Origin of the sequence: Paenibacillus phytohabitans (assembly GCF_013141775.1) — a bacterium.
Taxonomy (GTDB): Bacteria; Bacillota; Bacilli; order Paenibacillales; family Paenibacillaceae; genus Paenibacillus_AQ; species Paenibacillus_AQ phytohabitans.
In genome coordinates this window covers 1-57,671 of sequence record NZ_WHOB01000079.1, presented here as the reverse complement: position 1 = coordinate 57,671, position 57,671 = coordinate 1, and the positions used below count along the sequence as shown (strand labels likewise).

The following is a 57,671-nucleotide window of genomic DNA, read 5'->3' as shown; positions in this document are numbered from 1 at the left end:
CGCCTGCGACTGGGATGCCAGCATCGATGTTCCGGGCTTCAAAGCTTTTGAAGGACAGGTAGCGAACAAGGTAGCGGTCATTCCTTTTGCAACCATCGTGAACAAAAACGTCGGTGTAGACAACTTGACTACAGAACAGCTTAAAGGAATCTACTCCGGCAAAATCACGAACTGGAAGGAAGTCGGCGGAGCAGATGCCAACATCGTGGTTATCACCCGTGCCTTCGGTTCCGGTACCCGGGTCAACTATCAGGCGAAGGCACTGGCCGGCGGAGATATTGTGAAGAAAGAGAAGAACTACAAGGAAACCGGCTCCAGCGGCGACATGAAAACAGCTGTGGGCACTACTCCTAACGCTATCGGATACATCGACCTTGTCTACGTGACCGGCAGTGACATCAAAGCCGTGAAGTTCAACGGTGTGGAAGCGACTACGGACAATGTTATCAACGGTTCGTACAAGATTTGGGCTTACGGCTACTACATGACCAAAGGCCAGCCTACCGGCGCTACCAAAGAATTCATCGAATACGTGCAGAGCAAGAAGTTCCAGCAGGGTTCGCTCAAAAAGCTTAAATTCATTCCGATTGCGGCAATGCAATCCTAGGATTAACCATAGTACAAGGTAACAGACTGATAGGTAACAGCGGCCAGCTCCGGAGCTTCATGCGGGGTTGGCCTCTTACAGGAGGGAAAGTATGGGGGCACCGGTTCATAGCCTGACAGCACAGACACAGAAGAGCCTTGAGGAAGTTAAAGTAAATACCAGAAGACATAAGAGACATCTGCTTGGCAACACGATATCCCGTTATTATTTCCTGTTCAGTATCCTTGCGCTTTGTGTGGTGCTTGGACTAGTTATTGTATTCATCGGCAAAACGGCGCTGCTGCTGTTCGGGAGCGTCTCGCCGCTCGATTTCTTCTTCTCGTTCAACTGGACACCGGAAGAGGATGCCTTCGGCGCCGCTGCATTTATTGTAAATACATTATCGCTTACCGCATTGACCCTGGTCATCGCCGTACCAATCTCAGTCGCTATGGCCGTGCTCTGTGCGGAGATTGCGCCTAAATGGCTGACAAGCTTCATCCGTCCGGTGCTGGATCTGCTGGTCGGTATTCCTTCTATTGTATATGGTTATCTGGGCTTGACCGTACTGCTTCCCTTCCTGAGGAGAGTGAGCGGAGAAGGCCTGGGGGACGGACTGCTCGCCGCAGCCCTCGTGCTGGCGCTGATGGTGCTGCCGACCATTTGCCGGATCAGCGATGATGCCATTGTGTCCGTTCCGCGCAAATACCGTGACGCCGCGTATGCGCTGGGCTCGACCCGTCTTCAGGTCATTATGCGCGTTGTACTGCCGGCAGCAAGCCGGGGGATTGTCTCGGCCGTTATTCTCGGCATGACCCGTGCGATCGGCGAGACCATGGCGGTGGTTATGGTGATCGGCAATACGCCGCAGCTGGCGAAGACCCTGTTCACGCCAACCTCCGTGCTGACCAGCAACATTGTAATGCAGATCTCTAATGTTGAGTTTGAGTCCACCTGGAACTACTCCCTGCATATGATGGCCTTCCTGCTGCTGCTTATTTCCTTTGTGCTGATTCTAATTATCCGCGTGCTGGGCCGTAAACGGAGGGATGCCTGATGAATGGATTTACTCGTACACGATATACGGCAAGGGCGCAGCGGCGTAACAAAATAGCAACCATCGGGTTCTACACACTGGGCGCTCTGGTGATGCTGCTGATTTTCTGGCTGCTGTTCACCATCTTAAGCAAAGGCCTGCCGGCGCTCCGGCCCGACTTCCTGATCAAGCAGCCGGAAGAGATGGATGCCGGCGGGGGGATCGGCCCGGTGCTTTTCAACTCCTTCTATATTCTGTTCATCTCGCTGCTGATCTCGGTTCCCATCGGGATCGGGGCAGGTATCTATATGGCGGAGTATGCGCCGGATAATGCCTTCACAGGCGCATTGCGCATCTGTGTGGAATCCCTGGCCTCCGTTCCGTCCATCGTGTTCGGCCTCCTGGGCCTGGCGATCTTCGCCGAGTACTTCGGTGTCGGCCTGACCATCCTCGGCGGAGGCGTCAGCCTGGCACTGCTGAATCTGCCGATGCTGGCCCGCGTCACGGAAGAAGCCGTGCGTGCGGTCCCCGGCGAGATCCGTGAAGCCGGCTATGCACTCGGCATGACGAAGTTCCATGTCATCCGCAAGGTCGTGCTGCCGGTAGCCCTTCCGGCAATCATCACCGGCGTCTGCCTCGTGGCCGGACGCGCCTTCGGGGAATCGGCGGTTATTATCCTGACCGCCGGACTCAGCACCTCCGGCGAGATGTGGGATTTCAATCTGTTCTCGCCGGGTGAAACCCTGGCGGTCCATCTGTGGTACGTGCAGTCCGAGGCGATTGTCGAGGATGCGCGGCAGATCGCGGACAAGTCCGCTGCGGTGCTGGTGTTTGTAGTCCTGCTGATTAACTTTATTTTCCGCTTTCCGCTGTGGCTGGGGAACCGCCGCCGGGGGCGCTGAGACTTAAGCTGAAGCTGTTTATGCGAAATAATAGGCTGCTCTGCTGTGGATAATCCACGGCGGGCAGCCTGTTTGACGTGACAGGAGACGCGGAGAGGACCGCAGCCGCCGGAGGGCTTTTTTCACAGGGGAGCCTATCTATTTCCATTACTTAAAATTATAATAATACTAGAATGAAAGCGGTTATAAGGAACAGGGGGTATGCCGAATGCCTGACCGTATGTCCGAGCAGGAACTGAATAAGCTGATTAATATGCTGGAGCTGTCGCAAGGTGACGGTGATATCGAGTTTGATATTTCATTTATGGTATCCGATGACCCGGATCATGACCACGGGGGGCGGGTGCTGGTCCGGGCTGACAAAATCTTCGTACAGGACCCGCTGCCCGGCGGTTCGCCCGCAGTGATTATGGGGGTTCTTCCGGTTAATCTATATGTCAACGGCGAGCCGGTTTCCGGCCCGGCCGAGGTGACTACGGAGGATACTATAGAGTGGGAAATCTCGGAGCCGCCGCTGTATTCGATTACCGTGTCGGAGGATCGTCTGCTGGCTTTTTTCACCCTCCATTCCACGAAGAAATACTCATGGAAGCTGAATGACCATTTATCCGCCGGTATGGTGGAAGTAGACGCCGTGATGAATACGGAGAATGTTGTCGGAATTCTGGGCCTGAACCAGATTATTGCCGATTTTGAGCGCCGGGGGATCATTCAGAACCTGAATATCTCCGGAATTCATGCTGAACTCCAGAATCCCACTTATCAGCCAATTACCGCTGCCCAGGGCAGAGCGGCTGTGCCGGGGGAGAACGCGTATCTTGAACTGTTTTTCTCCGAGACGATTGAGAATGAATTCAGCGAGATTGAAGGCCAGGTGGATTACCGCAGCCATCTGCGTATTCCTTCCGCGATCCGCGGTGAAGTGCTGGCGCGCAAAATTCCGGTTATCGAGGGGATTCCCGGCTATGACGTATATGGAGAGATTCTATATCCCCCGCCGCCTGCAGACCTTTCGATTCTCGCCAAAAATAATACAGTCCTGCTGATCGGCAATGAAATCCGCGCCCTGCGTGAAGGCCGGCCCCGGGTGACCGGTGACCGGATCAAATATTTCGACATCTGCACATCCTACATCGTACCCGGCAATGTGAACATTAAATCCGGCAATATTGTATTCTCCGGCGATGTCATTATACGGGGCGATGTCGAGGACAATATGATCATTGAGTCGCTGGGTAACGTCTATGTTGCCGGCAGCATCTATAACTCCACCATCACAGCTACCGGAAGCATTCTCGTCAAAGGCAATGTAGTGAACAGCAATCTGTACTCCGGGTATTTCGGCGTGATGTACAACCGGATCTACAACTGCTCCAAGCTGCTGATTGAAGAGACCAAGATCCTCCAGACCGCGGTCCGGATGCTGGTCCAGGCCGTCCAAGGCCGGAAGCAGAGCGTGAAGTACGGACAGGCTGTGCTGCTGCTGCTGGAGAGCAAGTTCCAGAAGATCCCGCAGCTGATCAAGGAGCTGCTCTCGGTGCTGGCAACGGTTCAGGCCTCCTATCATCAGGATCTGGAGCAGACGCTGCATTTCCTGAATCTGTTCCTGAAGCCGGCGCAGCTGGTGGATTATATGAGCGAAGCTTCGCTCAGCGGAGTGATCGGCATGCTGGAGGAGCTGCATATGGGTGTGGCCCGGATGCAGGAGACTAAGGTCGAGGTTAACATCGGCAAATGCCAGAACAGCACGCTGAAATCCAACGGCGACATCATCATCCACCGGGACGGGATCGTGCAGAGTGAGCTGTTCTCTTCGGGCAATATTACGTTTCTCAAAACATTCTCCGTCTGCCGCGGCTCCAAGCTGGAGGCCGGGGGCAGCATTTCTGCCTTTTATGTCGGCGGGGAGAGCGGCGCACAATCCTACCTCAAGGCCAAACAAAGCATCTCCGTCCGCAAAATGTACCTGGGCAAAGTCACCATTGACCGCTATACCGCAGACATCACCGAGCCGGTGGAGAACCTGGTCTTCGACGCCGAGAGTCTGCGGAGCATGAAGCTGGCTGCAGAGTCCGGGAGAGGGTAGTGTAATATAAGAGCGTCCTGTATGCCTTGTGGCTGCGTGGGCGCTCTTTGTTTATGTTGTAGTGTGAAGTTGGGGCGAAGTGAAGGAGAGCGTCTGAGTGCGGGGAGAAACAGGCAAGATAGAAGAAGCGGTAGCGGTGAGGAATAAGGTGAAGACGAAGAGGGGCGCTGTTGACTGTATGCGAGGAGATATAGTATTCAAGGGTATATTCGGACTCAGATGACGCTATTTGGCGAAAAAGGCTGCTTTTCTGCACGTTGCGGACTCAGGAGCGCTTATATTGTAATTTGGAGCTCGAAATGAGGTGAAACGGGTTACTTAACGGAATCTGAGTCCGCTTGGCCTGCGGAATGGCGTGATCCGCCCAAATAAGCGCTTTCCAGTCCGCATGGAGGCTGCCGGATCGTAACGATTCACTTGTCTAGATATGCTATAATCTTATGTGGAAAAATTGCTGCAACTTGATGATAAGGCATGAGTAAATTGATAAGGAGGCAGGATCATTTGGGTAATCGGAAGACAAGCCGTAAAGAGCCGAAACGGAAGGATTCGCCCAAAAGTCATATGAATGTAACGCTGCCGCTTCCGGAGATGCATGCAATTCTGCGGGCAGCCGATGATATTATTGCCGAAGGTGGACGTACACTGCTGTCCAAAATCCTGAAGGGCTCGAAGGAGAAAAAGCTGCTTGAGCTCGGTCTGGACCGCAATCCCTCCTATGGATTTTACCGTGATATCACGCTTGAGCAGATTGTGGAGAAAGTGGATGAATTAATTGATGCCGATTATCTGCGAACCGAGTACTCCGGCAAGCTCCCGATGATCGTGTTCACTCCGCGCGGCTGGGCGGTTGAACGGGAACGTCGGGCGGAAGAATTTTTGCGGGAATGGGATCAGTGGCTGGCTAACGGGGTTACGCCGGTCAGCATGGAGTATTTGAAGGAACGAAACCGCGGCATGATCTTTATGTTCTTGTTTAAAATCCTATGTTCTGGTGATAGGAAATACATACCGTATTTGCAGCAGTGGGAACCCATTGACTTCAGCAAGGTGCAAGCCGAAATCCGGCAGGTGATCGAAGCCCTGAATGGGCGTGACCAGCTGGAGGAGATGCAGTGGCATTCGCTGCTGCGGGAACGCGCACAAACACTGCTCGTACGTTCGCGCAAGCCGGTCATACTGGTATGTAAGGAATGCGGGGACCCGTTTGCTTTTGATGAGCTCTTGTTGAGCTGTTACAAGGCGGATGGGCTTCATTTTCCTGAGAAATGTTCTTATTGCAGGCAGCAGGAGGACAATCGGTATGAATAGGCTGGAGCTGCGCAAGAAAGTACACGGAATAGTCGATGATCTCATTTCGGAGAAGGGCGTTGTCAGTCCGCTGGATGTATTCTTAAGGCTCGGGACCATTACCCCTAAGCTGGTAGAAGAATGGCGCTTCGGTAGAGTTCCTTATTTGGAACGGGTGCTTCACGGTAACCTGGCTCAATTCAGCTATATCATGTCATTACTTCGCGGGAAAGCGCGGGAGCTTGATCTGAATCCATCCTACACTGCTTATATGAGATGGGGCAAAGGCCCCAAGCGGCCGCTTCGCTTTTCGAAGTCCGGGGATCACAATATTGAAACAAGCTACGCTACCCACTATGTGCTGAAGAAGCCGAAAGAATCTTAATGAGAAAGGGACATGCTGATGTTTACTACTGAACAAGTAAAAGGTTTTATCCTCCATCCGGAGTCATTTGTAAGTAATACAGCCCTGCAATACTTTGCCGACAGCTTTTTATATGAGAACGATACTACTCTAATGCCGCTTGTGTTAGAAAAACTGAAGCAATCCAAGGAAGCCGGGACGGTTCACCTGCACCATACTTATAAATTCCCGCTAACTGAAGAAGCGATCCGCGAGCTGCTGGCTTTGCACCAGTCGCCTTCTATCGATAATAATACGAAATTTCATTTGCAGATCATCTTGCGTCATTGCAGTCCTGAGCAGTCCATCCCCTTTATGGAGTTAGTCGGGCAAGATCCGAGCTGGCAAAAGCTTCTGGATCAGAAGAGGAATCTTGCGAACATGGATGACCAGGAACTGTTGGATGTCTTCAAAGTGTTTATTGAACAAAGCACAGGGAAAAGCTGGGATGAGTTTGATACGGCTTACGGGGACGAAATCGTAAATGAGCTGTCCCGCCGGAGATGTATGGATACCGAAGCTGTGCTGCAGAAGCTGCGTGACAATGATCCTCAAGACCCAAGCTATGAAGTGCCTTATCTTATCCAGCTGGCAGGTCTACTGAAGCTGGAGGCGGCTATTCCTGTGCTATGCGGATTTTTCGGTTCTGAGGATGACTTGCTTCTGGAGAATGCCAAAGAGGCGCTCGTTCGTATCGGGACAGCAGGGGTGGTTACGACGCTCACTGAGCAATATTCTATTGCTGAACGGGGAAGCTTCCGGCTGTATGCCTCTGGTGTATTCGGTAAAATCAAGCTACCCGCCTCAGAAGAGGCATTGCTCAGATTGTTGCCGGAAGAGCGTGATCTCACCAACGCGACTATATTGGCTGACTGTCTTTGTGAACTTGGTTCAAATAAGGGGCTTCCTATAGTCCAGGCTATGCTGGAAGGAGACTACGACCGAGGATTGTTGAATCTCACGGAGTCGATATATGCTTACTGCGTAATCTCGGACACACCACATCCTTCATTGCACAATTGGAAGAAGGAGCTTGATCAGGAGGCGGCGCGGCTGGCCAAGCGTAAGGCAGAAGTGGACCGGATGTTTAGAACTAAAACCCCCATAGGAACTTATAACAGACTAAACGGAACTGAAAAAACTTATATAAGCCCGGAAAAAGTAGGCCGCAACGATCCTTGTCCTTGCGGAAGCGGGAAGAAGCATAAGAAATGCTGCGGTGCGTAGGTAGGGCGTAATTGTACCTGAGAACGGGGAATTATGGATTTAGCAATTAGTGTAGCAACAGTGACGGACACCATCTGGTGTCCGTTTTTTGGTGAGCTTAGGGGCTGTATTGGCAGAAAAGCGGCATGAAAGCACACTGCTGGGGTGGAGATGAGGATGGTGCGTGAGCTGGTGGAGCCGCTTGCCGAATTATGCGGACTCAGATGACCTTATTTGGCGAAAAAGCCTGCTTTTCTGCACGTTGCGGACTCAGGAGCGCTTATATTGTAATTTGGAGCTCAAAATGAGGTGAAACGGGTTACTTAACGGAATCTGAGTCCGCATGGCCTGCGGAATGGCGTGATCCGCCCAAATAAGGACTTTCCAGTCCGCATAGATGCCGCTATGTGCTGGCACGGACGTCCCGGAAGGGATACAGCCACAATTCGGCTGATTGCGAAGCAGGTGCTCCCGAAGAATATGCTCCAACGTCCCCGGCTGGCGCCAAGGGTTCTCATCCTCCGGACGCACAAACAGCCTCCCCGAAGGGAGGCTGTTCTATGACGTCCCGGAAGGGATACAGCCACAATTCGGCTGATTGCGAAGCAGGTGCTCCCGAAGAATATGCTCCAACGTCCCCGGCTGACGCCCAGGGTTCTCATCCCCCGGACGCACAAACAGCCTCCCCGAGGGGAGGCTGTTCTATGACGTCCCGGAAGGGATACAGCCAAAGTACGGCTGATTGCGAAGCAGGTGCTAACGAAGAATATGCTCCAACGTCCCCGGCTGGCGCCAAGGGTTCTCATCCCCCCGGACGCACAAACAGCCTCCCCGAAGGGAGGCTGTTCTATGACGTCCCGGAAGGGATTCGAACCCCCGACCGTGCGCTTAGAAGGCGCATGCTCTATCCAACTGAGCTACCGGGACATGGTGCCTGACTGAAAAGCAAGCAAAAATTATGTTATCATACATAGATTATTTTTTCAACTTGTTTTTTTGAAACCGTACGGGGATATGCTATAATCTACAATTGATTAGGGTGCGGATGAAGAGGAACGGAGAAAAGGAGGTGCCCTCATGAATCAATTCAATTCCCCTGCCAAAGAGAATATCGTGCTGTTCCCGAAGACGCTGGATTATTACCAGATCCAGCTTACGGTAATGCTGGAAAGTGAACGTTACGGGGAAGCGATGGAACTGCTGCGTTTTCTGCTGCAGTGCCAAGGACAGGAAGAGCGGCACTACGAGGAGTGGCAGTCGCTGCTGGATTGGCTGGAGGCGGCGTTTCCCTACGCCGCACAGGGCGGGGATGCGGATGGTGCCCCCTCTGCAGAAGAGCAGGATCTGAAGGAAGAGGATATGGCCAGGATTCTGGCCATATCCAAGCTGGAGGAGGATGCGGATTATCCCGATAAGCTGCTGAAGCGGGTCATGAATGAGCCGCTGTCCGAAGCGACCGTGCTGGCGCTGGAGCAGCTCTCCTACCTGGAGGGAGGCCATGTGGATGAAGCGCTGACCGGCTGGCTGCAGCAGGCTGAGGTGCATCCGCTGCTGCAGTTCCGCACGCTGCAGACGCTCCGCCGCCGCGGGGCCCAGGGCGCGGTCAGGCTGAGCCGCGGCCACGAAGCCGCTGAGGTGGAGATCGAGGCTGTGCCGCTGCAGAATGACGAGTTCCCGCCGCAGGTAAGCCAGGTGCTGGAGCGGGTGGCGGAGCAGGCCGAGGTGCATGAGCCGACGCTGTACTATTTTGCCCAGGAGCTCTGGGGGCAGTTCATCATGTCGATTTATGGAACGAAGGAATACCGCAAGCTGCTGGACGGAGAGTATTCGCTGCTGGATATATGGGCTGGAGCCTTGCACCAGATGGTGTCGGAGAGCCTGAACGGAAACCGCAATGAAGAGGAAACACGGAGCATGTACGGGATCACGGACAGCATGCGCTTTCAATTCGAAGGGGCCTACCGTTCGCTCAAAGGATTTGTAAAGAGTTCTCTACTTGATAAATAAAGTAATGTTGTATATAATATAATGGTTATTCTGTGCGTGAATTGTATGACTTTTTTTAAGTAAACATGTAACCAATTTTGGAGGGAAAAGTATATTATGAAAGCAACCTGGGAAAAAATAGAGAAGAACCTTGGAGTTCTTGAAGTCGAAGTAGAAGCAGACCGTGTAGCTGCAGCACTCGACAAAGCTTTTAATAAAGTGGTTAAGAAAGCAAACGTACCTGGATTCCGTAAAGGTAAAGTGCCGCGGCCGATTTTCGAATCCCGTTTTGGCGTGGAAAGCCTGTACCAGGATGCCATCGACATTCTTCTTCCTGAAGCTTATGGCGAAGCAGTTGAACAAACTGACATCTTCCCTGTAGACCGTCCTGAAGTAGACATCGAGCAATTCGCCAAAGGCCAGCCGTTCATCTTCAAAGCGAAGATCACTGTTAAGCCAGAAGTGAAGCTGGGCGAGTACAAAGGTCTGGAAGTTCCTGTACAGAAGGCTGAAGTAACTGATGAAGAGCTGGACGCTGAACTGACACGTCTGCAAGAGCGTCATGCTGAGCTTGTTGTAGTTGAAGATGAAGCAGCAGTTAACGGCGACATCACTGTGATCGACTTCGACGGTTCCGTTGACGGCGTTCCTTTCGAAGGCGGACAGGCTGAGCGTCATTCCCTTGAACTGGGAAGCAACTCCTTCATTCCAGGCTTCGAAGAGCAAGTAGTTGGCATGTCCACTGGAGACTTCAAGGATGTTGAAGTTACTTTCCCTGAGGCTTACCATGCTGCTGAGCTTGCCGGCAAAGTAGCTGTATTCAAAGTGAAGCTGCACGAAATCAAACGCAAACAGCTTCCTGCACTGGATGATGAATTCGCTAAGGATGTAAGTGAATTCGACACTCTGGAAGAATACAAGGCAGATCTGAAGGCACAGCTGGAATCCCGCAAACAGGAAGAACTCAAAGGCGTTCGCGAAACTGCAGTAGTTGATGCAGCTGCTGCTAATGCTGAAGTTGAAATTCCTGAAGCTATGATCGCCAGTGAAGTAGAGAACATGGTTCGTGATTTCGACACCCGTCTTCGCCAGCAGGGCATGAACATGGATATGTTCCTCAGCTTCTCCGGCCAGACACGTGAAGACCTGCAGGAACAAATGAAGGGCGATGCCGAGAAGCGCGTTCGCAACAACCTTGTTCTGGAAGTCATCGCTAAGGAAGAGAAGATCGAAGTTTCCGAAGATGAAGTTACGCAAGAGCTTGCTACTATGGCAGAAGCTTACAAACGTACTCCTGAAGAAATCCGCAGCATTCTGGCGGCCAATGGTTCCCTGAGCAGCCTGAGTGACGAAATTTCGCTGCGCAAGACTATTGAGTTCCTCGTTAGCAATAGCGTAGAAGTTGATGCTCCGGCTCCGGCTGCAGAAGCACCCGTTGAAGAAGCGGCTGCAGAAGAAGCAAGCGCTGAGTAGTCTTCTTTAGAAATTTTACCTAGCACGGCCATTTCCATTAGGCCTCCATAAAGAGCAGATAAGGCACGTAAGTTTTTGTTACGTGCCTTATTTTTATCGGGGCGGACGTTATGTGAGTACATACCACGAATCAAGAATTGGCATTGCCCGCGGAATTGCGATATAATGGCATGCACATGAGCAGTGCGGTTAAGAGCAGCAGTGAATAAATGACATCCCGCTTTGAACGTGTTAAAATATTTCTGAAACGGAAAGACTAATCTGTATAGAGAAAAGAGGTTGGTGGCATGAGTCTGGTACCAATGGTTGTGGAAACGACAAGTCGGGGAGAACGCTCATACGATATCTATTCCAGATTGCTCAAGGATCGCATCATCTTCCTAAGCAGTGCGATTGACGATGATGTCGCCAATCTGGTTATTGCCCAGTTATTGTTCCTGGCAGCAGATGACCCCGAAAAAGACATTCACTTGTACCTCAACTCGCCCGGTGGTTCTGTCACAGCCGGCATGGGTATATATGATACGATGCAATATATCAAACCGGATGTTTCAACGATTTGTGTAGGGATGGCTGCCAGTATGGGATCATTGCTCCTTACAGCTGGAGCGCCTGGCAAGAGATTTGCGCTGACCAACAGCGAGGTTATGATTCATCAACCGCTTGGCGGCGTTCAGGGGCAGGCATCCGATATCTGGATCCATACCGACTGGATTCTGAAGACGAAGGCGAAGCTGAATCAGATTTATGTAGAGCGCACAGGTCAGCCCCTTGACAAAATCGAACGGGATACGGACCGCGATAACTTCATGAGCGCGGAAGAAGCGAAGGAATACGGGCTCATTGACCAGGTACTCTCTTCACCGATCATATCTTAAAGGGGTGGTAAGATGTTTAAATTTAATGATGAAAAAGGGCAACTGAAATGTTCTTTTTGCGGCAAATCGCAAGAGCAGGTTCGTAAGCTGGTAGCAGGACCTGGCGTTTATATATGTGACGAATGCATCGAGCTGTGCACGGAAATCGTGGAAGAGGAGCTCGGTCACGAAGAAGAACTGGATATGAAGGATATTCCGAAACCGAAGGAAATCCGCGATATTCTGGATCAGTACGTAATCGGCCAGGAGCAGGCGAAGAAATCGCTCTCCGTTGCCGTATACAATCACTACAAGCGTGTGAACAGCCAGAGCAAGATTGAAGATGTGGAGCTGACGAAGAGCAACATCCTGCTGCTCGGACCTACAGGCTCCGGTAAGACCCTCTTGGCGCAGACGATGGCGAAAATCATCAACGTTCCTTTTGCCATTGCAGATGCCACTTCCCTTACGGAAGCAGGTTATGTCGGTGAAGACGTTGAGAACATCCTCCTGAAGCTGATTCAAGCGGCTGATTATGATGTGGAGAAGGCCGAACGCGGCATTATCTATATAGACGAAATTGACAAGGTAGCCCGTAAATCCGAGAACCCGTCCATTACCCGTGACGTTTCCGGTGAAGGCGTACAGCAGGCTCTGCTGAAGATCCTGGAAGGTACTGTAGCTTCTGTTCCACCGCAAGGCGGACGTAAGCATCCTCATCAGGAATTCATCCAGATCGATACCACGAACATTCTGTTCATCGTAGGCGGTGCTTTTGACGGCCTGGAGCAAATGATCAAACGCCGTATCGGCAAAAAAGTCATCGGCTTCAACGCAGGGGCTGAAGGTCAGAAGGACCTGAAAGCCGGCGAATACCTCTCCATGGTATTGCCTGAGGATCTGCTCAAGTTCGGCCTCATTCCGGAGTTTGTCGGCCGTCTGCCGGTCATCTCGACCTTGGAGCCGCTTGATGAGAACACACTGGTACGTATCCTCTCCGAGCCTAAGAACGCGCTCGTGAAGCAGTACATTAAGCTGCTCGAGATGGATAATGTAGCGCTGAAGTTTGAACCGCTTGCCCTGGAAGCTATTGCCAAGGAAGCGATCAAACGCAACACCGGTGCCCGCGGACTGCGTGCAATCATTGAGAGCATTATGCTCGACGTGATGTATGAGGTTCCTTCGCGTGATGACATCAAGGATTGTGTCATTACCGAGAAGGTTGTCCAGGAGAAGTCCCTGCCGGAGCTTAGTCTCAAGAAGGATAAGAAAAAAGAAGAAAGTGCGTAAGCAATGAGTAATCATCTGCTTAGTGCAGCTTAACAATACAATTCAGGGTCTCCACTTTCTCCCGCACACCCCGCAGTACCTGCGGGAGCGGAGAGGGTGGAGCTTTGATCGTTATGGGGGAGAAAACCATGTTCTTGAGACACCAGACCCGTCCCGTCAATGTCGGCGGGGTTATTATTGGGGGAAACAACGAGGTTGCTATCCAAAGCATGTGTACGACCAAAACCGCCGATGTGGAAGCGACCGTAGCCGAGATTCTGCGGCTGGAGGAAGCCGGATGCCAGCTCGTGCGTGTGACGGTTAATAATGAAGAAGCGGCGGCGGCAATTAAGGAAATCAAGAAACAGATTCATATCCCGCTGGTAGCGGATATTCATTTCAACTATAAGCTGGCCCTGCTGGCGATTGAGAACGGCATCGACAAGGTGCGGATCAATCCCGGCAATATTGGACGCCGCGATAAGGTAGAAGCTGTAGTTAAAGCCTGCAAGGATAAAGGGATTCCAATCCGTATCGGGGTTAATGCCGGTTCCCTGGAGACGCATTTGCTGGAGAAATACGGCTATCCTACACCGGAAGCTATGGTCGAGAGTGCCCTGTACCATATCGGGATTCTCGAAGAGCTGGATTTCCATGATATTATCGTGTCGCTGAAGGCATCCGATGTGCCCATGGCCATTGAAGCCTACCGCAAGGCGGCGGAGGTTATTCCGTACCCGCTGCATCTGGGGATTACTGAGTCCGGTACACTGTTCGCAGGAACCGTGAAGAGCTCCGCTGGGATTGGTGCGCTGCTCTCCATGGGGATCGGCAGCACGGTACGTATCTCGCTGAGTGCTGATCCGGTAGAAGAGGTGAAGGTGGCACGTGAGCTGCTCAAGACCTTTGGTCTGATCTCGAACGCGGCTACACTGATCTCCTGCCCGACGTGCGGACGCCTGGACATTGATCTCTTCTCTATCGCCAATGAAGTAGAAGAGTACATCTCCAAGCTGAAGGTGCCGATTAAGGTATCTGTACTGGGCTGCGCTGTGAACGGGCCGGGTGAAGCAAGGGAAGCCGATATCGGCATCGCCGGCGCACGCGGGGAAGGTCTGCTGTTCCGTTACGGCAAGATGATCCGTAAGGTTCCTGAAGCGGAGCTGGTCTCCGAGCTGAAGAAGGAAATTGACATCATTGTGGCGCATTTTGAAGAAACGGGTGAGATTCCCGGCCGCAAGCATGCGGGACTGGCTCCGGCTGTAGTTGTTGGTAACCCTGAGGGCAGCAATTAACTGAACTGATTCTATCGCATCCTATCCTAATAGCAACTATGTTTATATACATGAAGCGCCCCGCTGCAGAGGTCTGTTCGTTCAGACCGACTGCGGCGGGGCGCTTTTTAATAGATAAGAATTGATATGTTTTGGAGGTTATTTTACGTGTTTTTCCGGAATATCATCTTCTTCAGCAGTGTGATTACATAGATCATAATAGGGATCAGCAGGAGGAAAATGAACGAGAACTTCCCCCATACCGTTCCGATAATGTCATTGACGTAGACGGTGTTGATATATGTATTCCAGGCGATGATGAGGAACAATACGGCCAGCGGGTAGATCAGATGCTGTGGAGCTTTGAGCCCGAAGACCGTTTGGATACCTTTCAGGATGGAGAGGTAGAGTAGCGAAATTTTGATGAAAAAGGTTAATATCCAGATGGTGATCAGGATCCCCTCGACGCGCTGCAGAATATTCCCGATATTGATCGTTTTGGCCAGTGCGTAAGCAGGAAAAGTGCTGTTCTCCGTCTGCTCAATGCCAAGCACCAGAATGCTGAGCAGTACAATAAGGAGCAGCACGATACCGCCGGTCAGAGTGCCCCACAGGAAGGCCTTCTCCCCGCTTTTACGCTTTTGGACCAGAGGCAGGAATGTCATCATCACAATCAGTTCCTGAAACATGGCGGACTGAAAACCGGCCTGGAAAACGGGACCTGTGCCCCCCTCCAACACAGGCTTGATATGATTCCATTCGATCTGGGGGATCAGCGTGAGGACAAGGATCAGGAACAGAAATAATACCCAGGGGAACAGCAGCTCCCCCAATCTGGCGAGTACGACAACGCCCATGCCGGCACTTATAACCGCAGCAACCAGGAACACAATCTGGATCGCCTCAATCGGCGTTTCCGGCATAATCTCACTCGACATGAAGAATCCAAGGTCACCCAGCAGAGTGCCGGTGAGGATGAGGAAATAGAACAGATACAGCAGTGAGATTATTTTACCGGGCCATTTACCGAAGGCAGCTTCGTGAATTTCAAAGAGATGTCTGCCGGGATGAAGCCGTGCAATGAACAGATATAACACCACCATGACCAGGTTAATCATAAGGCTGCAGAGCGAGGCGATCCAGGCATCTTCTCTTGCGGTATGGGCAAGTCCGCTCGGGATGACCAGAATAGAGGTACCGATGGTTAAACCGAATGTCATAATGTAGAACTGCCTCGCGGCAATACCGGTACGGCTTTTCACCTCTATCTCACATCCTTTCCGCAAAAAGTATTCAGGACAGCAGCTCCATGATGCTGCGAACCCAGTCAAGCGGCCTTAGCTGGGACAGATCCGCCTTATCTGCGAGAGTAACTATGACAGTCAGAGCCCAGATTCCATAGAAAGCGGCCGTATCCCGGGCGGAACGGAGCCTAAGAATGCCGGGTGTCTTCAGGAAGAGTACAAACAACAGGAAGAACAGTAGCAGCAGACTCCAGTTCATTTCTCCTCGAGCTCCCTTTTGAGCGGCTGGATGACCGAGCCGATGCGCCGGACCGCCACCTTGGAATGAACATCAATCTTAACGGTCTTGAAGCTATCCTCCCAATGGTCGCGGTAATCCTTCCACAGCTTCGGATATTTGCGGTGCAGCGCTTCTCCGAAGCCGAAGATATCCGAGTTATATTTCTGCTGGACCTCCCGGATATCACTGGCCATTCTGTCGTCGAAGCGTTTCTCCAGATTCTTCTCAATGCCCTCAATGCTGGACGGCTTGTTCAGATCGAGGGTTCCTTCCACTGTCGTGAGATTGGCTTCTATATTCAGCTGCACCGTGAATTCGGGCTTGCCCTGGTCATTCAGCTTGATATCCATCGAAGTGTCTGCCCGGTAAACAATGAAGCCTACGGTTCCGCCATCCGGGCTTGGGACATTTCCAACCGTTGAGTCTACATCGTTCAGCGTATAATTAACACTCTTGCTGAGCGGTTCGCCCAGCCAGCCGACCAGCTTGTCTTTTTTGAACACGGCGATGCCGGCATGCTGGATCAGGGTCTTCGGGCTGATGCCCTGCACGTTTTTGGCCGACTCCCCTTCCTCAACATCTCCTTTTAACTGTACCCCCGACATGATCGGATTAGAGCCGCCGCGCTCCAGCTCGGTGATGAATTGCTGCAGGGTTACTTTCCCGGTCGCTGCCCATTTCTTATGGGAGACGAGAATCGAAGAGTACAGGGAATTCGCCGGGATATGCTCGAAGGGAGTGATAATCTCCAGAATATTCGAAGCCTTCGAATTCTTGGCTACCAGCAGGAAGAAATCTGTACGAAGCTGATGGTTGCGTGAGATGAAGTCCAGTGCATCACTGACCCCGCTCCGGGCCAGCGCTTCCCCGAACACAAGCACACGGATATGGGACAGATACAGCATGCGGGGTGTCATACTCAGCATCCGCTGCAGCGCATCGGGGACGGTACGGCCTACGGATTTGTAGGTTACGACAGGCAGGCTTCCGGAGGAGGCCCCCTTCTGGTTACCGGCCTCGCTGGGATTCATAACCTGGGCGGTGACCGCATACCCCTCCGGAACCAGATCAATGCCGAGCGCCATGACCAGAGCGAGATCATTCAGTTCTTTGCGGCTCCAGCATCCGGTAAGGGACAGGAGACTTAGAATCAGGAGGATCGTAAGGGCGCGTCTTCCCCGCATCAGGCAGCGTTCCTTTCGTTATAGATTCACAGGCAGGCAACCTCTAGTTACGTCCAAAAAACTTCTTCATGCTGCGCCGCGAGACGCGGATGAAGGTATCCCGCTGGCTCTGCCAGCGCATAGGTGCGAAGGAGGTCATGTAAGGAATGCCCACTGATTCCAGGCTGCACAGATGCAGACCCAGAATGATCATCGCGATAATCATCCCGTACAGGCCGAAGGAGGCGGCAATCGCCATCAGTACAAAACGCAGCATCCGCACAGAAATGCCGACATTGAAGGCCGGCAATGCGAAATTGGCGATCGCTGTGATGGACACCACGATGACCATGGCTGCTGAGACCAGCCCCGCATCAACCGCGGCCTGACCGATAACCAGCGTTCCGACGATGGACACGGACTGGCCGATGGATTTGGGTAGCCGGATACCGGCCTCACGGAGGATCTCGAAGGTAATCTCCATGATGAACGCTTCCAGGAATGCCGGAAAAGGTATGCCCTCACGCTGGCCGATCAGACTGATCAGCAGAGTGGTTGGGATCATCTCCTGATGGAACGTCGTAATGGCGATATAGAAGGAAGGAGTCAGCAGCGCAACGGCGAAACAAAAGAACCGCAGCAGCCGCACCAGACTGGCAAAATCGCTCCGCTGGTAATAGTCCTCACTGGATTGAAAGAATTGTACCAGCAGAGCGGGAACCACGAGTACGAACGGAGTGCCTTCCACCAGAATAGCGATGCGGCCTTCCAGCAGTGCCGAGGCTGTGACATCCGGACGCTCAGTATTATAGACGGTCGGGAAAGGGCTGTAGCGCTTATCCTGAATCATCTCCTCGATATAATTGCTCTCCAGTACGCTATCCAGCCTGGCGTCATCCAGCCGTCTGCGCAGCTCCTCCAGCACGACGGGATCGGCATTGCCTTCAATGTACATCACCGCGACATCCGTCTGGGTCTGCTCTCCCAGCTTGCGTGACTCGATCCGCAGCTTCGGGTTCTGGATACGCCTGCGGACCAGAGCGGTATTCTCCCGCAGGGATTCAGTGAAGCCCTCGCGCGGGCCCCGTACCACCGACTGGGAGCTGGCATCTTCTACCGCGCGCTGCTTAAGCGCCTCCGTGCCGGCAGACAGCGCCGTAACGCTGCCTTCAATGAAGAGAATCGTGTTACCGGCCAGGATTTCCGTTTCAGCCTCTGTATAGTTGCTGATCTCTCCAACCTTGCCCAGGGTAAGCGTCCGTTCCTGCAGCAGCTTGAGGCAGGTTACCGGCGTGAAATCGTCCAGCTCATGGAACAGGCCGGCATCCTCATGAACCGCTTGAATGAGTGACTGCGGATCAGACAGGCCTTCAATAAAGACAAGCACAGCGGACAAAGGGCCCAGTGTGATGAACCGGTAGATGATATCTGTACTTTTGCCCAGGCGGACTTGCATTCCCTCTATAAAAACAGACAGAGATTCCGGCAGCTTCTCCTGCGGCGATCCTGCATTTTCCAGCTGCGTCATGTGCATTCGCCTCCTGTTATCCGGTATAGTCTTTCCGTTTATGGGAATCGTATGCAATCTGCGGGACGGGAAGGGTGCGGGCGGCTTCTGTTTTTTTGGCACAGGCGTTTACGAATGATTGAAACGGCTATACTACCTAGTAGTAGTTAAATACTGGACAGGCAGACGGAAGGAAACAGGAGGGTGTGCTATGCAACTAAGTATATTGCTGATGATCGTGCAGCTCTTTTTCGCGCTGGTCATCGGCGTTTATTTTTGGAATCTGCTGCGTGGACAGAAGACCAACAAGACGGCGGTGGACCGGGAATCGCGCAAGGAGCTGGATAAGCTGCGCAAGATGCGGATGATCTCTCTGACCAAGCCGCTCTCAGAAAAGACACGTCCGGCCTCCATCGATGATATCGTCGGACAGAAGGACGGGCTGCGCGCACTTAAGGCCGCGCTCTGCAGTGCCAATCCGCAGCATGTTATTATCTACGGACCGCCTGGTGTAGGCAAGACAGCCGCTGCGCGTGTGGTCATGGAGGAAGCGAAGAAGAACGCGCTGTCCCCGTTCAAGCGCGATGCCAAATTCACGGAGATCGATGCCACTACCGCCCGCTTCGATGAGCGCGGGATTGCCGATCCGCTCATCGGCTCGGTGCATGATCCAATCTATCAGGGTGCGGGGGCCATGGGGGTGGCCGGAGTTCCGCAGCCGAAGCCGGGAGCGGTAACCAAGGCGCATGGCGGGATTCTGTTCCTGGATGAGATCGGGGAGCTGCATCCGATTCAGATGAACAAGCTGCTGAAGGTGCTGGAGGACCGCAAGGTGCTGCTGGAGAGTGCGTACTATAATTCAGAAGACAGCAACACGCCGGCGTATATCCATGATATCTTCCAGAACGGCCTGCCCGCCGATTTCCGGCTGGTTGGTGCAACGACACGTTCGCCGGATGAAATCTCGCCTGCGCTCCGTTCGCGCTGCATGGAGATCTATTTCCGGCCGCTGCTGCCGGAGGAGATTGCGGTGATCGGACGGGATGCCGTCCAGAAGGTCGGGCTGAAGCCAAGCCCCGAAGCGGTGGAAGTGGTGCAGCAATATGCCACGAACGGCCGCGAGGCCGTGAATATGATCCAGCTGGCCGCCGGATTGGCCCTGACCGAAGGCCGGGATACCCTGAGTGCTGCCGAAGTGGAATGGGTCGCAGGCAGCAGTCAGCTGCCGCTGCGGACGGAGCGCAAGATTCCAACGTCTCCGCAGATCGGGCTGGTTAACGGCCTTGCCGTCTACGGGCCGGGCATGGGCACGCTGCTGGAGATTGAAGTCTCCGCCGCACCTGCTACTAATGGACAAGGCAGACTGAATATAACCGGTGTAGTTGATGAAGAAGAGCTGCGCGGCGGCTCACGGACGACCCGGCGCAAGAGTATGGCCAGAGGCTCCATCGAGAATGTGCTGACCGTACTGCGTACGATGAAGCTGGACCCGGACCACTACGACCTGCACATTAACTTCCCTGGCGGTACGCCGATTGACGGCCCGTCCGCCGGAGTAGCCATGGCGGTCGCTATCGTCTCCGCCATCCGGCAGCTGCCGGTGGATAACACGGTAGCGATTACCGGGGAGATCGGCATCCACGGCCGTGTGAAGCCGGTCGGCGGCGTGGTCGCCAAGGTCGAGGCCGCATTCCAGGCCGGTGCAACCACCGTGCTGATCCCTAAGGAGAACTGGCAGTCGCTGTTCGCCGACCTCGGTCCCCTGCGGGTCATCCCGATGGACACCGTCGAAGAAGTCTTCCGCCACCTGTTCGGTGCGGATACAGCGGACGTGAGAATGCCTGCCGTGTCGGGCGAGACCTTCTCTTCGGCGTCTTCCCTGCTGAAGGCGGATGCTTCGGGGGAGAGCTTGCCGGGATAGCAGCAGTCTATATGAAGAGGTCCCTCAGATCATATACTGGGGGACCTTTTTTTGCGAAATTTGCTGGAACGGTACCATCCTTTGGAGAATGGAAGAGCTGTTTCCACTTGTTCGTTATGTATTGATTCCTGAGCCTTACGGGCAGTAAGGACGCTATTTTAGCGAAAGGGGGACTTGGCACGGGGCTAACGGATCGGATGCAGCTAGACCGGAAATAGATGGATTTTCTACACTTGCTGAGGAACGAATGAACCCGGCGAGAACAGCAGTTGGATAAACAGCACTTAAATTATCGCCTTTCACTCAAACTAGCTAAATCACCCGAATTAAATGTAGTTTTTCCACTTGCTTGCTCCCGATCCGCCGAAATCAACAAATTAAGATACCTTTATCCACTTGCTTGTGGCATCAGTCCGTATCCTCGCGGCATCCTCCCCTTTTGTCCGCAGAATGTAGCTCATGGGGGTCCTCCCCCCGTAAAGTACTTGATTCACCGTCCAAGCTAAAACACGATTTTGCGGCCATTTCCACTTGTTCCCACCTGGTACAGGGATCAAGTTTCTTGAGAAGAAGTGCTGACATTCCTCCGCCTGAAATGATATAATGAATAGATCAGTGTGTGGAGATATTAGTCTTTTATAGACTAAAAATATATGTCTCAGGATACGTCTGCCATCTGAAATACTATTTTTATGGAGATGACGTACATGCACGGAGAAACAAGACTGCCCAGAAATACCAAAGAAGGTTTATTATTTTTATTGATTGTCTCAATTATTTCAGTCAATACCATTGCTCCTCTTATCGTAGGTTTGGAACTCGGATTCAGCAAGGAAATATATCTGGATACACTGAAGATCCTTCCATTCATGTGGGTAATCGTAGTTCTGCTGGTACGGCTGGTGGCCGGGCCTATTGTCCGTAAAGTGCTGCCGAAATTCACAGGACAAACCGACGGATTTAATGCCAGGGTTCTCCTGAATATTATTTTGAATGTTACAGTATTATCAATTTCAATGTCGGTTATCGGCACATGGGTTGGAACGGGACATGTAAGTCTGGAGCCCGTCAGAAACTTCCTTCATATCTGGCCAAGGAACTTTGGGATAGCCTTCTGGATTGAACTGCTGGTTGCGCAGCCGATCGCAAGATTGGCAATGAAGAGCTTGCATGCAAGACAGGACCGTAAGGCACAAAGTGTAAATGCGTGATCAGGGCTAATCGTCCAAAATAACAATACATTCGGGGAACGTCCATGCCGGGCGTTCTTTTCTTTTAATGGATCAGGCACCCTTTAAGTAAAGGCAACGGCATAGTACACTTAAGTTTAGCGAATACTAAAAGACGACTGCGCCACAGCATTTGCCGCGGCACAAGGCTTGTTGGTGTTTTCATGCCGCTTTTGTTAGAATGAATGCATATGACACTACTTATGAACCATGGGAGGTGCGAAAGCGATGATACAAAGCAAATCGAAAGGTCGTCGTTTTCCTTTATTACCGCTTAGAGGTCTTCTTGTATATCCCAGCATGGTTCTGCATTTAGATGTAGGCCGCGAGAAGTCAGTCCGGGCACTGGAAAAAGCTATGGTTGAAGATAACCTGATTCTCCTCTGCTCCCAGTCGGAAGTGAATATAGAGGAACCGGGACAAGAAGATATTTTCCGGGTGGGTACAGTTGCGAATGTGCGGCAGATGCTGAAGCTTCCCAACGGCACGATCCGAGTGCTGGTGGAGGGCGTAGAGCGTGCCGAGATTATTCATTATACGGATAACGAGGAGTACTATGAGGTAATGGCGCGTGAGCTGCCGGAGCAGGAGGATGTCGATCAGGAGAGCGATGCCCTGATGCGTACCGTACTGAGCCAGTTCGAACACTACATCACCTTGTCGAAGAAGGTTACTCCCGAGACGCTGGCCGCTGTCTCCGATATTGAAGAGCCGGGCCGGCTGGCCGACGTGATCACCAGTCATTTGGCGCTGAAGATTAAGGAGAAGCAGGAGATTCTGGAGACCATTGACGTCAGCAAACGTCTGGAGAAGCTGCTCGATATCCTCAATAATGAGCGTGAAGTGCTGGAGCTGGAACGCAAGATCAGCCAGCGCGTGAAGAAACAGATGGAGAAGACCCAGAAGGAGTATTACCTGCGCGAACAGATGAAAGCGATCCAGAAGGAGCTTGGCGAGAAGGAAGGCCGGGCAGGCGAAGCGGATGAGCTGCGCGCCCAGATGGAAGAGAAGAATCTGCCGGAGCGTGTGCAGGAGAAGATCGAGAAGGAAATCGACCGTCTGGAGAAAATGCCGGCAAGCTCGGCCGAAGGCAGCGTCATCCGCAACTATGTGGATTGGCTGCTGGGTCTGCCGTGGAGCGAAGCAACCGAAGATGATCTGGATATCAAGAAGGCGGAGCAGGTGCTGGATGCAGACCACTACGGTCTGGAGAAGCCGAAGGAACGCGTACTGGAATATCTGGCTGTACAGAAGCTGGTCAAGAGTCTGAAAGGGCCGATTCTGTGTCTGGTAGGTCCTCCGGGTGTCGGCAAAACCTCGCTCGCCCGGTCCATCGCCCGTTCGCTGAACCGTAAGTTTGTCCGCATCTCGCTGGGCGGCGTGCGGGATGAAGCGGAGATCCGTGGTCACCGCCGTACCTATGTCGGGGCTATGCCGGGGCGTATTATCCAGGGGATGAAGACTGCGGGCAGTATCAACCCGGTCTTCCTGCTGGATGAGATCGACAAGATGGCAGCGGACTTCCGCGGCGATCCGTCGGCGGCTCTGCTGGAGGTGCTTGACCCAGAACAGAACAATACGTTCAGCGATCACTTCGTAGAGCTGCCGTTCGATCTGTCGAATGTCATGTTCGTCACAACAGCGAATGCCGTGCATAATATTCCGCGCCCGTTACTGGACCGGATGGAGATGCTGTTCATTCCCGGCTATACGGAGCTGGAGAAGCTGCAGATTGCCAGCCGCTATCTGCTGCCGAAGCAGCGCAAGAGTCATGGCTTGGAAGATGAGCAATTATCCATTGAGGATGATACACTGCTGAAGATTGTCCGCGAGTACACACGGGAATCCGGAGTGCGGAATTTGGAGCAGCAGATTGCTGCCCTGTGCCGCAAAGCCGCCAAGCAGATTGTCTCGGAAGAGAAGGAACGCGTAAGCATTCTTCCGGAAGAGATTAAGGATTATCTGGGCGCTTCGAAGTACCGCTATGGAATGGCGGAGCTGGAGGATCAGATCGGCACCGTAACCGGGCTGGCCTGGACCGAGGTTGGCGGCGACACGCTGCTGATCGAAGTAACGGTTGTACAGGGTACGGGCAAGCTGACGCTGACCGGACAGCTGGGTGATGTGATGAAGGAATCGGCGCAGGCCGCCTTCAGCTATACCCGCTCTAAGGCGGAGGAGCTGGGACTGGCACCGGATTTCCATGAGAAGAACGATATTCATATCCACATTCCCGAAGGTGCGATTCCCAAAGACGGTCCGTCTGCAGGGATTACAATTGCAACAGCACTGATCTCCGCCCTGACGAAACGTTATGTCTCGAAGACTGTAGCGATGACCGGCGAGATTACGCTGCGCGGGCGTGTGCTGCCGATCGGAGGCCTCAAAGAGAAATCGCTGGCTGCCCATCGTGCAGGCTACAAGAAGATCCTCATCCCTAAGGACAACGAGCGTGACCTTAAGGATATTCCCGAGAGTGTCCTGAACGATGTGGAGTTTGTGCCGGTAGCCCATATGGATCAGGTGCTGAAGCATGCACTTGTGGATCATGAGGCCGTCAGCGGCAGAGACACAGATACGGATACAGAAATAAGTATTGAAGCGCCAAGTAGTGTGCATTAGAAAGGAAGTCCTATGAAAGTTAACAATGCCGAATTTGTGATCAGTGCCGTGGGCCCTGATCAATACCCTGAGGATGCCTTGCCGGAGATTGCTCTGGCAGGGCGCTCCAATGTAGGGAAGTCATCTCTGATTAACCGTATGATTAACCGCAAGAATCTCGCCCGCACCAGTTCTACACCGGGTAAGACGCAGCATATGAACTATTATCGTATTAATGAAAGTATGTATTTCGTCGACTTTCCGGGTTACGGCTACGCCAAGGTCTCCAAGACGCAGCGCGCCTCCTGGGGCAAAATGGTTGAGAAATACATGTCCGAGCGTGAAACGCTGAAGATGGTCCTGCTCGTTGTAGACCTTCGTCATCCGCCAACCGGCAATGACAAGATGATGTTCGACTGGCTGAAGCACTATGATCTGCCGCTCTGTGTAGTGGCAACCAAGGCGGATAAGATTCCGAAGACCCGCTGGCCGAAGCATATCAAAGTGATGAAGCAGGAGCTCGGTGTGCTGCCGGGTGATAACTTCATTGCCTATTCTTCAGAGATTGGACTTGGCAAAGACGAACTATGGGAACTTATCGATAGACATACTCTTCCTACCGAAGAAGAACCTCCGGCAGAACCGGACGATCAGGATTCCGGGGATGAACCACAGCACGAAGACTCTTCTGAGACTTAAGGGTTTGTCATAGAATTGAGGGATGGTTATGGCTCAGCGTCTGGCTATGGAATATGTGAATGCAACAATGCAAATGACCGAATTTCAGCTGAACCAGTTTCTGCTTACCGCCGATACCAGCTATATCAGTCACCGTGTGAAGATTCTTGGCGCGGGTGAACAGGAGATTGTGCTGGAGGAGGCCGGGGGCGAGGAGGTACATCTGTCTTTTGAACGCAAAGGCGGCATCTATATTGGTTCCTTGTCCTGCAGGGTAGTGAATCCTCATCTGATCAATGCGGTCCGTAAGCTCTTCTTCATGTATAAGGGCACGGGAACCGTGAACCGGATTTATAAGGAATTAACCATGATGTATTACTATGAGGGTGGCTCGGTGCGCCGGATCTCGGAAGTGAGACCCGGTGGCACCAAGCTGATCTATCAGCATAAATATTCATTAGTAGAGATGATGTCTATTTACAAGCTGCAGACGGTAGAGCAGGAGATAGAGCAGGAGCGCCGGAAGATTAATAGACTGCTGGATCTCCGCAATACTTGTCAGCATGAAGAGGCTATCCGTGAAGTAGACGAACAGCTTAAGGTCGCAACTTATCGGCTGTTCCAATTAGAAGCTTAACGAAATTTATTTTAAAATTTAGCAATCATTTCCTAGTGAAATGGTTGTATTTTTTTACGTAAACTATACATATCTTCTCGAAAAGGACCGATAAACTACATATGATAGATATCCATAGCCACATTCTACCCTTCATGGATGACGGAGCCGCTGATGTTGACGCCGCTCTCGCCATGGCGCAAGACGCCAATAACGATGGTATTACAACTGTAATTGCCACCCCGCACCATGCTAACGGAGTTTATATGAATCCGGCTCCAGATATAGAAGCAGCTGTGCGGCTGCTGAATGAGAAGCTCCAAGAAGCGGGCAATCCCCTTCAGGTGCTGCCGGGCCAGGAGATTCGTATCTACGGCGATCTGCTGGATGATCTGGAGAAGGGACAACTGCTGACGCTTGCCGGCTCCAGGTACATCCTGCTGGAGATGCCCTCCTCGCGTGTGCCCCGCAACATGGAGGAGGTCTGCCATGAGCTGATCATTCAGGGCTATGTTCCGGTGATCGCCCACCCGGAGCGTAATGCCGAGGTTGCCGAGAATCCGTCCAAGCTGGAGCGGTTAACCGAACTGGGAGCACTGGGACAGCTGACGGCGCAGAGTCTTGCCGGGACCTTCGGGAGTAAGCTGCAGAAGCTGTCGATCGACTTGTGCCGGCGGGGGACTATACATGTGATTGCATCAGATGCCCATGATTCTAGTAATCGTCCGTTTGGTTTAAGCGAGGCTTACGAGGTTGTGAAGAAACATTTGGGAAATGAGACATTCGACTTTTTTCTACACAATGCGCGCGGAATTGTGGCTAACGAGGAGATAATTCGAGTTAATCCTGTTCAATCTAACAGCAAACTTCATAGATTGTTCGGATTTTTTTCTCGTAAAGGGTGACCTCTCAATGGATTAATGGTAGAATGGGTATTACTGGATTAACGCTCTATTATTTATAAAAATACATACAAAGAGGTGGATGACAAGTGACTTTGAAGAAAAAATTGGCAGTATCTACACTAGCAGTAAGCATGGCAGCGGCATCCGTTGCCGGATTGCCCCTAAGCAGTATTCTTGGACAATCTGGAATCGTGGGTACAGCTTCTGCAGCGAGTGCAAACTATGACGCTTTGAAAGCCCGTGCCAATCTGTTGTACGGCAAATTAAGTGATGCATCCAAGCAGACACTCCGTGAGTTCCGCGCAGAGCTCCAGTCGGTATCCCGTACCGAACTGGAAACTGCCCTTGCGCCGATTCTGGATCATGTGACTCTCACTTCTACAGAGAAGACAACATTGTTTGATTTCTATCTAGAGGTAGTAGGTTCTTACTACAATCCTGATGTAACAGCGATTACAGATATTCTGGAATCACCGAATTATTCTGCTTATCAGGCGCTGGTGAAGAATATTGGTGAACAAGCCGGTATTACAGATCTGACTGTCGGCAAAGTATATAATTTCATTTCTGTAGTTGAGCAGAAGGAAATTGCAGCCTTCAAAGGAGCAAACCTGGCGGATCTGTATGCAGCAGCCAAAAATCCAAGCAGCGCATTGGCAGTTCAAGCGAAGAATATTGCGCTCAATACTAATGTAGTAGCAGGAACAGATTACACACTGAAGGCTGCGCTTCTGGAACTTGGCGTTGATGCTAACCTCGTATCCACACTGAAGACTAATCTGGAAGCTATTCCATCTGTTACAAAGGCTAAAGACGCAGCAGTAATCCTTGCGGCCGCTTACTATGACGTTTATCTTAAGTCTGGTGCAGTTGTTGATCCTGGTACTGGTTCTGGCGGCGGCGGTAGCACGACAGTAACAACTCCGGTTGCGCCAACAGTAACAGCGGCAGGAATCTACGATGTGTCCAAGCTGGTTACTATTGTTGGAGATAAAGCTACCTTGAAGCTGGTGGATGCAGATGTATTGAAGGCATTTGATGCACTCGTTGCTTCAAGCACAGTTAAGACAGGTCTTACACTTACCCTGAACCTGGGTACAGTGAATGCTGCAACAGTGGAAGTTCCATTGTCCAAAGCAATCATCGATGCTGCCAAGGCTAAAGGTATTGCCAACATTGCGATTACCTTCAACGGCTTGACAGTAACAATTCCTGTAGGCCAATTCAGTGAAGCTGTTACACTTACAGCCTCTACAATTGCTGATTCTACAGTGACTTCGATTTCCAGCCTGAAGCTGGCATCCAGCGTATATGAATTTGATCTGACTGTAGGCGGCGTTGCAACAACAACCTTCCAGCAGCCAATCATCATTAAACTGCCGCTTAAGAATACAGAAGGATTGGATAAGGAGTTACTCTCCGTTACGAAGATTGTATACAGTGCTCTTCAATTCCAGGGTGGTGTTGTAGACGGTGAATATATCACTGAACCACGCGATACTTTCTCTTCCTACGCAGTAGTGGAGAACAAAGTAAGCTTCAAAGACGTTGCAAGTGTACAGGCTTGGGCTGGAAGACAAATTGCCGTTGTAGCTGCCAAGGGCGCAATTGAAGGCGTGGGTAACGGTAACTTTGCTCCGAAGAGCAATGTGACCCGTGCTGAATTCGCGAAGATGCTGATTCGTGCATTGAACCTGGAGAACAACTCCGCTAAGCAGAGCTTCAGTGATGTAAGCTCTACTTCCTGGTATGCTCCATATGTAGCTGTAGCTGCTGAGAAGGGGATCATCACCGGACGCAGCGCTGCACAATTCGATCCTAATGCAACCATTACCCGTGCAGAAATGGCGACTATGATCTCCCGTGCAGTTAAGTCGGTTAACCCTGCTGCCACTACTAGTGCAACTGCACTGGGTCAATTCTCCGATGCTGCTAAGATCAGTGCATCACTGAGAGACGGAGTGGCCTTCGCTGCCAGCAATAACCTGGTTATCGGCAACGCCGGTAAGTTCAATCCTAACAACACTGCTACCCGTGCAGAAGCAGCAGTTATTATCTACCGTACAATTAACTTCAAGTAAGTAAATAGTAAGTATGGAGAGCCTCCTCTCGTCTGTTAGAGAGGAGGCACTTTTTTAGAAATATAAGAATTTATATGCTATACGCTATAAATTATCCTTTTATTTCTCGCTGAAACGGTGCCGTCCTATAAATGGACGTCACAGGCGTTTCTGCTTGCTTAGGTGAAATATTACAGAAACAGCTTGGAGGGAAATTCACTTGTCAGCACAAGAATTGGATCTGCGCGATTATTTCCAGATTGTCAGGAAGAGACTGTGGATGATTGTCAGCATTGTTATCGTGGCATGTGTTCTTGCCGGGGTCTACAGCTTATACATCAAGAATCCGGTGTATGAGGCATCAACGAAGATTATTGTTAATCAGACACCTACTCAATCTACAGTAGGACAGCTGGATCTTAACCAGATTAATACGAATATTCAGCTTATTAATACGTACAAGGAAATTATTAAGACACCGGCAATCCTCGACGTTGTGGCTAAGAACTATCCGCAATTCGCTATTACTGCGGAGGAGATGCTGAAGAAGGTTAATGTTAGCTCCGTAAACAATACGCAGGTGATGACACTTGTCGTTCGAGATAATTCATATCAGAGAGCCGCAGAGATCGTGAATGCCATATCACTTGTGTTCAAGCAGGAGATTCCGAACCTGTTCAATGTGCAGAATGTATCCATCCTTAATGAAGCTAAGCTTAATCCGTCAGTTGCACCAGGACCGGTAGAGCCGAATGTGGTGATGAACCTTGCAATTGCCTTCATTGTGTCCTTGATGATCGGTCTGGGAATTGCCTTCTTGCTGGAATACTTAGATGATACGCTGAAGACAGAAGATGACATTAAGAAATACCTTGGACTGCCGACGATCGCCATGATTACACGGCTTGGACAAGAAGAAACGAAGACTACTGAACAGCAAGTACTGACGCAGTCCAGAAAGGCGGGGGAACTCGAACATGTCACAGCAGCCAAGTAAACAACGCCATCTAATTACCGTGACGAACCCGCGCTCGCCTGTATCTGAAGCTTTCCGGGCACTGCGCACGAATATTGATTTCTCTTCTATTGATGAACAGATTCAGATTATTATGGTCACTTCTTCCGGGCCGGAAGAAGGGAAGTCTACAGTGACAGCTAACCTTGCCGCTGCTTATGCTCAAGCGGATAAGAAGGTGCTGCTCATTGACGGTGACTTGCGTAAGCCTACGGCACACAAGACCTTCTCGCTAAGTAATCGTTACGGATTGTCTTCATTATTATCCCAGCAGGCTGAGCTGTCTGAGGTGATCCAAGAATCAGGAGTGAATAACCTCTCCTTAATGACTTCTGGGCCGATTCCGCCGAATCCGGCAGAGATGATGGCTTCCAACCGCATGAGCGCGGTTCTGCAGGAGCTGCGCCAGCTGTATGATGTCGTTTTAATTGATACACCGCCTCTATTGGCAGTTACAGATGCACAGATTGTGGCTTCCAAGAGCGATGGTGTCATTATGGTCGTGAGTTATGGCAAGGTGAAGCGTGATATTGCTGTTAAGGCGAAGGCAGGTCTGGACCGGGTAGGCGCAAGAATGCTGGGCGTAGTACTGAACAATGTTAAGCGTAAAGCCAGTGAAGGCTATTATTATTACTATTATGGCAATTAAGTATCCTATTGAAGAAAATTGTTATTTTTGGAGGCACTAAAAATGACAGCGAAAACCAGAGTATTGGTACTGTTTCTGATCGATATTGCGATTATATGGTTCAGTATCGTGACTTCCTATCTGTTCCGCTTCTATAACCATATTCCTGAGGAATATGTTGTACAGATGGTGGTGTACGGGCTGATCTCAACGGTCGCTATCGGAGGAAGCCTGGTCTATTTCGGACTGTACCGCCGAATGTGGCAGTATGCCAGCATAGGTGAGATTATATCTGTTCTCAAGGCTATTGTGGTAGGAGCCATACTCTCATACGCAGTAGCTTTTGTTATCCTGCCGCAGCGCGTGCCGCTCAGTATTGAAGTCCGGTCGATGGAAACGATACTGCTGCTGGTAGGGGGCGCCCGCTTCTTCTGGAGAGTGTTCCGTAACGACCGCTTCAACAATAAGGAGACGGAGGTTCATACCCTCATTGTTGGAGCTGGAGACTGCGGCATATTGATTGCCCGGGAGATGATGGGGCCTTCATTCGCAGATACACGGCTGATTGGGTTCATTGATGATAGTACAGATAAATATCACATGTCCATACTGGGTGTTCCTGTATTAGGGAACCGTTACGATATTCCGCGAATCGTGAAGGAACGGGAGATTCATGAGATTATTATTGCGATGCCTTCCGTCTCCAGAACAGAGATATCCGAGATTATTAATCTGGCTAAGGCTACAGGCGCGAAGCTGAAGATTATACCTGCACTTAATGACCTGATTGCTGGTAAGATCTCTGTCAAGAAGCTGCGGGATGTCAGTGTTGAAGATTTGCTGGGCCGTGAGCCGATTGTAGCCGACATGAACAGCATCTTGGGTTATGTTCACAACAAGACCGTACTTGTTACGGGAGCAGGCGGTTCAATCGGATCAGAGCTATGCCGCCAGATCTCTCCGTTTGCACCGGACAAGCTGATGATCCTTGGACACGGAGAGAACAGTATCTATACCATTGAGATGGAGCTGCGTAAGAGCTTCCCTTATCTGAATATTGTTACAATTATTGCCGATGTTCAAGACCGTGCAAGGCTGATGGATATATTCCAGAGCCATAAGCCGCAGGTTGTCTTTCATGCGGCAGCACATAAGCACGTTCCTCTGATGGAGCGTAATCCCTCCGAGGCGATTAAGAATAACGTCTTCGGCACACGTAATGTAGCGGACTGCGCAGACAAATACGGGGCAGAACGGTTTGTGCTGATCTCATCGGACAAGGCAGTGAATCCTACCAGTGTCATGGGTGCAACGAAGCGAATCGCGGAGATGTATGTTCAGAGTCTTAACGTCAATAGTCCAACCAAATTCTCGGCAGTACGCTTCGGTAACGTGCTAGGCAGCCGTGGCAGTGTGATTCCGGCCTTCAAGCAGCAGATTGCTGCGGGTGGTCCGGTTACGGTTACTCATCCTGAGATGGTCCGCTACTTCATGACGATTCCTGAAGCCGTGCAACTGGTGATTCAATCGGGTTCCTTCGCCAATGGAGGTGAAGTGTTTGTACTCGATATGGGTGAACCTGTGAAGATTCTAACCTTAGCCGAGGATTTAATTACATTGTCCGGTTATGAGCCTTACAAGGATATTGAGATTACCTTCTCAGGGATTCGTGAAGGCGAGAAGCTATATGAAGAACTGCTGACAGATGAAGAGAACCTGGGGTCTACACAACATGACCGGATCTTCATTGGCAGACCTAATGTCATTAGCCAGAGTCAGATGGAACTGGAATTCAAACGGCTAGAACGTGTAATTGCGGAAGATGGCGAAGCCATTCGTGAAGTGATTAATCAGATCGTGCCGATGCAGCCGGTGATTCAAGCGGCCATTAGCTAATTCGAACTTGGAGGTACCTGAAGTGAAAAGATGGAAGAAAGTATTGATCTGGACGCTGTCGGTTATCGTGGTGTTGGGAGTTGGCGGACTATTCGCTGCCAATTATGCTGTAGACAAGCTGATGAATTCTATGGCGGATGGATTTGATGTAGAGGCGGACGATACTGGTAATGTGCCTCAGGGGCAAGTTGTTGAGCCTACAGTAGCAGAGAGTGATCCGTCTGCGGAGCCAACCGATTCTGTTGATCCGACAACAACAACATCACCAGACAGCACTCCAGCTTCTACTGCTGCCGGAGAACAAACGGCTGTCAGTACCACTGAGCCAGCAGCTACTCCAGCTCCAGTGGCAGATAAGAATACGGATTCTAAGGATGGATATACCGCACAAGTTTCTACGGATAAAGCTAAAGAGATTCAGGATAGTGTGACTGTGAAGGATAAGGCGAATGTTGCAGCTATAGTGGCTGGGCAACTTAGTGTATCAGATATCAAGAGACTTCAAGAGTTGGCTAAGGGCGGTCTAACCATTGATGAGAAGCGGGAAGCACGCAGTATTATTCTCGGTAAAGTCTCCGAGGAACAATATAACGAACTCTCACAAGTAGCCAAGAAATACGGCGTTAGCCAAGGGAAGACACGTGATCAAATAATTGCTGAAGAAGAACAACTTAAAGCACAAGAAAAAGGAAGTGAATGATCTTGTTTAAGGTGAAAATTCCCGCAGCAGCTCTACTGACAGTAGCGTTAATAGGATCAGCACCCTTAACAGCATCGGCGCCTATATCGGCTTCAGCTGCTGTTGCTACTGTAACTGCTTCTACAGCAACTACAAAGGCTTCGAATACAATCAAAGTGCAGAATGCAGATGTGAAGTTACTCTTTGATGGTGTAGCTCTACAGCCACCAGCAGGACAGTATGTGTTTATGTACAATAACACTACCTATGTTCCTCTACGGTTCATGTCTTATGCACTGCAGAAGAGTGTGAGTTGGGATGCCAAGAATCTTAAGGTAACAGTGGCAGAGCCGAGCAGTTCGGAGTTGGTAGTTATTAAAGAATACTTGATGAATGCTACAACTAGTGCTTCTTTTACAAGTAAGAGTATTGCTCTGAACAATGTAAATGCAAGCTATGTATTTAGTGGGAATAATAAAGCTTTACCCAAAGGCCAATCCAGTTATCTGCTGAACGGTTCCATATATGTACCACTAAGATTCTTATCGGAATCCGTGGGGAATTCCATTAGCTGGGATCAGAAGACTAAGACAATTACTGCTAATTCTAAAGGTTATGAAGAAAAGAATACAAATGTGAATTCGAATGGCAACGGATCGGGCCCAACTGCCAGTGCTTCACCAACTCCGACTTCAACTAGCGAAGCAAGTGGTTCAGGTAAGCTTTCCTATGAAACGATTACTGGCGAAACGGAAGCTAAGTTGAATGCATTAAAGTCACAAAGTCAATCCACTCTAATGGGCATTGCTTTGGAATATGTGAATGCGAAAGATGAAACGGCTAAACAAAGTATTAAGGTTAGAGGAGTACAGCAACTTACTTCTTTTAAAGCCTCCTTTAATAGTATAGTCGCTGATGCTGAACAAAAACTAAACAATAACGGATATAGTACAGGTATTATCCAGCAGTATAGAGATGAGTTTGAATCACAGCTTCAATTAGGTGAAGATATTGCTGAGGGTATGGCAAATTAAATAGGAATTATTAACGAAAGTATAGTTCGCAACTATGGTAATGTAATCTTTACGATGATAGTTGCGAACTATAGTATCCTAAGGACATGGTGAGCGTATGAAGCCGTATATTTTTATTAAACAAACTTTAGACTTTGCATTGGCTCTAATTGGAATGCTCCTGTTATGGCCTTTTTTCTTGATTATCTCTATTCTGATCAAGTCTACATCTAGAGGTCCTATCTTATTTCGTCAAAAACGGTTAGGGAAGAATAAGAAAGAATTCTATATACTCAAGTTCAGAACAATGCGTACAGATACTCCGGCAGAAATGCCTACGCATCTGTTGCAAGATCCGGATTTTTTTATCACTAAAGTTGGAAAATTCCTTAGGAGGACAAGCTTGGACGAGCTTCCTCAAATTATAAATATTCTTAAGGGCGAAATGAGTATTATTGGCCCTCGTCCAGCGTTATGGAATCAATATGATCTGATTGCTGAACGTGATAAGTATGGAGCTAATGATATCAAGCCTGGCCTTACAGGGTGGGCGCAAATCAACGGGAGAGATGAACTGCCAATTGAAGTGAAGGCGAAGCTTGATGGGGAGTATGCTACACGTATCACCTTCAAATTTGATATCAAGGTGTTCTTCAAAACCTTATTAAGCGTTGTAAAGTCTGATGGTGTAAGAGAAGGCTCAAGTGAGCAAGAAGTAACATCGAACACCAAAGGAGTTACTCTATAAGATGAACAAGAAAAGGATATTGATTACTGGTAAAGGTAGTTATGTTGGGACTAGCTTCATGAAATGGGTAGAGCAGTGGCCTGAACAATACGATGTAGAAGAAATTTCGGTCAGGGGCGAGGAATGGAAACTTCATGATTTCTCGGTTTATGATGTTGTACTACACGTAGCTGGTATAGCACATGTATCTACTGATCCTTCTATGGAATCACAGTATTATAAGATTAATCGTGATTTGACGATAGAAGTTGCTAACAAGGCAAAAAACGAAAATGTAAAACAGTTTGTTTTTATGAGCAGTATGATAATCTATGGTCCAGATGGCAAGATTGGTGTAGATAAAATGATTTCACAGCATACTGTCCCTAATCCTATAGATTTTTATGGGAAAAGCAAGCTTGAAGCAGACAACGCTATTCAAGAGCTAAATAGTCCTCAATTCAAAGCGGTTTCTGTAAGAATACCTATGGTATATGGACCGAGTTGTAAAGGGAATTTTCCTAGATTGAAACTATTAGCTGGGAAACTGCCTGTATTTCCAGACATCCGAAATCAAAGAAGTATGATCTTTGTGAGTAATCTATGTGAATTCCTAAGAATAATAATCGAAAAAGAATTAGCAGGAGTGTTTTTTCCGCAAAATAAAGAGTATGTTTGCACAACCGAAATTATCAAAATTATGGCTTCCACATTGAATAAAAAAGTAAGACTAGTGAAGGTTTTCAATCCAATATTAAAAATTATGTCTAGTAAAATAAACTTTGTTAATAAAATATTTGGGAATAAAACTTATGATCAGGCGCTTATTCCACCGTTTGATTATTGTATAGTAGAATTTGAAGAATCTATAAAAATCAGCATGTAATTAGGTGGAGAATTTGATGAAGAAAAAAATTCTGTTATTAGGTAATCATGGATTTGTAATATATAACTTTCGGAAAGAATTAATACAAGAGCTTTTAAGGCAAGATTACGAGGTTCATATCTCTTTACCATATGATGAAAAAGTAGATACTATGGTTAGTTGGGGCTGTAAGTTCATTGAGACGAAAGTAGATAGACGAGGTACTAATCCCTTTGCGGATTTAAAATTGATACTTCATTATATGAAAATTCTTAAGACAATCAAGCCGGATGTTGTACTAACCTATACAATAAAACCAAATCTTTATGGCGGGCTAGCTTGTAGGTTATTGAAAATTCCATGTATAAATAATATCACTGGATTAGGAAGCGGTTTTGGACATAATTCTATGCTGAAAAACTTCCTGTCTCTACTTTACAAAGTGAGTCTGAAAAAATCATATTGCGTGTTCTTTCAAAATACTGAAGATCGGAATACATTGCTAAAAAGTGGAGTTATTAGAAGCAACCACGAGTTAATCCCTGGTTCAGGGGTTAACTTAAAAGAATTTATATATAAACCGTTTCCCCAGGAAGAACAGGATACGACTTTTATTTTTATTGGTAGAATTATGAAGGATAAAGGGATAGACCAATATCTAGAAGCAGCAAAAATAATAAAGAGAAAGTATCCAAAAACATTACTTAATGTTATAGGATTCATTGAAACTACCCATCCACACTACAACGAAATGATTAAAGAATACAGCGAACAAGGATACATAACTTATTGCGGATATCAATCAGATGTTAAACCCTTTATTGAACAATCGCATTGTATTATACAAGCCTCTCATGGTGGAGAGGGCCTATCAAATGTATTGTTAGAGACAGCCGCTACAGGTCGTGCATTAATTGCTTCTGATATCCCAGGCTGTAGAGAAACTATTAACGAGGAAAATAATGGATATACTTTCAAAGCAAAAGACACTGATGACTTAGTAATTAAAATGGAGAGATTTATCAATTTGTCATATGTAGAGAAAGTGCAAATGGGTAGAGAGTCTCGATTGAAAGTGGAAAAGGAATTTGATAGAAATATTGTGATAGGTGCATATCTGAACAAAATAACAGAAATATGTAAATAATTATTTATGATATGGAGTGTATAAAATGGCTAAAATTGCAGTAGTAGGAACTGGGTATGTTGGTCTAGTATCAGGAGCCATTCTCTCTGATTTTGGACATACCATCACTTGTGTTGACATAGATCAAGCGAAAATTGAAAATTTGAAAAATGGAATTATCCCTATTTTTGAACCGGGCCTTGATATAATTGTTAAAAAGAATTATGAGAATAAACGTCTTAATTTTACGACGGATATTAAAAGTGCAGTTGAAACTAATGATGTTATATTTATTGCAGTAGGTACTCCTCCGGCAGATGATGGTAGCGCCGATCTTCAATATGTTCTTTCAGTAGGTAAGAGTATAGCGACTTATATGAATGGTTATAAAGTTGTTGTTGATAAGTCAACTGTACCAATAGGAACAGGTCAGAAAGTTAAAAAAATGATTCGAGATACTCTTGGTCAAAGAGGATTTGAATACGACTTTGACATCGTTTCTAATCCTGAATTTCTTAGGGAAGGATCCGCAGTCCAAGATTTCACTCATCCAGATCGAGTAGTAATTGGTGCTGAGAGTGACCGTGCCTTTGAAATTATGAAAGAAGTATACAGGGTGCTATATATTAATGAGACGCCATTTGTAGAAACAAATATTGAAACTGCTGAAATGATTAAATATGCCTCTAATGCATTTCTTGCCATGAAGATTACTTTTATAAATGAAGTCGCTAATGTGTGTGAAAAGGTAGGAGCAGATGTTCAAAAAGTAGCAAAAGCCATGGGTCAAGATGGACGAATATCCCCTAAGTTTTTACATGCAGGTCCAGGGTATGGAGGAAGTTGTTTTCCGAAAGATACATTGGCATTAGCCCGAATTGCTCAGGATTGTGGAGAGCCAATTTCTTTAATTGAAGCTACTGTTCAAGCAAATGAAAGACAAAAGAAGAAAATGGTTGAAAAGATTGTAACTGCTATGGGGACAGTGGAAGGTAAAACGTTTGGTGTTTTAGGGGTAACTTTTAAACCGAATACAGATGATATGAGAGATGCGCCTTCCCTTGTGATTTTACCGGAACTAGTTAAATTGGGAGCAAAACTTAAAGTGTATGATCCTGAGGGCAGAAAAGAAGGGCCATGGAGATTAAAGGATATCGAATCTAATCTTGAATGGTGTGAGACTACTTATGATGCTATTGAAAATACTGATGCAATAATTCTACTTACCGAGTGGAATGAGTTCAGAAATCTTGAATTTGAGAAAATGAAAAAGTTAAATACTGGTGAATACTTCTTTGACCTTAGAAATATTTATAACAAAGAAATAATGTTGGATAAAGGGTTTAAATACTATGGAGTAGGGGTTTGAATATGCAATTAAAACCTGTAGATACTACAAAAACATATTTAGTTACAGGTGCAGCCGGATTTATTGGAATGCACTTATCATTGAGACTACTGGAATTAGGCTGCAAGGTTATTGGACTAGATAATTTAAATGATTATTACGATATCAATCTTAAACACAGTCGTTTAAGTTTATTGAACAAATATGATAATTTTACATTTCATAAGGCTGATTTAGTAGATAAACAGTATCTTGAAGATTTGTTTATGTCTACGAAAATTAATGTCGTGGTGAATTTGGCAGCGCAAGCAGGAGTGAGATACAGTTTAGAGAATCCAGACACTTATGTTCAATCTAATATTGTTGGTTTTTTAAATATTCTAGAATTATGCAGACATCATCAAGTAGAGCATTTGCTATATGCTTCTTCAAGTTCTGTATATGGCTCAAATACAAAAATTCCATTCTCAACTGAAGATAAGGTAGACAATCCAGTGAGTTTGTACGCTGCTACTAAGAAATCAAGTGAGCTTATGGCGCATACATATAGCCATCTATTCAACATGCCAACTACTGGTCTACGCTTCTTCACAGTATATGGACCATATGGAAGACCGGATATGGCTTATTACTCCTTTACTCAATCAATTATAGAAGGTAAACCAATAAAGGTATTTAATAATGGCGATATGTATCGTGATTTCACCTATATCGATGATATTATTGATGGAATTGTTCGTTTGATTGATAATTCTCCTGCATTGAATATGACACCTCCCTACAAAATTTACAACATAGGAAATAACAAACCGGAAAAACTACTGGATTTTATTGAAGCAATAGAAATAGCTGTTGGTAAAAAGGCGATTAAGGAATACTATCCTATGCAACCTGGTGATGTATATCAAACATACGCAGATGTTAGTGATTTAATTAGCGATGTGGGATTTAAACCGGATACACCAATACAAGAAGGGATTAATCGATTTGTTGAGTGGTGGTCGCTAAAATCGAACTAGCGGAGGATTATGATGTATGATTTATCTTACTATATTATTTAGAGTTGTATATAATTTTATTAGACTGAATTTTATTAAGTTGTTTCGCTATAATAAGTTTATCTTCACACCAATTCAGCTTTTATCCGTGAATACAAAAATAGACATTAGAGGTGGGAGTTCGAAATTCCATCTTTTGGGGAGAATTAATGCACGAAGAGACGTGACTTTCGCTATAAGAAATGGAAGTCTTGTAATTGGTAGAAATGTTTTTTTTAATAGTGGTTGTTCAATTACATGTCATGAAGATATAAAAATCGGTGATAATTGCCTATTCGGACCCAATGTACTTTTTTATGATCATGATCATATATATGGTCAAGGAAAACTGGTCAATACGGAAGGTTACACCAAAGCACCAATTGAGTTGGGTCAAAATATCTTCATTGGTGCTAATTCAATTATTTTAAAAGGAACAACGATTGGAGATAATTGTGTCATTGGAGCGGGTACAATTCTTAAAGGTAATATCCCTCCAAATAGTTTGGTTTATCAGAAAAAAGAGATAATCATTAATCCTATTGTTTAGTAGTTTTAAAAGTGTCAATACTTAAGGAGCTATAATATGAACGGTAGAAATGCTTTTATTAAATATTCCTTTTTCATTAATAGTTTAGTTTTTATTATTAAGTTTTTTCCCAGTAAGTTCAATAAATTCATATGGAATTCTATTCAAAATCTGCATGGGAAAATAGGAATAGGATTAAGATATTGTTTGCTTAAAGCTTCTATTAACACTTGTGGGGTTAATGTGTCAATTGGTCCATATGTAGAAATCAATAATTGGAAAGACTTATCGGTGGGGGATAATGTAAGTATTCACTCCCACTGCTATATTGAGGCTTTGGGTGGCGTTGAAATCGGAAATGATGTTTCAATTGCTCAAGCTTGCTCAATCTTTTCAGTGAATCATACATGGAAGGATCCTAATGTACCAATAAAATATAATGAAATTAATTTAGCAAAAGTAATCATAATGGATGATGTTTGGGTTGGAAGTAGTTGCAAAATATTGAGTGGAGTAACGATAGGTAAACGTTCAGTTATTGGAGCTGGTGCTGTAGTCACTAAAAATGTTGATGGTAATTCTTTGTACGGAGGCGTGCCAGCAAAAAAAATCAAATCTATTTAGTAGTATGGAGGTAAATTAAAGTGAAGATCAGTTTTTTTCATGATCATTGGCTTACAGAATCTAATAATATATATTACACTCCTGGCGGGTTACCCAAAACTGTTTGGAACACATATTTGGAAAATTTTGATGAGTTAGTCGTTTCTACGAGATGCAAGAAAGTGGAGAATGTTAATGGGGACAAACTAGCAGTATCAAGTCATGAAAAAGTGACATTTGCACCAATTTATAGCTATAGGAATGAAAAAGATGTGATTTTGAATTACAAAAAAATAAAAGAAGAAATTACTCAAGTTATAAAAAAAACTGATTGTGTAATTGTAAGATTACCTAGTGTTATAGGACTTATAGCTTGTAAAGAAGCTATTAAGTTGAGAAAACCAATTGCCGCTGAAGTGGTAGGCTGTGCTTGGGATTCATACTGGAATTATGGTTCCAAAATCGGGAAATTGATTGCTCCAATAATGTTTTTATTGAATCACTATTTTATAAGAAAAACGAGTCATGCAATTTATGTATCTGAGCAGTTTCTTCAAAAGAGATATCCGACACAGGGATTGCAATCTAGTTGTTCGGATGTGAATATTGAAGAGTTAACTCATGATATATTGGAAAACAGGATTTCTAAGATTGAAAAGATAGACAAAGATATTATTAATTTTGGATTAATCGGTTCTTTAAATGTAAACTATAAAGGTCATGAAACTGCTATTAAGGCACTTGCGAGTATCAAAGATATAATACCTCCTTTTAGACTCAGATTTTTGGGTGGTGGAGATAAAGCAAGATGGGAGCAAATGGCCATCGAACTGGATTTATTTAATATGATTGATTTTTGTGGAACCTTGCCCAATGGAAATCCTGTATTACAGTGGATGGATGACACGGATATATATCTCATTCCAAGTCTTCAGGAGGGGTTACCACGAGCATTAGTCGAAGCTATGAGTAGAGCTTGTCCTGCTTTGGGAGCTAGAACTGGTGGAATTCCTGAATTATTACCAAAAGAATTTTTGCATAAACCTAAGGATTGGAGAAAGTTAGCGGCAGATATTTTATCAATTGTCAATGATAAAGGAAGACTAGTCGAACTTGCTAGCTTGAATTTCCATAAATCTAAAGAGTTTGAAAGAGATACTTTATTAGAGAGAAAAATGAAATTCTGGTCTACATTCAAATCATATGTGGACAATTCTAAAAGGTCTTAATAGGAGAAAGATCTTTTTAATATTTGATTCTTTTAATTATGATGGATTGAGTGGGGTCGATAATTTGGAAAGTATTTTAATATTACTATCAACTTATAACGGTGCAAACTATTTAGAAACGCAACTTAAGAGTTTGTATTCTCAAAAAAATGTAAATATAAATATTCTTGTAAGAGACGATGGTTCGACTGATGGAACACATATGATTTTAGAACGATGGGAAAAACGAGGTCTCTTGTCTTGGTATACAGGTCGAAATCTAAAACCTGCCCTGAGTTTTATGGACTTAGTGTTTAGTGCCCCTCCATATAAATACTATGCTTTTTGTGATCAAGATGATGTTTGGGAGCCAGATAAACTGAATATTGCAATTGAAAGATTGAAAAAATTACCAAATGACAAAGAAGCCCTTTACTGTAGTGCACTAAATATTGTTGATGAGCAATTGAAATTTTTAAAAATAAAAAAAATCGAAAATATCTATTCGTTGGGCGAAGCACTAATTAGAAATAATATTGTTGGATGTACAATGGTTCTTAATAAGAAACTTGTAGATAGTCTTAGAGAACATTTACCAAAGTATATAGAAATGCATGACTCATGGATATATAAAGTATGTTTAGTTATAGGAGGAAATATAATAGTAGATAATTTATCCTATATCAATTATAGACAGCATACTGGAAATGTAGTTGGTGCGAGAAATGGCTATATGAAAAAAATAAAGTTTAGAATAAAACTATTATTAACCAATAAAGAAAACAAAAGTTTAAAAACCTCAAAAGAATTACTAGACGGTTATAGTGAAAAGATTTCTATTAGTGATAGGGAACTATTGTTAAAGGTACTTCAATATAAAAATTCTATAAAAAGTAAATTATCCTTGATTAAAGATGATAGAATGAAATTTAAAAAAGTAAGACATAAAATATTCTTTTTAATAGATGTTTTTTTTGAAAGATTTTAGTTTACTACCTAGACAATTAAAGAATACTTCTTCGTATTTCCTTATAAATTCATAAAATAAATTTAGTACTAACTTTGAAAACTTTTAAACTGGATATATATGAATATTGTTGCGGAGGAAGAATTTATGGTTTATGCTTTATATTTTTCATGTTTATTAATGAATTTTTATTTCGCATTTCGAATTAGAAATTCAAAATTTGTAATCCTCACTACCTTAGTTTTTATAATTTTAGTTTTAGGTTGGAACACTGGAACATTAGATAACGTTAATTATATTCGACACTACACTAACATTAGTGTTGGAGTATATTCAAGTAACAAGTATGAATTTATGTTTGTTTGGTTGATGGAATTAGGCAATAAGTTAGGACTAGACTGGTTTATGTTCAAGCTTTTAATCGCATGTGCTTGTGTTCCGTTAGTTTATAACACTATAAATTTGTTTACCAAAAATTTAAGTTTTGTTTATTTCTTTTATTTACTACATGCATTTTTCATGGATGCAGAACAATTTAGGAATTTCATTGCTTTATCTATATTTATTTTTAGTATTAGATTTTTACTTAAAAAAAATAAAAAAAGTAAATTCTTGTACTTGATGTGTGTACTTTTAGCTGCATCGATTCATTCTTCGTTTATATTATTTTTACCTTTAGTTATTTTGGAAGGTGTTAATAAAAACAAATTTGTTAAAAGTATTGCTGCATTATCATTAATATTGTGTATACTTACATTTTTTAATGGTAACAGAATACCTGTAATTGATAATTTTATGGAGAATCTTGTCTTGGATAGTAATAATATTGAGAGATATCTGAATTCTTCAACAAGATTTGGTTTTGTAATCCCATTTCTTTTGCATATCCTTAATTTTATGACTATTTATATGGCGAAAAAATACAAAGACAGATTTCAAATAGGGAATACTAGACAAAATGAGTATATAAACTTGATTTTTTGGACAAATGTATTTATGTTTGTTTTTTTTCCTTTATTCATGAAATCAATTACTTTCTATAGGCTTACTCGTGATTTAAGTATATTAAACTTTATAGCCCTATCAATAGTCTATGATTGGCTGAAAAAAAATAACGAGCGTAAATCTATTTTTAATTTTGTGATATTTTTAAATGTTTTCATTTGGTTTACATATGACCTTTTAATAAGAGCTGATGAAATATTGATTCCAATTTTCAGAGATAATTTATATCTAAAATAATTATTGAGATTTAAATGTACAATTTTTCGTTAAAAATCAATTTAAATTGATAAAATTCTAGAATGTTGAGGATAGATAATGAGTAGGAGATTGAGCGTATTTATAAAAAATTTTTCTTATACTTTAACTTCTAATTTTGTATCTTTTATTGTTTCTACCTTATTGATATTAGTTGTGCCGAAGCTTATTGGTGTTCAAGCTTATGGATATTGGCAATATTATTTATTCTATTCTTCTTATGTTGGTTTTTTTCATTTTGGTTGGATTGATGGAATATATTTAAGGTATGGAGGTGCCAAATATAAGGACCTCAATAAAGAATTATTCTTCTCTCAATTTTATATGTTATTTTTTTCCCAACTATTAATATCTATTATTATTTCTATTTTTTCGATTGTTTTTATAAGAGATGGAGACAAAATCTTTATCTTTCAAATGATAGCTTTATGTTTAATAAGCATGAATCTGAGGTACATGCTTCTCTATATTTTACAAAGCACAAATAGAATAAAGGAAAATGCTAGAATAACGTTAATTGACAGGCTTTTGTATTGTCTTATTATAGTGATTTTTTTATCAGTTGGTTTTCGAGATTATAAATCGATGATAGTTGCTGATTTAATTGGAAAACTGATTTCTTTATTTTTTAGTATGTATTATTGCAAAGAAATCGTATTTCGTAAAATTTCTACTTTTCATCTTGAATTAAAAGAAACTTATTTAAATATTAGTGTCGGAATAAAACTAATGATTGCAACTATTGCAAGTACATTAATTTTAGGAGTTGTTCGCTTCGGTATAGAACGTAGTTGGGATGTATCAACTTTTGGAAAAGTTTCTCTCACATTAAGTATTTCTAATCTTTTAATGTTATTTATAAATGCGCTTGGAATTATTATGTATCCGGTATTAAAAAGAACAGATCAAAAAAAATTACCGCATATTTACAAAATGATGAGGACATTTTTGACAGTCTTTTTGTTAGGTCTACTTTTATTATATTATCCTTTTAGATCTGTTCTGAATTATTGGCTTCCTCAATATACGGACAGTTTAATGTATATGGCTTTTGTTTTTCCTATGTGTGTTTATGAAGGGAAAATGTCATTGTTAATAAATACATATTTTAAAGCACTTAGAGAAGAAAAATTGATGCTAATTATTAATTTAATATCATTGATAGTAAGTATAATAATAACCATATTTACTACAGTTGTTTTTAGAAATTTAGATTTAGCAGTAGTTTCAATTGTTCTCCTTGTAGCTTTTAAATGCATATTATCAGAAATATTATTATCAAGACGTTTAAACATTTCAATTGGAAAAGATATAATATTAGAACTATTTTTAACTATTGTTTTTATTGTTACTGGTTATTTTTTAAATTCTTGGAGTTCAATTATGTTATATATAATAGCTTTTATAATGTACTTGATTGTCAAAAGAAAAGATATTATAAGCACAGCTGAAAATGTGAAGTTTTTTTTGAAAACTTAATGAAATGATAAAAATTAGTTTGAATTGAGGTGAGCATTTTGAAAGGCATCATCCTAGCCGGAGGCAGCGGCACGCGCCTCTACCCATTAACCATGGTAACCAGTAAACAACTGCTACCTGTGTACGACAAACCCATGATCTATTACCCATTATCTACCTTAATGCTTGCCGGAATTAATGAGATCCTTATCATCTCCACACCTGAGGATACTCCAAGATTCCAAAGTCTATTTGGTGACGGGTCTCAGTTCGGCATCTCTCTGCAATACATAGTTCAACCAAGTCCTGACGGTTTAGCTCAGGCTTTTATTTTGGGGGAAGCGTTTATTGGGGATGACTCTGTGGCTATGATTCTTGGGGATAATATTTACTACGGGAATGGAATCCGGAAAATGCTTCAGCGTGCTTCGGACAAAGCACAAGGTGCGACTGTGTTCGGTTATCACGTACAAGATCCGGAGCGTTTCGGTGTGGTTGAATTCAACGACGAAGGTAAAGTGTTAAGCGTGGAAGAAAAGCCGGCACAGCCTAAGTCTAATTATGCGATCACTGGTCTCTACTTCTATGATAACCGTGTTGTGGAGATTGCTAAGAATGTACAGCCTTCCTCCAGAGGCGAACTTGAGATTACTTCGATTAATGAAGCTTATCTTAAAATGGGTGAGCTGGATGTTGAACTTCTGGGACGAGGCTTCACATGGCTGGATACCGGAACTCATCAGAGTCTGGTGGATGCTACGAATTTTGTCCGGACGATTGAGGACCATCAAGGAATTAAGATTGCCGCTCTTGAAGAGATTGCATATATTAATGGGTGGATTACAAAAGAACACCTGTTAAGCTGCGGGCAGAAGCTAAGCAAGACGGGCTACGGCCAATATCTGATCAAGGTAGCTACCGGGAAGATTCAATATTAAGCAGTAAAGGTGTGGAGGATATGAAATTAACGGAAACGGCGCTTCCTGGTGTATTTATCGTGGAACCTGCGGTGTTCGGTGATCACCGGGGATGGTTTATGGAAACGTTCAGTGATGCAAAATTTAGAGAGCAGGGCATCGATATAGCTTTTGTACAGGATAATCAGTCGTATTCAGCTACCAAAGGGACCTTGAGGGGATTACATTATCAGCTGAATCCAAAAGCTCAGACGAAGCTTGTCCGCTGCACGCGTGGAGTCATATTCGATGTGGCTGTTGATGTGAGACAAGGCAGTCCTACGTACAGCAAGTGGTTTGGAATTGAACTGAGTGCCGAGAACAAGAAGCAGCTGTTGATCCCCAAAGGGTTCGCCCATGGGTTCATGACGCTGACTGAGGATGTTGAAGTTCAGTATAAATGTGATGAATTATATGCTCCGGAATGTGATGGCGGCATTCTGTGGAATGATCCTGCCATTGGAATAGAGTGGCCGTTACACGTTACTCCAGTACTATCCGGAAAAGACGAGCAGGCTCCTGTGTTGAAAGATGCTATTCTGAACTTTACCTATAATAACTGAAGCAGAGTAGATATTAAATCGAATAATTCTGAGGTGTAATTCATGAGTCGGAAGAAATTGCTGATTACCGGAGGTGCCGGTTTCATTGGCGGGAACTTTGTGCAGTACATTGTGGATAAATACTCCGATTATGATGTCTATAATCTGGATTTGTTAACCTATGCCGGTGATTTAACCAAGCACAAGCAGATTGAAGATAGAGATAACTATCATTTCATCCGGGCGGATATTGCTGACCGTGATGCGATCATGTCGATTTTTGAACAAGAGCGCTTCGACTATGTGGTACATTTCGCAGCAGAGAGTCATGTGGACCGCTCGATTACAGATCCGGCTATATTTGTCCTCACGAATGTAATGGGAACCCAAGTGCTGCTGGATGCTTCACGGACTATTGGGGTGGCGAAATTTGTTCATGTGTCCACGGATGAAGTGTACGGCGAACTGGATTTCGATCCTACGGTATTCTTCACAGAGGAGACACCGCTGCAACCTAACAGTCCTTATAGTGCCAGCAAGGCATCGTCTGATTTGTTGGTTCGCGCGTACTATGAAACCTTTGGCCTGCCAATGAACATTACCCGCTGCTCTAACAATTACGGTCCTTATCATTTTCCTGAGAAGCTGATCCCGCTTACGATCTCGAAGGTCTTGAATGAACAGAAGGTTCCTGTCTACGGGGATGGTGCCAATATCCGGGATTGGCTGCATGTCTGGGATCATTGTGCTGCTATTGATCTCGTATTGCACGAAGGGGTAAGTGGTGAAGTATACAATGTAGGCGGCCATAATGAACGTACGAATCTCGAAGTAGTGAAGACTATTATTCATACCTTAGGGAAATCTGAGGAATTGATTGAATTCGTTGCAGACCGGCTGGGTCATGATAAACGTTATGCTATTGATCCAACCAAGCTGGAGAAACTGGGTTGGAAGCCGACCTATACTTTTGAGACCGGAATCGCTCAGACGATTCAGTGGTATACAGAGAATGCTGAGTGGTGGGAGCAAATTCTTAGCGGCGAGTACCGGAAGTAACTTATGAGCAGAAAATTAACCAGTAAAAAGATGGGCAAGCGTAGAAAGAGAATCCTCTTTCTGTACTTGCCTGTTCTGTTAATAGCTTTGTTATTCCTCTGTGCGGGGCGCTTCCTCCCGCTGTCTGAATCTCCCAAGCAGGCTGATGTCATTATCGTACTTAGCGGCGGTGGCGGACGGGTGGAGAAAGCGGTCGAGCTTTTCAAGGAGGGCATCGCACCGTATATGCTGTTATCGGCAGTTTCAGAAAATGCAGGCCCCTCTGGCGACATGCACCAAACCGCCCTCGCTCTGGGTATCCCTGAAGAGGCTATTTTGACCGAAGACGCTGCTCAAAGCACCTATCAGAATGCCCAGTTCACGTTACCAATCATGAAGCAGCATGGCTTCAAGTCTGCCATTGTTGTGTCCTCTGACTTCCATATGCGGCGGGTGAAATTCATCTTTGATCATGTCTATAAGAAGTCAGGGATTGAACTGACCTATATAGGGGCTGATTCAGGCTATAATGCAAAGGCATGGTGGAGTGAACGGTATAGCCGGGAGACAACTTTTAATGAATATACCAAGATGATTGGCAATGCCTTCGGCTATAATGGCCCGGAAGCGAAGAGTACTTTTGAACAGATTAAACGCTGGTTCCGCCGGTAAAAGGAAATATGGACACCTTTGCGATGGATACAGATCAGGTTCTACCGGGATGATGCGGATCGGCTGTGGGTGAAGCGGGGATCGCGGCGGCGGCTTTTGAGCAAACGGGATATCGAAATGACAGAGACCTTACGAGACCACTAGGGTCTCTATTTTTTTGCCATAACCGGGAATCGTAATCTATTTTAAGTAAAATCCAGTGAGAATGGCAAGTCGGTTGCCCGCAGTTCACGGATTATACTAATCTGCAATATTCTACACTATTGACCATTGGAATAATGTGACATATTATTACATCTATAAAATAAATATATAATATTTGGATTCCAGTTAGGTGGTGTTTGCGTGGTCCCTACTACAACTATGATTCGCGATGCACTGGCGATGTATCTGTCGCAAAAGGGAATGTCCATTAATCAATTCTCCGGACAATCCGGAATTAATTCAGGAACGCTCAGCCGGATACTAAGTGGTCAGCAGCCAATTGCTATGGACCATCTGGAGCGAATCACCAAGGCGATGGATCTGCCGGAGGACTATTTCTACAGCTTATACGTGGATGAATGCTTCTATTACTCGTCACCAACCTGGCGGCGTCTGCGGCCCTTTCTTGTACGTTCAGCTGAGCTAGGCCGTCTGGATTGTGTCGAACAGGTGGTTCAGAATCTGCTAGAGAATCTGATCTATGCCCCCATGCTGTTCGAAGTGGCTGAGGGACTGTTTCAAGAAGGGCTGTGGCAAGCTGCCGAATTGTTGTATAAGAATGTGAGTGCCAGTGAGAAGTATCAGAATTCCGAGAGACTCGCGGTATGCCAATACCGTCTATTCCGAATCGCCATTAGTGACGACCAGACGCGGAATTTGCAGGCGGCGCTTCTCTTCGAATGTTACCTGGACCGGTTGGATGAAGCGGATCAATTGGATGGGTTGAAGCATTTGGGTCATGTCTACGGTTCAATGAATCGGTGGCATAAGGTGGATGAACTCGCGAAGAAGATGCTGCGATTAGCAACTATTCGCTATAATCTCCAGAGACAGTCGGACCGTAGAGAGAATAACGAGAAAAAAACCGAAAAACCCCTGTACTTCTATATCCTGTACGCACAGCTTTTCTGTTCAAATGTGTGTGAGCAAATAGGAGACTTCAATTCAGCATTAGAATGGGTGTCCCTCTATATGGATGGAAGCTGGATACAGGAGGACAATGAAGAAGTGAAGCGGACTGTAGCTCAGTTCCAGGAATGGGGTACCGCGAATAGTCTGCTCTATCGGGTGATGGCAGGGCACTATGAGGCGCTCTCTGAATATGTTGAATATATCTCTGATCGGCCAGATGAGATATTTATAGCTTTATACTATATTATCTTATCGGCTAACCGCTATGATTGGAATGTTGATAATATTCTGGAGCGGTTTGCTGCCTATCTCCCTTACCGAACAAATCTTGCAGAGTATGGGATTATTCATAACAAACAAATCATAGCCAACCAATACTCCCGATTCCTCGCTGAATTGGCAGCCTATTATTTACATAACAAGCGCAAAGAAGGGATTGGATTCATCCTGAAAAGTTTGGAATCATCTGCTAGAATCAATAACGAGAGCAATGTAATCAAATGTGTCGACCTGTTTGGACAGCATCGGAATCAAGCAGATGAAGAAGAGAATGAACAATATAAACTTCAAATTGGAATATACCTATAAATACGGTAAATACTATTGACCCCGTAGAAAACATCAGCACTAGATTCTAGTTCAAATTATCGGACACGGTATAGGTAATGTTTGATGCTTACCGGGCAGCAATAATTTAATCCTCGCACTAAGCAACGTTCCCGGAATATCGGGAGCGTTGTTCTTTTATACAGAAGATAATATTCTACCTTCATCACCCACAAACCGACAAACAAACTAGGTATCCCGTTCTATACTTAGAAGCAAATCTATTTATACTCTGGGAGAGATGGACCATGCCTAATTATCATTTTAGTCCGTTTTTGAGTAAACAGTGATTAGAAGCGACAGAGACCTTACGAGACCACTAGGGTCTCTTTTTTTTGCCATAATGCCATTCTATCAAGTCCAAAGCTGATAAAAACAGGGAAGCGTAATCAAATTTCAATAAAATCCGGTGAGAATGGCAAGTGGGTTGCCCGCAGTTCACGGATTCTCCTAATCCGAACTATTCTGCACTATTGATCATTGGAATAATATAACATATTATTACAACTATAAAATAAATCCATAATATTTGGATTCCAGTTAGGTGGTGTCTGCATGGTCCCTACTACAGCTATGATTCGTGATGCACTAGCGATGTATTTGTCGCAGAAGGGAATGTCTATTAATCAATTCTCTGGACAATCCGGAATTAATTCAGGAACGCTCAGCCGGATACTTAGTGGTCAGCAGCCGATTGCTATGGACCATCTGGTGCGAATCACTAAGGCGATGGAGCTGCCGGAGGATCATTTCTACAGCTTATACGTAGATGAATGCTTCTATTATTCGTCACCGACTTGGCGGCGTCTGCGGCCTTTTCTTGTGCGTTCGGCTGCGCTAGGCCGCCTGGATTGTGTTGAACAGGTAGTTCAGAATCTGCTTGAGAATCTGACCTATGCTCCCATGCTGTTCGAGGTGGCTGAAGGACTGTTTCAGGAGGGGCTGTGGGAAGCTGCCGAATTGTTGTATAAGAATGTGAGTGCCAGTGAGAAATATCAGTTCTCCGAGAGACTCGCGGTATGCCAATACCGTCTATTCCGAATCGCCCTTGGTGATGACCAGACCCGGAATATGCAGGCGGCACTCCTCTTCGAATGTTACCTGGACCGGCTGGATGAAGCGGATCAATTGGATGGGTTGAATCATTTGGGTCATGTCTACGGTTCAATGAATCGGTGGCATAAGGTGGATGAACTGGCGAAGAAGATGCTGCAATTAGCAACTCTTCGTTATAATCTCCAGCAGCAGTCGAACCGTAGTGAGAGTAACGAGAAAAAAACTGAGAAACCTCTGTACTTCTATATCCTGTACGCGCAGCTTATCCGTTCAGCTGTGTGTAAGGAATTAGGAGATTTCAATTCGGCATTAGATTGGGTGTCCCTCTATATGGATGGGAGCTGGATACAGGAGGACAATGAAGAAGTGAAGCGGACTATGGCTCAGTTCCATGAGTGGGGTACCGCGAACAGACTGCTCTATCGGGTGCTGGGAGGACAATTCGAAGTACTCTCAGCATATGTCGAATATATCTCCCACCGACCAGATGAGATATTCATAGGGTTATACAATATTATCTTGTCGGCTAACCGTTATGACTGGAATGTTGATTCTATTCTGGAGCGGTTTGCTGCCTATATTCCTTACCGGACGTATACTACAGAATTTGGCGATTATAATAGGCAGGTTATGTTGGAACAACACACTCAATTCCTTGCTGAAATGGCATCATATTGTTTACATAATGAGCGTAAAGAAGGTATTAGATTCATCCTGCAAAGTTTGGAATCATCTGCTAGAATCAATAATGAGAGCAATATCATCAAATGTGTTGATCTGTTCGAGCAGCATCGGCATCTGGCAGATGAAGAAGAGAAAGAGCAATACAAACTTCTAATTAGGGAGGTGCAGGATTCACATGAAAAGAAAATTGTTCAAGCTACTTGCTTCCTGTAGTCTGGCTATTGCAATTATTATAACTGTTGGTACTGCTGAGCCTGTAGCAAACATCAGTACTCAAAGTCTTATTCAAATTATGAATCACGGTTATGGTGGCGGTTGATGCTTACCGGGCAGCAATAATCTAATTCCGCAAACCAAGCAACGTTCCCGGTATACCGGGAACGTTGCTCTGTTTATGCAGATGCTGAAAGGAATCAGATGCTCATGACAGCTGAGTCAGTTGCCGATCTCCTTTCGTTTCTCGAAATGCAGGTGTATGATATTTAGTAGAATATAGAGAAGGAGCTGTGGTTGTGAAGCCTGCTGAGAAGGTACAACAATTAAGAGAATGGATGTCTGAGGGCGGGATTGGGGCCAGCGCTATATTAAGCGGAGATGCTCATTTAAGTGAATATGAGGGAGAACACTGGAAAAGCCGCCGCTGGATTACCGGCTTCACCGGTTCAGCCGGAACTGCTGTGATCACGGCAGATGACGCAGGCTTGTGGACAGATGGAAGATACTACATTCAGGCACAGCGGGAGCTGGAGGGATCGGGGATCCGCCTGTTCCGCATGGCAGAGCCTGGTGTTCCGCAATGGGACGAATGGCTGGCAGAGCAATTGCCGCAAGGCGCCAGCTTTGCCGTAGACGGCAGAACCTTGTCTGTGTCCGCCATGAAGAGCTTACAGGCTAAGCTGGCTGAGAAGGGTATTCAGGCGGTAACGGACCTCGATCCGGTAGGTACGATCTGGGGGGACAGACCGGGAATACCGGCCGAGCCGTTAATGCTGCATGATGAATGTTATGCAGGACTCAGCCGGGGGGCGAAGCTGGAGCAGATAAGAGAGGCTATGAAGCGTACCGGCGCTGATTATTATGTGCTGTCCGCCCTCGATGATCTGTGCTGGCTGTTTAACATCCGGGGACGGGATATTCCGTTTAATCCGTATGTGACTGCTTTTGCCGTTGTAGGTGTACATAATGCATTATTGTTTGCCGGGGAACATAAGGTTACTCCCGAAGATAAGACGATGCTGGGCAAGGACGGAGTGGAGATCAGAGCATACGAAGACATCGGTCCTTTCCTGGAGACGCTGCCCGAATCTGCTTCGGTTCTGTATGATCCGGCCAAAACCGGGTACAGTCTCGCGGCTGCCATTTCGGCATCGGCCCGCATCATTGAGGCTCCGGGTCTTGTCGTGGCGCTCAAGTCCATCAAGAACGATGTAGAAATCACTAACATCCGCGATGTCTACTTGAAGGACAGTGTAGCTCTTGTAGGGCTGTTCAAATGGCTGCAGGATACCGTCCCCGTCCGTCCGGTGACAGAACTCGAAGCAGACCAGAAAGGGCTGGAGCTGCGCCGGCAGCAGCCGTTATTTGCCGAGCTAAGCTTCTCCAGCATCTCTGCCTACGGTGAGAATGCTGCGATGATGCACTATTCCCCATCCGCCGATCATCCGGTCCAGCTGGAAGCCAGAGGCTTCTATCTGCTCGACTCAGGTTCCCATTTCCTGAATGGGACAACCGATATCACCCGTACGCTGGCACTTGGGCCGCTAACGGAGGAAGAGAAAATAGATTTCACCCTGGTGTTGAAATCTGTCATTGCCTTGTCTACGGCCAAATTCCTGTATGGCTCTACAGGCTCTACACTCGACATCCTCGCCCGTAAGCCGATGTGGGACAACGGCCTGGATTACAAGTGCGGGACTGGACATGGTGTGGGCTATTTCTCCAATGTGCATGAAGAGCCGCAGCGGTTCAGCTTCAAGCCGAATGATGTTACCCTGGAGCCTGGGATGATTATCACGGTAGAGCCGGGAGTCTATAAGGAAGGCCGTCATGGTATCCGTACGGAGAACACGCTGCTTATTACGGAGGGGGTGACCACCGAGTTCGGCAGGTTCCTGCAATTCGAAGACCTGTGTTACTTGCCGATCGATTACCGGGCGATTGTGCCTTCCATGCTAAACTCGGAGGAGCTCAATTGGCTCAACGGTTATCATGCCAAAGTGTATGCGAAGCTGGCTCCGCTGCTGGATGAGGAGCACCGGCTGTGGCTGAAGCGGGAGACATCAGCTTTGCTATCTTGAGCAACGGATATCAATTCCGATAAAACTACTTATAATTTTCTACCCTCTGCACCCACAAACCGACAAACAAACTAGGTATCCCGGTCTATAATTAGAAGCAAATCTATTTATAGTCTGGGAGAGATGGACCATGCCTAATTATCATTTTAGGGAAATATGGACACCTTTGCGATGGATACAGATCCGGTTCTACCGCGATGATGCGAATCGGATGTGGATTAAACGGGGTACACAGCGGAGGCAGCTGCTTCGCAAAAGGGATATAGAGACGACAGAGACCTAACGAGACCTGAGGGGTCTCTATTTTTTTTGCTTCGGATGCACTACGTTTCTTATAACTTACACATTTATGCAAAATTGTTATGGAAGGCTACACTTTGGAGGGATGGCGGATCTTGGATTTCACTCTATACTCTAGTTGAATTACATATGAACGGAGAGGCAGGTGAGGGGATGAAGCCATATGATTATTCCTTGGATGCGATTAAGGGGATTAGCTGTATTTTGATGATTATTGCGCATATTCCGCTGTACTTCCACGGCAATGAACGGGTGTTCCAGATTGTTGCGGGTGTGGCCCCTGTCCTGTTCTTCGCGGTCTCAGGTGTGACTACTACGTTGCAGGTGAAGCGGCGCAGCTTCAGTTCCCTGCTCGGCTTCTATGTGCTGTTCGCAGTCATCGGGTTCGCCTACAATCTGATGTGGAGACCGGATGTACAGGCTTTTCGCATCATGGATGTTCCCCAGATCATCGCGCTTGGCGTCCTCACTGTCTATTTGCTGGAAAAATATCTTAGGCCCCCGCTCTATCTGTATCTGCTGCTGTCGCTGGCTGTGTTTGCGGCACATTCGTTCATCGGGCACCGGCTGCCGGACTTTCCGCTTAAATCTGTTGTGTTCACAGAGACGGTCGGGTTTACGTATTTTCCTTGGCTGTTTGCATTCTTGGCGGGAGTCTTTGCGTACCGGGCCAGTAACCGGGTGAACCTCATCATTACTTTAGTTGCCGCCGCACTGCTGGGGATTGTAAGTTACGGTGGCGTGAGTGAGGCGGATTATGTGAAATATAATATGTCCATGCCCTATCTGCTGTTGTCTATGACTGTGCTGTTCGGGGTGTTCTCTCTCTTCCGAAGCATTAAAAGCTATGCTCCCGCAAGTCCGCTGCTGTATGTCGGCAGGCATTCGCTGCTGTTTCTGTTTACGCATCTGTTCCTGATCCTCGCGTTTGACCGGCTGGGTCTGGGGCGTCTGTACATTGTGCTCATGTGGGGGCTGGTGCTGATCTGCACCTATGTTGGCATGTATATTCTGCTGTGGCTTAACCGCTTCATCGCGCAGTATTTGGAACACCTCCTGCCTTGGGGGATCATCGTCATTGGTGTGATTGCCATTCCGCTCGTGATCCCGAACAGGGACCTCATCATCCTGATGGAGGCGGCGCTGGGTATGCTGTTCGCCATGAATTATAAGCAGCTCTCCAGCCTGATGTCGGCAAGTACGTCGGCGCGGCGGGAGCCAGCTCTTCCGGAGGTTGTGCGTGAGCGGGCTTGATTGCTTTTTGCTAATGAAATCTTACACATATGGCGATGGGAACCTGAATGGTTTCCGTCGTTTTGCGCTGCTCATTGACGTTAAGTATTAAGCTTTTAAGAAGCTGCTGGAGATGTTCTTCTAGGAATTTATTGATTTGTTTTTTCTTGGGCTGGATTCTATACTAGATTACAGTGAAAGCCGGTTTCTGATGAAGAGATTCTAAGAGAATTAATGAAACAATACCCGGAGGAAGGTGAAGCAATAATGGAGTTGATGCCACACTGGAAACGTTGGGGATACGAAGAAGGAAAAGCTGAAGGAATAGAAGAAGGAAAAGAAAAAGCAAGAGAAGAAGCCCAAGCGGAGATTATCCGTAAATTGCTGCTTCATGGATTTACTCCTGAAGCTGTGTCCAAAGCCGTTGAGTTACCACTGGATGAGATTAAGAAGCTGATGTAAGAGAGCTTTTCTAATTAGATATATAACTATAATAATCTAAAGAAGACCTTGGTGAGTGAGAGTACCCAAGGTCTTCTTTTCGTTGTATAGGAAAATCAGTACGTCTATCCACCCGTTAGGGTAATAGTGCTTCTGCCATCTTTCCCAGAGGATGATTTTCTATAACCCGTCCCCCTCCTCCCGCTAATCAACAAGCTAAGCACCGGGACCTTCTGAATCACCAGGTTCAAGGCGAGCGATCCGGCTACTGCAATTATAGTGGTCGGGAACCAGCCCAGATAGGTGTGTAGCACATAACGTTCGAGGAAGTTCAGCAGCAGGATGAAGACGCCGTAATGGAAGATCAGGATGACCAGGGATTCTTGGCCGATGTAGGTCAGGAGGGCCGCGAATAATTTGGATTTGGACAGTAATTGGGTGCCTTTGATGGCGAGCAGGCTTCCGGCGATACCGGCGAGGTAGAAGAGGAGCAGGTTGCCGTACACCCGGTTGTTCATATCGACATAGGAGTTGAAGTAGGCGGCAGCCAGGAAGATGAACAGCAGGATTAGCGTATTTAGATTGAAAATACGGATATTGCTCAGTGCCTGATGCTGCTTCAGCTTATAGCCGATGAACACATAGAGCTGGGCGACGAGGGCCACATCGATGTTCCAGGGCAGGAAGATAACCCGTCCCAGGCCGTAGCCGGTCAGGCTTAAGGCAAGCATGATCCCGAGCTGGAGCTGCCAGGAGCGCGTGTGTATGTAGCGCATGGTGATGCAGAAGACGATCTGTGTGACGAACAGGCAGGTCAGGAACCAGATGGGGATGTTCAGCAGCAGTCCATCGGAATAGTTACCGTAGAGGAGGGCGGCCAGCGGCTGGACCCAGCCAACACCCGGACTATGGTCGCTGGCGAGCATCCGCAGGAGTGCCCAGAGGCAGTAAGTCAGCAGCCCGGCGGTGAAGTAGGGGAGGACGAGAGTCAGGAGCTTGGTCCGCAGCAATAGCTTAAGATTGTCAAAATACCTGGAGGCGCTGAATAAGTAACCGGAGACGATGAAGAACAGCGGGAGACGGAAATCTCTGAACATATCGTTCAGTACAGCTGGAGTCAGGCCGGCATGTCCAACGACGACCAGCAGGATGGTGATGCCGCGGACCATATCGATAACTTTCAACCGCGTGGTCTTCGGTGCACTGCCATTTTCGGCGGATAATGAAGGCTGTGATGCTTGCATGGGGTGACATCTGCCCCCTTCCATAGGTGTGTTATAGCCTACGATATCGGATATAAGTGGCAGGGACAATGGTACAAAATAGTTATTTCTATATACTACCTTAGCTGGTTGTATATTCTTCGCAGATTGATAGTAATACCATGAAGGAGAGTTCGCTGGCAGAGCCGTTGCTCTGTTTTGCGGGCTTTTTGGTATGTGGAGTTTGGATATCGGACCAATATCTGTATATTAGCCGGCAAGTTTATAGAATAACACCAGAAATTAAAGGATTGCCTGCTACTGAAAGCGTTCTCTCCGCTTTAGATTAAAGAGGCAGCCGGATGGGTTCATCGCTGGCTGAATAAGCTCCCAGCAAACTATTACATTCAGGAGGGTCTCACACATGAGAAAATTCAGCAAAACGATCTCGCTGGCCGCATTGACTATGCTTCTTGCATCATCCCTGGCAGCCTGCTCATCGAACAACAGCAGCAATAATGCCACAGCAGCAGGAGGTGCGGATGCGCCGGGCAATTCCGGCAGTCCGGCTACGGCAGCCGCCGAGTCCAAGCCGGA

At 46.5% G+C, this 57,671-nt stretch carries 49 protein-coding genes and 1 tRNA gene (1 of these 50 running past the window's edge); 44 read left to right on the top strand and 6 right to left on the bottom strand.

What is annotated here, in order from left to right:
- The 7 genes from GC101_RS26915 to GC101_RS36315 form a co-directional block, all read left to right on the top strand.
- Positions 1 to 607, top strand: partial view of a phosphate ABC transporter substrate-binding protein gene (locus GC101_RS26915; protein WP_039296622.1) — the 3' portion only. 257 nt of this gene lie to the left of the window's left edge; only the last 607 of its 864 coding nucleotides appear in the window; its start codon lies beyond the left edge, outside the window; the stop codon is at positions 605 to 607.
- A gap of 91 nt (positions 608 to 698) precedes the next feature.
- Positions 699 to 1,643 carry a phosphate ABC transporter permease subunit PstC gene (gene pstC / locus GC101_RS26910; protein ID WP_042139674.1) on the top strand — a complete coding sequence of 315 codons (945 nt, stop codon included), beginning with the start codon at positions 699 to 701 and terminating at the stop codon, positions 1,641 to 1,643.
- A complete protein-coding gene (gene pstA / locus GC101_RS26905) occupies positions 1,643 to 2,524 on the top strand; it encodes a phosphate ABC transporter permease PstA (protein ID WP_042139673.1) in 882 nt (293 codons plus the stop codon). The genes pstC and pstA overlap by 1 nt, the downstream gene beginning before the upstream one ends.
- A gap of 208 nt (positions 2,525 to 2,732) precedes the next feature.
- Positions 2,733 to 4,610, top strand: a complete 1,878-nt coding sequence (locus GC101_RS26900; RefSeq protein ID WP_171719832.1) for a FapA family protein — start codon at positions 2,733 to 2,735, stop codon at positions 4,608 to 4,610.
- Positions 4,611 to 5,114: 504 nt separating this feature from the next.
- Positions 5,115 to 5,921, top strand: a complete 807-nt coding sequence (locus GC101_RS26895) for an RQC-minor-1 family DNA-binding protein (protein ID WP_171719831.1) — start codon at positions 5,115 to 5,117, stop codon at positions 5,919 to 5,921.
- Complete coding sequence (locus tag GC101_RS26890; RefSeq protein ID WP_171719830.1) at positions 5,914 to 6,285, top strand: hypothetical protein; 372 nt, start codon at positions 5,914 to 5,916, stop codon at positions 6,283 to 6,285. Before GC101_RS26895 ends, GC101_RS26890 begins: the two co-directional genes overlap by 8 nt.
- A gap of 18 nt (positions 6,286 to 6,303) precedes the next feature.
- The gene (locus tag GC101_RS36315) at positions 6,304 to 7,530 is read left to right on the top strand and encodes a HEAT repeat domain-containing protein (RefSeq protein WP_246354531.1); all 1,227 of its coding nucleotides are present in this window, start codon (positions 6,304 to 6,306) and stop codon (positions 7,528 to 7,530) included.
- Positions 7,531 to 8,362: 832 nt separating this feature from the next.
- On the opposite strand, the gene GC101_RS26880 is transcribed toward GC101_RS36315, so the two are convergent.
- Positions 8,363 to 8,436, bottom strand: a tRNA-Arg gene (locus GC101_RS26880).
- 150 nt (positions 8,437 to 8,586) lie between these two features.
- Here GC101_RS26880 and GC101_RS26875 point away from each other — a divergent pair.
- From GC101_RS26875 to ispG, 5 genes are all read left to right on the top strand, one after another.
- Positions 8,587 to 9,516, top strand: a complete 930-nt coding sequence (locus GC101_RS26875) for a hypothetical protein (RefSeq protein ID WP_171719829.1) — start codon at positions 8,587 to 8,589, stop codon at positions 9,514 to 9,516.
- A 96-nt stretch (positions 9,517 to 9,612) separates the two neighbouring features.
- Positions 9,613 to 10,968, top strand: coding sequence for a trigger factor (tig, locus tag GC101_RS26870; protein WP_171719828.1), 1,356 nt, complete (start codon positions 9,613 to 9,615; stop codon positions 10,966 to 10,968).
- Between the two features lie 287 nt (positions 10,969 to 11,255).
- Positions 11,256 to 11,846 carry an ATP-dependent Clp endopeptidase proteolytic subunit ClpP gene (gene clpP / locus GC101_RS26865; protein ID WP_042139667.1) on the top strand — a complete coding sequence of 197 codons (591 nt, stop codon included), beginning with the start codon at positions 11,256 to 11,258 and terminating at the stop codon, positions 11,844 to 11,846.
- Between the two features lie 12 nt (positions 11,847 to 11,858).
- Entirely contained in the window at positions 11,859 to 13,115 is a 1,257-nt protein-coding gene (clpX, locus tag GC101_RS26860; RefSeq protein WP_042139666.1) for an ATP-dependent protease ATP-binding subunit ClpX, read from the top strand.
- Positions 13,116 to 13,243: 128 nt separating this feature from the next.
- Positions 13,244 to 14,389, top strand: a complete 1,146-nt coding sequence (ispG, locus tag GC101_RS26855) for a flavodoxin-dependent (E)-4-hydroxy-3-methylbut-2-enyl-diphosphate synthase (RefSeq protein WP_039296744.1) — start codon at positions 13,244 to 13,246, stop codon at positions 14,387 to 14,389.
- 143 nt (positions 14,390 to 14,532) lie between these two features.
- Here the strand turns inward: ispG and GC101_RS26850 are convergent, their stop codons facing one another.
- The 4 genes from GC101_RS26850 to GC101_RS26835 are packed head-to-tail and all read right to left on the bottom strand — an operon-like array spanning position 14,533 to position 18,589.
- Complete coding sequence (locus GC101_RS26850; RefSeq protein WP_171719827.1) at positions 14,533 to 15,630, bottom strand: endospore germination permease; 1,098 nt, start codon at positions 15,628 to 15,630, stop codon at positions 14,533 to 14,535.
- 31 nt (positions 15,631 to 15,661) lie between these two features.
- On the bottom strand, positions 15,662 to 15,871 hold the full coding sequence (locus GC101_RS26845; protein WP_171719826.1) for a hypothetical protein: 210 nt from the start codon (positions 15,869 to 15,871) through the stop codon (positions 15,662 to 15,664).
- On the bottom strand, positions 15,868 to 17,076 hold the full coding sequence (locus GC101_RS26840) for a Ger(x)C family spore germination protein (protein ID WP_171719825.1): 1,209 nt from the start codon (positions 17,074 to 17,076) through the stop codon (positions 15,868 to 15,870). Before GC101_RS26840 ends, GC101_RS26845 begins: the two co-directional genes overlap by 4 nt.
- Before the next feature lie 43 nt (positions 17,077 to 17,119).
- Positions 17,120 to 18,589 (bottom strand): spore germination protein, encoded by a 1,470-nt coding sequence (locus tag GC101_RS26835; RefSeq protein WP_425497166.1) that lies wholly within the window; start codon positions 18,587 to 18,589, stop codon positions 17,120 to 17,122.
- 184 nt (positions 18,590 to 18,773) lie between these two features.
- Between GC101_RS26835 and lonB the strand changes: the two genes are divergently transcribed.
- The 32 genes from lonB (at position 18,774) to GC101_RS26675 (ending at position 55,893) form a co-directional block, all read left to right on the top strand.
- Entirely contained in the window at positions 18,774 to 20,483 is a 1,710-nt protein-coding gene (gene lonB, locus GC101_RS26830; protein ID WP_171719823.1) for an ATP-dependent protease LonB, read from the top strand.
- Positions 20,484 to 21,190: 707 nt separating this feature from the next.
- The gene (locus GC101_RS26825; RefSeq protein WP_171719822.1) at positions 21,191 to 21,694 is read left to right on the top strand and encodes a DUF2798 domain-containing protein; all 504 of its coding nucleotides are present in this window, start codon (positions 21,191 to 21,193) and stop codon (positions 21,692 to 21,694) included.
- 246 nt (positions 21,695 to 21,940) lie between these two features.
- Complete coding sequence (gene lon / locus GC101_RS26820) at positions 21,941 to 24,334, top strand: endopeptidase La (RefSeq protein ID WP_246354530.1); 2,394 nt, start codon at positions 21,941 to 21,943, stop codon at positions 24,332 to 24,334.
- 12 nt (positions 24,335 to 24,346) lie between these two features.
- Entirely contained in the window at positions 24,347 to 25,012 is a 666-nt protein-coding gene (yihA, locus tag GC101_RS26815; RefSeq protein WP_039296666.1) for a ribosome biogenesis GTP-binding protein YihA/YsxC, read from the top strand.
- A gap of 28 nt (positions 25,013 to 25,040) precedes the next feature.
- Positions 25,041 to 25,628 (top strand): non-ribosomal peptide synthetase module, encoded by a 588-nt coding sequence (locus GC101_RS26810; RefSeq protein WP_171719820.1) that lies wholly within the window; start codon positions 25,041 to 25,043, stop codon positions 25,626 to 25,628.
- A 101-nt stretch (positions 25,629 to 25,729) separates the two neighbouring features.
- Positions 25,730 to 26,512 carry a tyrosine-protein phosphatase gene (locus tag GC101_RS26805; RefSeq protein ID WP_171719819.1) on the top strand — a complete coding sequence of 261 codons (783 nt, stop codon included), beginning with the start codon at positions 25,730 to 25,732 and terminating at the stop codon, positions 26,510 to 26,512.
- Positions 26,513 to 26,598: 86 nt separating this feature from the next.
- Positions 26,599 to 28,593 carry an S-layer homology domain-containing protein gene (locus tag GC101_RS26800; protein ID WP_171719818.1) on the top strand — a complete coding sequence of 665 codons (1,995 nt, stop codon included), beginning with the start codon at positions 26,599 to 26,601 and terminating at the stop codon, positions 28,591 to 28,593.
- A gap of 199 nt (positions 28,594 to 28,792) precedes the next feature.
- Positions 28,793 to 29,569 (top strand): YveK family protein, encoded by a 777-nt coding sequence (locus tag GC101_RS26795; protein ID WP_171719817.1) that lies wholly within the window; start codon positions 28,793 to 28,795, stop codon positions 29,567 to 29,569.
- On the top strand, positions 29,550 to 30,236 hold the full coding sequence (locus GC101_RS26790; protein ID WP_171719816.1) for a CpsD/CapB family tyrosine-protein kinase: 687 nt from the start codon (positions 29,550 to 29,552) through the stop codon (positions 30,234 to 30,236). Before GC101_RS26795 ends, GC101_RS26790 begins: the two co-directional genes overlap by 20 nt.
- Positions 30,237 to 30,278: 42 nt before the next feature.
- Positions 30,279 to 32,111 (top strand): polysaccharide biosynthesis protein, encoded by a 1,833-nt coding sequence (locus GC101_RS26785; protein WP_171719815.1) that lies wholly within the window; start codon positions 30,279 to 30,281, stop codon positions 32,109 to 32,111.
- Between the two features lie 22 nt (positions 32,112 to 32,133).
- Entirely contained in the window at positions 32,134 to 32,811 is a 678-nt protein-coding gene (locus tag GC101_RS26780) for a hypothetical protein (protein WP_171719814.1), read from the top strand.
- Between the two features lie 11 nt (positions 32,812 to 32,822).
- Positions 32,823 to 33,824, top strand: coding sequence for a copper amine oxidase N-terminal domain-containing protein (locus GC101_RS26775; protein ID WP_343049833.1), 1,002 nt, complete (start codon positions 32,823 to 32,825; stop codon positions 33,822 to 33,824).
- Between the two features lie 97 nt (positions 33,825 to 33,921).
- The gene (locus GC101_RS26770) at positions 33,922 to 34,551 is read left to right on the top strand and encodes a sugar transferase (protein ID WP_171719812.1); all 630 of its coding nucleotides are present in this window, start codon (positions 33,922 to 33,924) and stop codon (positions 34,549 to 34,551) included.
- Between the two features lies 1 nt (position 34,552).
- Positions 34,553 to 35,416: an NAD-dependent epimerase/dehydratase family protein gene (locus GC101_RS26765; protein WP_171719811.1), complete on the top strand. Its 864-nt coding sequence runs from the start codon at positions 34,553 to 34,555 to the stop codon at positions 35,414 to 35,416.
- Between the two features lie 16 nt (positions 35,417 to 35,432).
- The gene (locus GC101_RS26760; protein ID WP_171719810.1) at positions 35,433 to 36,542 is read left to right on the top strand and encodes a glycosyltransferase family 4 protein; all 1,110 of its coding nucleotides are present in this window, start codon (positions 35,433 to 35,435) and stop codon (positions 36,540 to 36,542) included.
- A 25-nt stretch (positions 36,543 to 36,567) separates the two neighbouring features.
- Entirely contained in the window at positions 36,568 to 37,890 is a 1,323-nt protein-coding gene (locus tag GC101_RS26755; protein ID WP_171719809.1) for a UDP-glucose dehydrogenase family protein, read from the top strand.
- 2 nt (positions 37,891 to 37,892) lie between these two features.
- Positions 37,893 to 38,888: an NAD-dependent epimerase gene (locus tag GC101_RS26750; protein ID WP_171719808.1), complete on the top strand. Its 996-nt coding sequence runs from the start codon at positions 37,893 to 37,895 to the stop codon at positions 38,886 to 38,888.
- Positions 38,889 to 38,904: 16 nt separating this feature from the next.
- The gene (locus tag GC101_RS26745) at positions 38,905 to 39,456 is read left to right on the top strand and encodes an acyltransferase (RefSeq protein ID WP_171719807.1); all 552 of its coding nucleotides are present in this window, start codon (positions 38,905 to 38,907) and stop codon (positions 39,454 to 39,456) included.
- Between the two features lie 36 nt (positions 39,457 to 39,492).
- Complete coding sequence (locus GC101_RS26740) at positions 39,493 to 40,059, top strand: acyltransferase (RefSeq protein WP_171719806.1); 567 nt, start codon at positions 39,493 to 39,495, stop codon at positions 40,057 to 40,059.
- Between the two features lie 20 nt (positions 40,060 to 40,079).
- On the top strand, positions 40,080 to 41,267 hold the full coding sequence (locus GC101_RS36810) for a glycosyltransferase (protein WP_171719805.1): 1,188 nt from the start codon (positions 40,080 to 40,082) through the stop codon (positions 41,265 to 41,267).
- Between the two features lie 64 nt (positions 41,268 to 41,331).
- Positions 41,332 to 42,234 (top strand): glycosyltransferase, encoded by a 903-nt coding sequence (locus tag GC101_RS26730; RefSeq protein WP_171719804.1) that lies wholly within the window; start codon positions 41,332 to 41,334, stop codon positions 42,232 to 42,234.
- Positions 42,235 to 42,360: 126 nt separating this feature from the next.
- Complete coding sequence (locus tag GC101_RS26725; RefSeq protein ID WP_171719803.1) at positions 42,361 to 43,455, top strand: EpsG family protein; 1,095 nt, start codon at positions 42,361 to 42,363, stop codon at positions 43,453 to 43,455.
- Positions 43,456 to 43,545: 90 nt separating this feature from the next.
- On the top strand, positions 43,546 to 44,952 hold the full coding sequence (locus tag GC101_RS26720) for an MATE family efflux transporter (RefSeq protein WP_246354529.1): 1,407 nt from the start codon (positions 43,546 to 43,548) through the stop codon (positions 44,950 to 44,952).
- A 38-nt stretch (positions 44,953 to 44,990) separates the two neighbouring features.
- Positions 44,991 to 45,869 carry a glucose-1-phosphate thymidylyltransferase RfbA gene (gene rfbA / locus GC101_RS26715; protein WP_042217106.1) on the top strand — a complete coding sequence of 293 codons (879 nt, stop codon included), beginning with the start codon at positions 44,991 to 44,993 and terminating at the stop codon, positions 45,867 to 45,869.
- A gap of 20 nt (positions 45,870 to 45,889) precedes the next feature.
- Complete coding sequence (gene rfbC / locus GC101_RS26710; protein ID WP_171719801.1) at positions 45,890 to 46,450, top strand: dTDP-4-dehydrorhamnose 3,5-epimerase; 561 nt, start codon at positions 45,890 to 45,892, stop codon at positions 46,448 to 46,450.
- 42 nt (positions 46,451 to 46,492) lie between these two features.
- Positions 46,493 to 47,488 carry a dTDP-glucose 4,6-dehydratase gene (rfbB, locus tag GC101_RS26705; protein WP_171719800.1) on the top strand — a complete coding sequence of 332 codons (996 nt, stop codon included), beginning with the start codon at positions 46,493 to 46,495 and terminating at the stop codon, positions 47,486 to 47,488.
- A 3-nt stretch (positions 47,489 to 47,491) separates the two neighbouring features.
- A complete protein-coding gene (locus GC101_RS26700) occupies positions 47,492 to 48,139 on the top strand; it encodes a YdcF family protein (RefSeq protein WP_171719799.1) in 648 nt (215 codons plus the stop codon).
- Between the two features lie 345 nt (positions 48,140 to 48,484).
- Positions 48,485 to 49,843 carry a helix-turn-helix domain-containing protein gene (locus GC101_RS26695; protein WP_171719798.1) on the top strand — a complete coding sequence of 453 codons (1,359 nt, stop codon included), beginning with the start codon at positions 48,485 to 48,487 and terminating at the stop codon, positions 49,841 to 49,843.
- Positions 49,844 to 50,416: 573 nt separating this feature from the next.
- Positions 50,417 to 51,814, top strand: a complete 1,398-nt coding sequence (locus GC101_RS26690; RefSeq protein ID WP_171719797.1) for a helix-turn-helix domain-containing protein — start codon at positions 50,417 to 50,419, stop codon at positions 51,812 to 51,814.
- A gap of 299 nt (positions 51,815 to 52,113) precedes the next feature.
- Positions 52,114 to 53,898 carry an aminopeptidase P family N-terminal domain-containing protein gene (locus GC101_RS36805; RefSeq protein WP_171719796.1) on the top strand — a complete coding sequence of 595 codons (1,785 nt, stop codon included), beginning with the start codon at positions 52,114 to 52,116 and terminating at the stop codon, positions 53,896 to 53,898.
- A gap of 453 nt (positions 53,899 to 54,351) precedes the next feature.
- On the top strand, positions 54,352 to 55,452 hold the full coding sequence (locus GC101_RS26680; RefSeq protein WP_171719795.1) for a hypothetical protein: 1,101 nt from the start codon (positions 54,352 to 54,354) through the stop codon (positions 55,450 to 55,452).
- A 213-nt stretch (positions 55,453 to 55,665) separates the two neighbouring features.
- Positions 55,666 to 55,893, top strand: coding sequence for a hypothetical protein (locus GC101_RS26675; RefSeq protein ID WP_171719794.1), 228 nt, complete (start codon positions 55,666 to 55,668; stop codon positions 55,891 to 55,893).
- 104 nt (positions 55,894 to 55,997) lie between these two features.
- Here the strand turns inward: GC101_RS26675 and GC101_RS26670 are convergent, their stop codons facing one another.
- Positions 55,998 to 57,116, bottom strand: a complete 1,119-nt coding sequence (locus tag GC101_RS26670; RefSeq protein ID WP_171719793.1) for an acyltransferase family protein — start codon at positions 57,114 to 57,116, stop codon at positions 55,998 to 56,000.
- Positions 57,117 to 57,671: the final 555 nt, after the last annotated feature.

Bases quoted from the DNA above. Each gene is read 5' to 3' on its own strand.
- pstC (WP_042139674.1), top strand. From the start codon at position 699: ATGGGGGCACCGGTTCATAGCCTGACAGCACAGACACAGAAGAGCCTT.
- pstA (WP_042139673.1), top strand. From the start codon at position 1,643: ATGAATGGATTTACTCGTACACGATATACGGCAAGGGCGCAGCGGCGT.
- GC101_RS26900 (WP_171719832.1), top strand. From the start codon at position 2,733: ATGCCTGACCGTATGTCCGAGCAGGAACTGAATAAGCTGATTAATATG.
- GC101_RS26890 (WP_171719830.1), top strand. From the start codon at position 5,914: ATGAATAGGCTGGAGCTGCGCAAGAAAGTACACGGAATAGTCGATGAT.
- GC101_RS36315 (WP_246354531.1), top strand. From the start codon at position 6,304: ATGTTTACTACTGAACAAGTAAAAGGTTTTATCCTCCATCCGGAGTCA.
- GC101_RS26875 (WP_171719829.1), top strand. From the start codon at position 8,587: ATGAATCAATTCAATTCCCCTGCCAAAGAGAATATCGTGCTGTTCCCG.
- tig (WP_171719828.1), top strand. From the start codon at position 9,613: ATGAAAGCAACCTGGGAAAAAATAGAGAAGAACCTTGGAGTTCTTGAA.
- clpP (WP_042139667.1), top strand. From the start codon at position 11,256: ATGAGTCTGGTACCAATGGTTGTGGAAACGACAAGTCGGGGAGAACGC.
- clpX (WP_042139666.1), top strand. From the start codon at position 11,859: ATGTTTAAATTTAATGATGAAAAAGGGCAACTGAAATGTTCTTTTTGC.
- ispG (WP_039296744.1), top strand. From the start codon at position 13,244: ATGTTCTTGAGACACCAGACCCGTCCCGTCAATGTCGGCGGGGTTATT.
- GC101_RS26845 (WP_171719826.1), bottom strand. From the start codon at position 15,871: ATGAACTGGAGTCTGCTGCTACTGTTCTTCCTGTTGTTTGTACTCTTC.
- GC101_RS26840 (WP_171719825.1), bottom strand. From the start codon at position 17,076: ATGCGGGGAAGACGCGCCCTTACGATCCTCCTGATTCTAAGTCTCCTG.
- GC101_RS26835 (WP_425497166.1), bottom strand. From the start codon at position 18,589: ATGCACATGACGCAGCTGGAAAATGCAGGATCGCCGCAGGAGAAGCTG.
- lonB (WP_171719823.1), top strand. From the start codon at position 18,774: ATGCAACTAAGTATATTGCTGATGATCGTGCAGCTCTTTTTCGCGCTG.
- GC101_RS26825 (WP_171719822.1), top strand. From the start codon at position 21,191: ATGCACGGAGAAACAAGACTGCCCAGAAATACCAAAGAAGGTTTATTA.
- lon (WP_246354530.1), top strand. From the start codon at position 21,941: ATGATACAAAGCAAATCGAAAGGTCGTCGTTTTCCTTTATTACCGCTT.
- yihA (WP_039296666.1), top strand. From the start codon at position 24,347: ATGAAAGTTAACAATGCCGAATTTGTGATCAGTGCCGTGGGCCCTGAT.
- GC101_RS26810 (WP_171719820.1), top strand. From the start codon at position 25,041: ATGGCTCAGCGTCTGGCTATGGAATATGTGAATGCAACAATGCAAATG.
- GC101_RS26805 (WP_171719819.1), top strand. From the start codon at position 25,730: ATGATAGATATCCATAGCCACATTCTACCCTTCATGGATGACGGAGCC.
- GC101_RS26790 (WP_171719816.1), top strand. From the start codon at position 29,550: ATGTCACAGCAGCCAAGTAAACAACGCCATCTAATTACCGTGACGAAC.
- GC101_RS26785 (WP_171719815.1), top strand. From the start codon at position 30,279: ATGACAGCGAAAACCAGAGTATTGGTACTGTTTCTGATCGATATTGCG.
- GC101_RS26770 (WP_171719812.1), top strand. From the start codon at position 33,922: ATGAAGCCGTATATTTTTATTAAACAAACTTTAGACTTTGCATTGGCT.
- GC101_RS26765 (WP_171719811.1), top strand. From the start codon at position 34,553: ATGAACAAGAAAAGGATATTGATTACTGGTAAAGGTAGTTATGTTGGG.
- GC101_RS26760 (WP_171719810.1), top strand. From the start codon at position 35,433: ATGAAGAAAAAAATTCTGTTATTAGGTAATCATGGATTTGTAATATAT.
- GC101_RS26755 (WP_171719809.1), top strand. From the start codon at position 36,568: ATGGCTAAAATTGCAGTAGTAGGAACTGGGTATGTTGGTCTAGTATCA.
- GC101_RS26750 (WP_171719808.1), top strand. From the start codon at position 37,893: ATGCAATTAAAACCTGTAGATACTACAAAAACATATTTAGTTACAGGT.
- GC101_RS26745 (WP_171719807.1), top strand. From the start codon at position 38,905: ATGATTTATCTTACTATATTATTTAGAGTTGTATATAATTTTATTAGA.
- GC101_RS26740 (WP_171719806.1), top strand. From the start codon at position 39,493: ATGAACGGTAGAAATGCTTTTATTAAATATTCCTTTTTCATTAATAGT.
- GC101_RS26725 (WP_171719803.1), top strand. From the start codon at position 42,361: ATGGTTTATGCTTTATATTTTTCATGTTTATTAATGAATTTTTATTTC.
- rfbC (WP_171719801.1), top strand. From the start codon at position 45,890: ATGAAATTAACGGAAACGGCGCTTCCTGGTGTATTTATCGTGGAACCT.
- rfbB (WP_171719800.1), top strand. From the start codon at position 46,493: ATGAGTCGGAAGAAATTGCTGATTACCGGAGGTGCCGGTTTCATTGGC.
- GC101_RS26700 (WP_171719799.1), top strand. From the start codon at position 47,492: ATGAGCAGAAAATTAACCAGTAAAAAGATGGGCAAGCGTAGAAAGAGA.
- GC101_RS26690 (WP_171719797.1), top strand. From the start codon at position 50,417: ATGGTCCCTACTACAGCTATGATTCGTGATGCACTAGCGATGTATTTG.
- GC101_RS26680 (WP_171719795.1), top strand. From the start codon at position 54,352: ATGAAGCCATATGATTATTCCTTGGATGCGATTAAGGGGATTAGCTGT.
- GC101_RS26675 (WP_171719794.1), top strand. From the start codon at position 55,666: ATGAAACAATACCCGGAGGAAGGTGAAGCAATAATGGAGTTGATGCCA.
- GC101_RS26670 (WP_171719793.1), bottom strand. From the start codon at position 57,116: ATGCAAGCATCACAGCCTTCATTATCCGCCGAAAATGGCAGTGCACCG.